Here is a 55294-nt window from a genome sequence, read left to right as displayed (position 1 = left end):
CGACCAGCCCGTCGTCGGGCGTGTCGGCCATTGCCACTTCGGCGCCGGCGCTGCGCGCCAGCTCCGCGGCAAGGCGGAACTCGCTGCCCGGCGCGCCGATCAGGAGCATGCGGATCGGGTTTGCCATCAGCGATCGGGCCGCACGATTTCGGTGAGCGTCACGCCCAGCGCGTTATCGATGAGGACGACTTCGCCGCGCGCAATCAGGCGATCGTTGACGAAGATGTCGACAGGTTCGCCGACCCGGCGGTCGAGTTCGAGCACGGTGCCCGAGCTAAGCGCGAGCAGATCGCCGATCGGCATCCGCGCGCGGCCGAGCACTGCCTGCACCTTGACCGGCACGTCGTGCACCGCTTCCAGGCCGGCGCTGGCGCCATGGGCCTCGGGCGTGCTGCCCGGCAATTCGAAATCTTCGAAGTCCGGAACGGAAGCCGGCTGGGGCTCGGGGCCGTCCGACGGGATGATGTCGTGGGGATCGATCGTCATCTGCTAAAATCCTATGCGTTCATCCACTGGCGGATCACCGAGGCGGCCTCGGGCGGGCTGGCCGCGATGGCCGAACCGATCCGCTTCAGGGCGGAGAGCTTGATCCGCCCATCCACCTGGGCGAGGGCGATTTCCTGGTCGAGCAGCGCCGTTTCGGAGGCTTGCATCTGCTCGAGCTGTTCCAGCGCTTCGGGGTCGCCGTCCGCGGCGCGGGCGGTGAGCAGGCGCATCTCATCGGACTGCTGCTGCGCCTCGAGCTGGGTCATCTCGGGCTCGATTGGCACCGGCTCGGGCTTGGGCTTGAGCATGCGCAGGGCGAGCAGGCCGACGCCGGCGATCAGCGCGAGCTGCAGGAAGGTCCAGATGCGGTCCATCGGCAGCTTGGAGAAGAAGCTCTCCTTGGCATCGTCCACCGGCACCGCCGAGAAGGGCATGCTCTCGACCACGACGCTGTCGCCGCGCTGGGTGTCGATGCCGACGGCGTTCTCCACCAGCCGCTGCAAGCGCTGGATCTGGTCCGCCGGCAGGCCCTTCGGACCGCCATCGACCATTACCGCGACGGTAAGGCGGGTGACCTTGCCCGGCGCGCGCAGCGTGACCGTCTTGGTCGAGCTGTTCGAATAGGTGGTATCTTCCGACGTCTGGTTGCTGGCGGACTGGCGCGAGCTGCCCGGGGCACCCGGATTGGCCTTGGCGTCGGGCATCTGGTTGGCGACCGAGGCGGTCTGCGGACCGGCATCGGTTTCCTTGTTCTGGTCGCCGGTCTCGACGCTCACCTGGCGCGCCACGACCTGCTTGTCGGGATCGAAGATGTTCGATTCCTCGCGGGTCTGGTCGCGGTCGATCTGGGCCGAGACTTCGGCGCGGACCTTGCCTTCGCCGACGATCGGCTGGAGCAGAGCCTCGATCTCGTCGCGCAGCTTGCCTTCCACGGCCTGCTGGCGCTCGTCGGCATCGGCAGCACCCGCCGTGTCCGGATCACCCGCGCGGGCGAGCAGCGCGCCGGTCTGGTCGACGACCGAGACGGCGTCGGGCGAAAGCTCGGGGACCGAGGAGGAGACGAGGTAGCGGATCGACGCGATCTGCTCCGAACCCATATGCCCCTTGGTCTTCACCGTGACGGCGGCGGTCGCCTTGCGGCTCTCGTTCGCGAACATCGCGCGTTCCGGCATCACGATGTGGACGCGGGCGGCGGTGACGTTCTGGATCGTCTGGATCGACTTGGCGAGCTCGCCCTCGATCGCGCGCGTCTCGTTCATCTTGGCGCGGCTGGCGGAAACGCCGAACGGCTGTTCCTCGTCCAGCACCTCATAGCCGATCTTGCCGCCCAGCTTCTCGCTGGCCATGCTCATCCGCAGTTCGGCGAGCTTGTCCTCCGGCGCCATGATCGCGGTGCCGTCGGCAGAAAGCGTGTAGGGCACGTTCTGTGCCTTCAACTTCTCGGTGATCGTCGAGGCCGCGGCCGGATCGAGATCCGTGTAGAGATAGCCCATGTTGGACTTGGAGCTGCTCATCGCCACGAAGGTCAGCGCCACCAGCAAGGCGACCGCCACACCGCCCATCATCGCGAGCCGCTTGGTGCCGAGTTGCGTCACCAGATTCTTGATCGCTTCCAAAGCCGCCCCATGCAGTAGCTACGGGGCGCGGAATGCCCCTTGTTACTGGACTTATAGGAAGGGCACGGAACGGCAGTTTCTGCCGGGTGGGAATTTTTTGCCTTGCAGTCGATCGGGACGGGCATTCTCCCCCCGATCGTGGTTGCGCCAACTGGCGGGAGCCGCCAAGGCAATTAGAGGGTCGGCGCCTAAAGGAGATCGAATACCCGTGAACCGACGCCATTTTGCCGCCGGCGTGGCGACGCTGGTGCTCGCCTCCGGGCGGGCTGCCGCCGCGTCGGGCACGGCGGGCGCGGTGAGCATCACCTATGATGACGGGCTGCCTTCGCATCTCGACGTGGCCGTGCCGGCGCTTGAGCGGCGGGGGCTGCGGGGCACGTTCTACGTGACGCTGGAAAACATCGCTCGGCGCACCGATGAATGGGCCAGGCTGCCGGGGCGGGGGCATGAACTCGGTGCGCACACCGTGCACCATCCCTGCAATATCAGCCCCTTCGATGCGCGAAGTTTTGCAGATCGCGAGTTTCGGCCGCTCGAGACTTGGCTCGATGCAGTGGCGGGGCCAGGCAGGGCGCGCGACTTCGCCTATCCATGCGACGTGACAAATCTGGGCGCGGGCCCGCCCGACGTCCAGCGCGGGCGGTACGAGGCGATGCTGCGCGGGCTGAAGATGGAGAGCGCGCGGAACAGCGAAGGGCCGCCCAATCCTCCGGCATGGGTGCGCCGCCACCCCTATCGCCTGCAGGCGCTGGCGATAGGCTATGACGCGCAGCCGCTCGACGTGTTCAACTATCTGCAGCGGGCGCGCGTCGAAGGGCGCTGGGCGATCCTGGTGTTCCACCAGGTCGGGAGCGGGCCGGAGAGCGACGGTGCCGTCACGGCAGTGCAGCATGACGCGCTGCTCGACATGGTGGTGGCGAGCGGCCTTGCCGCCCGCACCGTCGGCGCGCAGATGCTGCGTCTTGCATCGGAAGACGGGCCCCGAGCGGCTGCTCCCCGCCGATCAGACCTTGGCGGCGGCTAGATCCTCCAGGGTGCGCGGTTCGTGCATCGGGCATCCGTTGAACTTGCCGCGATACTCTGCCGAGAACTGGTACGGTTCCTTCCGCGCGCGATTGACTCCGCCCAGCGGCTGGTGCGCGGCAAGGCCGTGCCACGGGGCGAAGGACAGCCGATCCTCGGTCCGCTCGCTTTCGCCGTAAATCCAGCCGGCTTGCGGTGGCACGTGCAGCGTCGCGACGGTGCGGTAGGGGCTTTCCGCCTCGTCCCAGGCGACGGAGGCGTCCTCCACCGGCATTTTCTCGAGATCGGTGCACAGCTGCACCCGCAGCTCCCAGGTTCCGCCCTGTTCGGTGAGCAGCGCGTTCACCGCCTCGCGAATTGCATCCGGACGGCCGGTGGCGTTGATCGTCTCGTCGGCGAAGTCCCGGATGCCGGACACCGGCACCAGCTGGAACTTGGCGATGAAGTCGCCATAGCGATAGGGCGTCTGGCTGTAATAGGTGGCGCCGAGCGGGTGCACTGGCCTGGCGCCGCCCAGGCTGCTCAGCAGCGCGGACTTGCCGCCGACCGCCTCGATCGCTGCCTCGAAGCTGCGCAGCACGGCGGAAAGCAGCTTCTTCGCGCCTTCAGCCTTGTCCGTCGTGCCGGCGAGCAGCTTGAGATTGCCCAGGAACTTCTTGGCGTCGGGCGCGGCGAAGGCCGGTGCATTGACCATCACGAAGTCCTGCGTCGTATCGCCTTCGCTGCCGGGAAGGCGAGCGCCCTCGACGCCGAGGATTTTCAGCGCAGCGCCGCGGGGCAGGCGGATCGAGTCATCAAGAATGTCGCCGGCGTTGGTGGAGAAGCGCAGGATCGCCGCATGGCTGCCCGGGGTTGCGAACAGTCCCTGCGCCAGTTCCGGCGGCAAGCCCTCCGCAATGGTGAGCGTGCCCCGCGCGAGGCCATGGCCCTTGGCGTGGACCGAGCGGACGGCATGCTGGTAATCCTCGGACGTCGTGTCGAGGATCTTCCGGAACTGCGCCTTCAGGCCGGCGACCGTCTCGGCTTCGTCGGGCTGCGGCTGTTCGACGGATGGCGAATAGCGGACGGGCTGCGGCATGGAGGATTCCCTTCGAGATTGCGAAGGGGTTCAACCATCGGCCGGTTGTGCCGTTCCGTGGCGGGTGCTCAGTGCAGCAACAGGCTTTCCAGCTCGGCCGCGACCGCATCGCGCCGCTGCTGTGCGTTGAGGGCAAGCCCGCCTTCGTCCCAGTTGATCAGCGCATCGCCCATCGCCAGCGTCGCGTCAGGGGCGACGGTGAGGCTCAGCTTGCGGCGATCCCTGGACTGGCGATCGGCGATCTTGGCCTCGATGTCGTCTACCAGATCGGGGTGGACGCGCACCTGCAGCTCCGTGCCGCGCGCAACCTGGCCGAGCACCCGGCCGATCGCCGCGTCGATCGCGTCGCCGGGCGCCCGCTCGATCGCACGCGCGGCGATATGGTCGGCGGCGGCGAGCGCCACTTCGGTCGCCTCGCTGGTTACCCGCTCGGCGATTTCGGTGAACTGCGCGTCGATCACTTCGATGCCGGCGTGCAGCGCGTCGACTGCGCTCAGCAGCGCCACTTCCCGCTCGGAGCGCGCCTGGGCGAGACCGGCCTCGTAGCCCTCGGCGCGCGCCTGGGCGATCACCGCTTCCTGATCGGCCTTGAGCAGCGCGATTTCGGCGCGCAGCGCGGCAAGCTCGATCAGCGCGTCCTCGTTGACCAGCTTCTTGTCCGGCACGGGGGCCGAAAATACGCGGTCGAAGGCGAAACGTTCGACATGGATGCTCATGCTGCCATGCTCCTCAGATAATCATCGCGTCGTCGGACTTGGGATCGACCAGCAGGATCTCGCCGCGATCGGCAAGGTCCTTGGCCAGGCGAACCAGGCTCGACTGCGCTTCTTCGCAATCGCGGGCACGCACCGGCCCCATGCCGGCCATGTCCTCGCGCATCAGCTTGGCGGCGCGCTCGGTCATCGCGTTGAAGAACATCTGCTTCAGCTGATCCGGTGCACCCTTCAGCGCCAGCGCCATCTCGCGCTTGTCCGCATTGCGGACGATCGACGCGATCGCCGGCGGCAGCAGGTTGGCGAGATCCTCGAAGGTGAACATCAGCGCGCGGATGCGCTCGGCGCTTTCCGGCGCCTTGGCGTCGAGCGCGGTGAGCATCGCTTCCTCGGTCGAGCGGTCGAGCGAGTTGAACAGTTCGGCCATGCTCTCGTGTGGATCGCGCTTCTGCGAGCGGGAGAGGTTGGTCATGAACTCGGTCTTCAGCGTCTGCTCGACCTGGTTGATGACTTCCTTCTGCACCGTGTCCATCCGCAGCATGCGCATGATCACGTCGACCGCGAAGTCGCGGGGCAGCTCGGCCAGCACGCGCGCGGCATGGTCGGCGCGGAGCTTCGACAGGATCACCGCCACGGTCTGCGGATATTCCTGCTTGAGCGCACCGGCCAGCACGGTTTCGGAGACGTTGGACAGCTTGTCCCACATCGTCCGGCCCGAGGGACCACGGATGTCCTCCATGATCTCCTTCACCTTGTCGTTCGGCAGGATGCCGGCGAGCAGGCGTTCGGTGGTCTCGTAGCTGCCGTGGAGCGAGGCCATGCTCGCGACTTCGCCGGTGAACTGGACAAGCAGATATTCGACGACCGAGCTGGGGATGCGGCCCAGTGCCGCGATCGTGGAGGAAAGCTCCTTGATCTCGTCGGTGGAGAGCTGGTCCCAAATCGGCGCGCCATGTTCCTTGCCGAGCGCCAGCATCAGCGCGGCCGCGCGCTGCGGGCCTGAAAATTTCTTCAGTTCGGGCGGTTCACCCACCGTGGCGACAGAAGCCATGCTCATCCCTGCAGAAAATGGTCCGCGCGCACCCGCAAGGCCGCGCTCTCCTCTATTATAGGAATGAATGGGGAAGGGACGGATCGGATCATGGTTAATTTATCGGCAAATCTGATCGGGTTGAGTTTGCTCACCGGGCAGAACTCGTTTGCGACCAGCACCACGCCGACTTTCGAGAGCAAGGCCGTTCGCACGGCCAAGGCGCTGTTCAATACCGCGCCCACCGCGCCGCCCTGGAAGGACAAGGACGGCACCGCCACTTCCTCGCAGCTCACCTCGATCCTGGCCGCGCGCACGCTGATCCAGCCGGTCTCCAGCGACAGCAATGGCGCGCTGCTGCCGGACGACGTGAAGACCAGCTTCACTGCGTTCAAGGCGCTGGACAAGCTGCGCGTGCTGGCCGAGGCCGCCAGTGACAAGACCACCTCCGACGCCCAACGCACCCAATATCAGAAGGCGTTCGCCAAGGGATTGTCGGACCTGCAGAACTATCTGGTCTCTTCTCCCTCTGACAAGATCAACCTTGGCTTCGGCAAGCCGAGCTCGACCGTGAAGACGAGCGACCTTTCCGCGACCAACCCGTATGAGACCGACGGCAAGCCGCTGGTGAAAAAGGCTTCGGATCCGCTGCCCGGGCTGACCGGCAACGAGCAGTTCGTCGTCAACATCAAGCGCGGCAGCCAGTCGCAGAGCTTCACGGTCGATCTCTCGAGCGGGCCGCAGCCCCCGACGATCAATTCGGTTGCGGAAGCGCTTAACGCGCAGATCCGCTCGGTGATCGCCACCAAGACGGACGGCACCGTGCTGACCGACAGCAAGGGCGAGCCGGTCAGCAAGTGGCATGCGCGGTTCCAGCCGGAACTCAAGGACGGCATGTGGCACCTGCAGCTCAATACGTCCGACGGCCTGGAGCAGGTGAGCCTGGACCAGGTGGGCGCCAAGGACTCGCTGGTCGTCACGACGGGGCAGACGCCGCTGGACTCGCCGACTGCAACGCAGGTGTTCCGCCTCAACGATCCCGCTGGTGACAATACCAAGGTCACGATGGGGACGATACAGGCGCTGGACCGGCAGGGGACCGCGCAGAACGTCGTGGCCCGCAAGACGACCAACGTCACCACCGCGGTGGAAGGGCCCGACGGCAAGGTAAAGCTCAACACCACCAAGACCAGCGACGTCTACGCCAGCACCACCGCGGCGGCGAGCGTCACCGACGCGCAGGGCTTCAGCTATGTCGTCGGCACCACCAAGGGCGACCTGGGCGCGAACCTGTCGGATGGGGACGACAATCTGTTCCTCACCAAGATGGACAGCGCCGGCAAGGTGGTGTGGCAGCGCAATCTCGGCGCTTCCGGCTCCGCGACGGGCGCGTCGGTCTCGCTTGCGCCGGACGGCGGCGTGGTCGTCGCCGGCACCGTGACCGGCAGCTTCAACGGCATCACTGCTGATGGCGACATGGCCGTCGCGAAATATGCCGCCAATGGCGACGAGCAATTCTCGACGCTTGTGGTCTCCAAGGACATGGACACCGCCCGCGCCGTGACGGTGGGGGCGGATGGTTCGGTGTTCGTCGCCGGCCGCACCGCGAACAAGGATGGCGGCGACGCGATGATCGCGCGGATCGACACCAGCGGGAAGATCGCCGAGCGTCGCACGATCAACACTGGCGGCAGCGACACCATCAACGGCCTGGCGATGGACAAGGACGGCAATCTGCTCGCCCTCGTCTCCAGCCAGGGTGTGGCGAGCGTGATGAAGCTGCAGGCGAATGCGCTGTCGAACACGCTCGGCAGCTTCAGCCTCGGCACCGCCGATGCGCGAGCGATCGCGGTGGCGGATGACGGTACGATCGGGGTGGGCGGCGCGACCAGTGCCGCGATCGCCGGAACGCAGTCCAACGGGCTCAGCGCCGGCCGCGACGGCTTCGTCACGCGCATCGACGCGAACCTGACCAGTGCGACCACCACCTATGTCGGCACCACCGAAGACGACCAGATCGACAGCATCGCCTTCATGGGCGGCAGCATCTATGCAGGCGGCCGCACCACGGGCGATCTCGGCGCGCCGCGACGCGGGCCGGTCGACGGGTTCGTGACGCGGATCGATGCGAGCACCGGCGCGATCGCCAGCACCACCCAGTTCGGCCAGGTCCAGACCCGCATGGAGCCCGTCCGCGTCGCCGCCGACAAGGGCGGCAGCACGGCATTGTCGGCGCTGGGTTTCAACCGCGGCGTGCTCAACCCGACCGTTTCGGACAAGGTGACCACGCAGACCACGCTGCGGGCCGGCGACTATTTCTCGATCAAGGCGGACAATTACGCCGTCCGCCGCGTGACGATCGAGAAGGACGACACGCTGAAGTCGATCGCCGAGCGCATCCAGAGCATGATCGGTGCGTCCAAGGGCACTGTCAGCGCCACGACGGTCGACGGCGTGCAGTCCCTACGCATTTCGATGAAGCAGGGACACGAACTCGAACTGATCGCCGGCAGCGCAGACACCGATGCCCTTTCCAAGCTCGGCATGGAGCCGCAGCGCATCGCCAACCAGGCCGTCGTGCTGGGCACGCCGCCGAAGGTGAAGCCGGGCGGCAACTACGGCCTCGAACTGTCGGAGTCGCTGAGTCTCGCGTCCATCGACAATGCCAAGGCGGCGCTGGGCAAGATCAACGATGCGATCTCGATGACCCAGACCGCCTACCGCTCTCTATATTGGGATGACAGCAAGGCGACGTTCGTCGACAGCTCCGGCAAGAACAAGTCCGGCAAGAAGAGCGGTTCGACCGCGGTCGAGCAGGCGCAGCTGAAAAACTATCAGGCGGCGCTTTCGCGGCTCTCCGCCGGCACCCCCACAACCATGGGATTCTGATCCATGTCCGACATGCCTACCATCTTCTCCGCGATCCAGATGCGGATGCAGAACCTGTCGCAGCGCCAGCAGGTGATCGCCCAGAACCTCGCGAACAGCGAAACGCCGGGCTACAAGTCGCGCGATGTGTCCGAGCCTAACTTTGGCGATCTGCTGCAGGGCGCAGGCGGCATTAGCATCGCCCGGCCGCGGGTCGAACTGACCGGCACGATGAAGAACCTGGGGGCGGTGCAGCCGGTGGGCAACGGGCTGGTGTTCGACAAGGACGTGACCGAGACCAAGCCGGACGGCAACAACGTCACGCTGGAAGACCAGCTGCTCAAGATGGGCAAGGTGCAGGCCGATTTCAGCGCGATGACCAACATCTACCGCAAGCAGATGGTGCTGCTGAAGACCGCGCTGGGCAAGGCCGGCGGCTGACGCCGGCGCTCTGCGCCACGGGCAACAAAAAGGGCCGCGAGCATGTGCTCGCGGCCCTTTCCGTTTTCACGGCAGAGCGTGCGATCAGGCGATCGCGACGCGCGCGGTGCGGCGACGACGCAGCGCGCCGCCGGCCATGCCGAAGCCCGCGATCATCAGGCCCCAGGCGGCCGGTTCCGGAACCGCGGCGAAGTCCAGCTGCGAGCTGTAGCCGTACTGCGTGTTCTTGCTGTTCTTCATCACCACGGTCAGCACCTGCGGCAGCTTCGACGGGGTCACGTCGAACGCGTAGGGGACGCCCTTGCTGAGGTTGGTCTGGGTGACGCCGCCGAAGGAGAGGCTGATCAGGTCGAGATAGGTCGACGTGATGCTCACGTTCAGCGTACCCGGCGAGTTGAGAACGAGCGCAAACGTCTGGGTAACGGTGGCCTTCTTGCCGACCTTGAGGTCGCTCCAGCCGCCGCTCACCCCGTCGAAGCCGCAAACGGCGAGCTTCGAGTTCGCGCAAATGTAGTCTGCGGCCTGCGCCGCGCCCGACATGCCGAGCGCGCCCGCCGCAGCGGCCGCGATCATCAGAGTCTTGAACTTGTTCATCCACACCTCCCTAACGCTTACACAGCCGCTGGGAGCTGCCCGATGTTTCCAGGCAGGAACACTTTCTTCCCATACGAGCTGTCCGTTTCTTTATAAACGAAAGCGCCGATTTCGCCAGATTATAGTTGACGGGAAATAAACCGCCAAATAACGACGTAAAATCAAGGGTTTGTACGAGATGTTTTACGCTTGACTCGTGCTGCCATGACCTGAAATGGAACAGACACATTCCGCGCCGCAGCGACCAATTCCGCGCTGCGGCGAATCAGAATTACCTTCACAAACGTGCATTTACCGAGATCGGCGCGGGCGCATCGACGCCGTAAAGACCACCGCATGCGCTGTAGGTGGTGCTGCGACTTCCGGTCAGGCGCTGTGCCTCTGCTGCAATTGCTGCCATCATCTCGGCAGACAATTCGATCTGGCGCGAAAGTATTCGCGAGTTGACGATCGATGCGTCGCGCAATCGGCGGCTCGCGTCTGAAAGTTGTTCGCGCAGTTCGGGCTCCAGCGTCTCCAGCCAGTCTTCCGGGTTTTCGCGCTTGAGGCGCGCTACCTCGGCTTCGATGCGGCCGGCGAGGCGAAGCTTGGCATCGGCGATTTCGCCCAGCTCGGGAATATAGGGCGTGCGCGCCAGGCGCTCGCTTTCCTCCTCCATCAGGGCGGTGAGCGAAATCATCGCATCGACGAGCTGAGTGATCATTTCTGTCCTTGCTGAAGCTTGAGGATCTGGTCGAGTACGGCAGGCGCGAGGCCGATACCGCCGCGGCGGGCCATTTCGGCGCCGAGCTTCTCGGCGAGCACACCGCGGAAGATTTCTTCGCCGTTTCCGCCGCTGAACTGTTCGTCCTGCTGGACGCTCTGCAGCATGAGCTGGGTCATCTGGCCCAGAAACACGCTTTCGAATTCCTGCGCCGTCTTCGCGCTTTTCGGATCCACCTTGGGCAGCGGCTTGACCGGCGTGGTCGCGCCCGCGGCAAGGGGGAGGGGAGTCGCGTCCGTCATTACTGCACCTCGATTTCGGCCTGGAGCGCGCCGGCGGTCTTGATCGCCTGAAGGATGGTGATCAGGTCGCGCGGCGACACGCCAAGAGTGTTGAGCCCGCTCACCAGTGCCTTCAGCGACGAGCCGTTGATCACTGCGAGGCTGGCGCCGTTGCCGTCGTTCACCTGCACCTGGGTACGCGGCACCACCGCGGTCTGGCCCTGCGAGAAGGGGCCGGGCTGCGAGACCTGCGGCGTTTCGGTGACCGAGATGGTCAGGCCGCCCTGGGCGATCGCGACCGGCGTGATCCGCACGTCGCTGTTCATCACCACGGTACCCGAGGCTTCGTTGATCACCACCTTGGCCGGCTGGTCGACCTTCACCTCCAGGTCGCCCACCTGGGTGACGAGGTCGATCACCGATCCGGCGAACTGGCTGGTCGGATGGAGCTCGACCGTCGCGGGGTCGAGCATCTGCGCGGCGCCGGGATAGCGGCCGTTGATCGCGCGCGCGATGCGGTCGGCGGTGGAGAAATCGGGGTTCTTCAGCGCGAGCTTCAGGCTGTTCGCCGAGCGCAGCTGATAGGGAACCTCGCGCTCCACGATCGCGCCGCCGGCAATGCGCGCCGACGTGGTGACGCCGCGGCTGACGTTCGCCGCCGCACCCTGGGCCTTGAAGCCGGACACGGCCACCGGGCCCTGCGCCACCGCATAGATCTCCCCGTCCAGCGCACGCAGCGACGACGCGATCAGCGTGCCGCCCTGCAGGCTGGTCGCATCGCCGAGTGCGGAGACCTGCACGTCGATGCGCGAGCCCGAGCGGGAAAAGGGCGGCATCGTCGCGGTGATCGACACGGCGGCGACGTTCTGCGTGCGCATCTGCGTGCCGCGGATGTTAACGCCCATCCGCTCGAGCATCGACTGCATCGATTCCTCGGTAAACGGGGCATTGCGGATGCGATCGCCGGTGCCGGCGAGGCCGACCACGAGGCCATAGCCAACCAGCTGGTTTTCGCGGACATTCTCGACGTCGACGATGTCCTTGATCCGGGTCTGGGCCATCGCCTGGGGCGCGCCGACACAGGCCAGCGCGAGCGCCAGGAACGATGCGGAGAGACGATACATAAACCTCTCGGGCCAAGTGGAAAATTAACGCTACTCGTCTTATAGGAAGAGGAGAGCCAATAAGGCTCGCGAGGACCCTGATTTCGTGCGTATCGACAGCCTGTCACCGATGATGGCGCGCAACCTGCTGGCGGCGTTGCCCAAGTCTGTGCCCAGCCTGACGAGCCGGCTTGAGGATCAGGCCTCCGCCTTGCCCCATCCGCTCCCGGCGCCGGGGGCGACGCCGCCTACCAGCGTGCAGATGCTGGTCGCGATCGCGGCGAATAATCCAATCGCCGAACGCCGCCGCAAGCAGGCCCGCGATGTCGAACGCGGCATCGATGCACTGGACCGGCTGCACAAGGAGCTGGTGGCGGGAACGCCCAACGTCACGCGACTGCGCGAGATCGTCGAATGGTCGCAGACCGTGCCGACCCCGCCCGAACCCGAACTCGCGGCGCTGATGCGCGAGATTGACGTGCGCGTGCGCGTCGAACTGGCAAAGCTCGACATCCAGGTCTGACGGCGTTTCCGCAGCGGAGAGTTCTTTTTCCGGCACTCGGCATTTGCTGCAGTGCAGTATCGCGCCGTCATGTGCCTGATGTTCGATGCGTTCTGCAAATGAACTACTTGGAACGTCTTCCTGAAATCGTTAAGGTATAGTTAACGATAGGGGATGCGTCATGAAGGCTTTCACGCGATTTTTTGCGGTTGCTGTCCTGTGCCTGGCACCCGCGGCCGCACAGGCAGGCCCGACCTATTCGGGGCTCTACGTGTTCGGCGACAGTCTGGTGGATTCGGGCAACGCCTTTCTCGCGACGGGCGGCGCGGTAGCGACTCCCCAAGACGGATATGCCGGCGGACGCTTCTCGAACGGCTTCAACTTCGCCGATTATCTCAGCCTGGCCATCACCGGCCACCCGGCGACGCCGCTACTCGCGGGCGGCAGGAACGTTGCTTTCGGCGGCGCCACGGCCGCGCAGGTAACAGGCGAGCGCAGCCCGAGCTTCCTCGCCCAGATCGGGTTATATTGGGACAGGGTTGGCGCGCCGATCGACAGCAACGCGCTGGTGCTGCTCACCTTCGGCGGCAACGACGTTCGCGATTCCCTCCCGACCGGCGGCCCGGTCAACTTTCTTTCGGCACTGACCGACTTCAGTGACGGCGTGGGTGCGCTCTACGGGCTCGGCGCGCGCCATTTCCTGATCGTCGGGTCACCGGACATCGGGCTGCTGCCGGTCTCGATCGCAGACGCAGGCGCCGTGCCCGGCCGCCTCGACGAACTGACGGCGCGCTCCCAGCAGATTAGCCAGGCACTACGGGCCACGGCCGAGGGTATCGGCAGCCAGCCCGGGGTCACCGCCGAATTCTTCGACCTGTTTGCCATGGAGCATGATTTGCTCGCGTCTCCGTCCTCTTTCGGCTTGCCGGACGCTCTCGACACGACGACGCCCTGCCAGATCGTTGGCGGCGGATCGTCACAAATCGCGAATTGCCGCAATTCGCTCTATTTCGACGAGATCCACCCCACCACGCAGGTGCACCGTGCGATCGCCGATGCAATGGTGCGTCAGCTGGGCATCAGTGCGGTGCCCGAGGCCGAGACCTGGATTCTGTTGATCATGGGAGTGGCCGGGGCTGGTGCGGCCCTGCGTCGGCGCCGCGACCGCCAGATGTCGGCCATCGCGGCCTGAGCGGGAAGGGGGCAGTCGCCGCGGCTCAGCGCGGGGCCTGCATCTCGTTCAGCCAGGCGGCCAGTTCGGCGTAGGGAAGCATCTCGATGAACGCGACGCCGGCGACGTCGTTTTCGATCCAGCGCACCGTGCAACTGCGCGGGCTGAGCCCCGGGATGACGAGCGTCATAACCCGGTCGAGGTCCGGCTGGTTCGGCAGGCGGATGCGGGCACCGCTCTGCGAGATGTTTTCCATGACCACTGCGTGCGAGATGCCGTTGCACACGATTCGGGCGGTCGTGGCGAGCTGGAAACGCGGTGCACGGGGGACGGCGCGGCGCAGCCGGGCTGCGGGCGAGCTGCCCTTGGCGGTGGCGAGCACTTCCTCGACGTCGATCGGTGCGGAGAACTGCACGCCCGCCCGCCCCGCGCTGACCCACATGATCTTGCCTTCGAGAACCGGCCCGCCGCGAAGCTCCACGACGATGCTGTCGCTTTCGCGCAGCGGGAAGGGGCTTTCGAGCATCATGCCCGTGGCAGAGATGTTGCGAACGCGGCAAAGCTGTTCGCCGGCACCCGCGCAGATCAGCTTGCCGACCATCAGCGTCGTCACCGTGCGCGGGGCACGCTCGGCCCAGGGGCCGGGGTGGCTGCTGTTGTGGTCAAACTGATGTTCGGCTGCGCCCACGGCGTCTGTCTCCCCGTTCGACTGCAAAACACGCAGCCCCTATGCATATTATAGGATGAACGAACGTTCAGCTTCGCTTCGGTAGTGCTACGAATGTCAGGCGGGATTGGCGCCCGTTACTGCGATCTTGCGCACGATCTTGGGGCCGAACGCCTCGTTCGCCGCGGCATCGACCAGTTTGCGGAAGCCTTCCAGGTCGGGCAGCATGCCGTCCGGACCTGCCGCCATCGGCGTGCGATAGGTGCGCATGTTGATGGCGTGCAGCAGCAGCGGCATCCGCTGATTGACGAAATCGGCCTTGGCCTCGTCCACCTGCAGCTGCACGTCCATCGAGGCATAGCCGGCCAGATGACCGTCCGCGAAGACGAGCGGCACCAGGATCTTGCCGGTAGGCACGAACTTGGCGGGCTCTTCCTTCTCTTCGGCCTTGGCTTCCTGCTTGGGCGCGCCGCCGATGCCGAGCATCTTCACCATCGCATAGGCGGTGCCGCCGCCGGCGGCGAGGCCGGCGATCAGCGCGACGATGAGGAACAGCAGTTTCTTCACGGGGCGGTCCTCAGAACTTGAAGCTGGTGTCGCTCGGCAGCGCCGAGGTCTGGCCCTTGAGGACGATGCTGATGCGGCGGTTCTCGGCCCGGTTCGGCTGGTCCGGATAGACCGGCTGGGTAGCGCCCATTGCCACCACCTCGGCGAAGCGGTCCGGCGTCACGCCGCCGGCGATCAGCGCCGAGCGGGCGGCGAGCGCACGCTGGCCGGAGAGCAGCCAGTTGGCGTCGCTCTGGCCGCCGGCACCATCGGTATGGCCCTCGATCGCAATCTGCGCGCCGACCGTGGAGATCTTGCTCGCAAGCTTGGTGAGCAGCGTGCGCGCATAGGGATTGAGCTCGGCCGTGTTCGACTTGAACATCGGCTGCTGGTCGGTATCCATCAGCGTGATGCGCAGGCCTTCGCGGTCCTGCTGCACGTCGACATTCTTCTTGCCCTGCGACTGCGGCGTCGCTTCCAGCGCCACCATCAGTTCGGACGCCATCACCCGCATCGTTGCCGGCACGTCGGCCGTGCCGCCGCGGGCGGAGCCCGCCGTGGTCACTTCAAAGGTGGGCTGGCCCTTGGCGGCGCTGGGATCGGCCTCGGAACGGCGGGTCGGGCCGCCCGCGCCGGGCGCCGAGTTGGTCACGGGCGTGGAGGGGCCGCTATCAGCGATAGTCGGCGAGAAATACTTTGCCAGGCCCTTCAGCCGATCCTTGTCCGGATTGGCGAGCAGCCACAGCAGCATGAAGAAGGCCATCATGGCGGTCACGAAGTCGGCATAGGCGACCTTCCACGCGCCGCCGTGATGGCCGCCCGCGACCTTCTTGACCTTCTTGACGATGATCGGCCGAACGTCCCCCCCGCGGGCCATGTTACTGGCCCTTCAATGCGTTGCGCAGGCGTTCCTGGACAGCGCCGAGACGGACGTGGCTGATCGCCGAGAGCGAATCCTCGCCGCCCGCAATCCGCTCCAGCAGGTTCACGCATTCGTCAGCGTGCTGGATCAGATAGTCGAACGCCTGGAGCTGCTCGAGATAGTTGGCGGCGAAATGCTCGTCGCAGACCAGCACTTCGGCCAGACCTTCAAGCTTCTTGCTGATTTCGCGGATCTCGCCGGCCATGACGCTGTGCAGCACGCCCGCGAACGGATCGTAGCCGGGCAGGGCTTGCGCGTGAGAGGGTTCCGACATGGGCAGGCAGGACATCAGAAAAGCTCCAATTCTCCGTCGGGGGCGGCAACAGGCAGGGGGGCGACCGGACGTTCCTGAACGCGCTCCGCCACCTTGGTGCAGCGGCTCTTGCCCTCGTGCGGCAGGAACTCGACCTTGCGGGCGAGCGTGCCGCCGAGATCGCAATGCGCGATGGCGATGCCTTCGGTCTCCATGAACCGGCGAGCAAAGGCGCCGTTCGAGGCGCCGATGTTCCCCAGGCCCGAGATGATGTTGGCACCACCGTACAGATGGGCCTGCAGCCGCTGGCGCGAGGCGCCCTTGGCCATCATGCTGTTGATCAGAAGTTCCATCGCATGCACGCCGTAGCGCGCCATGTCCGAGCTCGAGACCTTGTGGTCCGCACCCGGCTCCCCGAGCAGGAAGTGGTTCATGCCTCCGACCTTGGCGACCGGGTCGTAGAGGCATGCGGCCACGCAGCTCCCGAGCAGGGTCGAAATCATGACATGGGGCTCCGCGATGACCGCGTTCTCGCCCTGTACGATGGAAACTCTGCGCATATCAGGTCAGCTCGCCGAAGACGCGTTCAATCTTTTCCTTCAGCGCTGCCGGCGCGAAAGGCTTGACGACATAGTTGTTCACGCCGAGCGCTGCCGCCTTCTGCACGACCTCGCGGTCGGACGAACCGGTGAGCATGATGAACACGGTCTTGCCGATCACCGGGTCGGCGCGAACCGCCTCCAGGAACTGCAGCCCGTCCATCTCGGGCATGTTGTAGTCGGAGATGACCAGGTGGACGCGGTCGCTCTTGATCGCCGAAAGCGCTTCCGGAGCGCTGGCCTTGTCGCGAACGTCCTTGAACCCCAGGTCCTGCAGCGCACGACGGATCATCGCCCGCATACTGGTCTGATCATCAACGACCATCACCTTGATTTGTGATGCAGCGGGCATTGTTATGCGCTCCCAACCTTAACCGTTTCTCGACAAGCTTTCAGAATGGCCTCCGGCATGGCCGAAAGCCCGACTTCCTTCTCCACCGCGCCCGCTTCCTTGGCCGCACGGGGCATGCCCCACACCACGCAGGTCTCTTTCGTCTGGCCCAGCGTGCGGGCACCCGCCCGACGCATCGCCAGCAGGCCCTGTGCGCCGTCGCTGCCCATCCCGGTGAGGATGACGCCGACGGCACCGGCACCCAGTTTGGAAACCGAACGGAACAGCACGTCCACCGAGGGACGATGGCCGGTCACCGGGTCGCCGGCGAGCAGTTTGATCCGGCCATTGGCACCGCCCGAGAGTTCCATGTGTCGTTCGCCTCCAGGAGCAATATAGACGGTTCCCGGGGTAACCTGGGCGCCATCCGTAGCTTCCACGACGTTGACGCGGCACTCGGCGTTCAGGCGCTGCGCGAAGCTGCGCGTGAAGGTTGCCGGCATGTGCTGGACAATCAGGATCGGCGGCGAATCTTCCGGCAGCGCAGGCAGCAGCGAGAACAGCGCTTCCACGCCGCCCGTCGACGAGCCGATCGCGATCAGCTGGGCAGCTGCGCCGCCGCCTGCGGTGCCGACGCTCGGCTGCACGGGCAGGCGCTGGGGGCCGGCGCGGGCGACCGAACGCGCCGCGCTCTTCACCTTCTCGCACAGCAGGCCGGCGTCGCGCTCGATGTCCTCGGGCGTGCCGCTGGGCTTGGTGACATAGTCCACCGCGCCAAGGCGCAGCGCCTCGATCGTCACTTCCGCGCCGCGGGCGGTGAGGGTGGAGCACATCACCACCGGCATCGGCCGGAGGCGCATGATGCGCTCGAGGAACGACAGGCCATCCATCCCCGGCATTTCGACGTCGAGCGTCAGCACATCGGGGTTGAGCGCCTTGATCATGTCGCGGGCCGCGAACGGCTCCGGCGCCATGCCGACCACTTCGATCTCGGGGTCGGCCGAGAGCATCCGCTTCAGCGTCGCGCGCATGGAGGCGCTGTCGTCGACGATGAGCGTGCGGACTGGTTTCATGCCCATTACTCCGGCTTCTGGTAAATGGTATGCCCGCACGAGCGCATCTTGCTCGCGGCCGGGCCGATCAGCCGTTCCGAGTGACCGATATACAGGAAGCTTCCCGGGGCGAGCTGCTCGACGAAGCGATGCTCCAGCTCTTCCTTTGCGGGATCTCCGAAATAGATCATGACGTTACGGCAGAAAATTACATCATAGGCTGCTTTCAGCGGCCAGGGCTCGAACAGGTTCAGAACCTTCGCGGTGACGAGCTGGCGCGCTTCCTCGGCCATGACGAAGCCGCCTTGCGTGGGCTTCATCCAGGTCGAGCGATACGGCTCCGGCACACCGGCCGCGACGTTCTCCGCATAGACCCCGCGCTGCACCGATTCGACCACGTGCGGGGCGATATCGGTGGCGAGCAGCCGCACGTCGGCGTTGCGCAACCACGAGGCGGTGCTGCGGCTGGGCCCCAGCAGGCACATCGCGATCGTGTATACTTCCTCGCCCGACGAACAGCCTGCAGACCAGATCCGGATCGGACCCTGTTTCCGCTGGAGCGTAGGGATCACGGTCTCGCGAAAGTGATCGAAATGATGCGGCTCGCGGAAGAAGTGCGTGTGATTGGTGGTCAGTGCCACCACCATCGCATGCCGTTCCTCCGGATCGCTGTGCACCAGGTCGACATAGTCGCAGAACCGGGCGAGGCCGAACTTGCGCAGCCGACGCGCGAGGCGCGACTGCACGAGGGTGGTCTTCGCCTCGCTGAGCGAGATGCGCGCATCGTCGTACATGATCGCGGCGATGGCCTGGAAGTCGCGCGGCGTAAGCTCCGCGTTCTGGCCTGGTGCCATCGCGTTCGCGGCGCCGGCGGACGCCGCGGCGGCGCCCCCGGCGGGGCTCATGCTGCGAGATCCAGATGCTTGGTCAGGCTGAGCGCGTTGAGATCGAGCAGCAGGACCATGCTGCCATTCTCGTCGCGCGTCCCGTCCTTGGCGCGGGTGGCGATGCGGACGAGCCCTGCGATCACGCTCTCTTCCAGCGCCGTCTCGACCGCCGGTGCCGGCTGGATCTCGTTGACGTTGATGCCCACGATGTCGTTGACCTCGTCGACCAGAAAGCCCGCCTGCTTGCCCATGATGTTGACGACGAGGATGCACGAGCGCGCATGCAGCTGGCTCGGCTCCCAGCCCAGGCGCTCGGCCAGGCCGACGACCGGGATCACGTTGCCGCGCAGGTTGGTCACGCCCTTCACGAAGCTCGGCACGTTCGGGAGCGGCGTCGGCTCGTCCCATTCGCGGATTTCGATCAGCGCGCTCATGTCGATCCCGAAGATCTGCTTGGCGAGCGAGAAGGTGACGATCTTGCGATCGTTGGCGGTGTCAGGGGTGGTGCTCATGCTGCCAGTCCTTTGGGCGAGTAACGGGAGGGCGAGGCAACCAGCGCCTCGATATCGAGGATGAGGGCGATCGAGCCGTCGCCCAGGATGGTCGCGCCACCCAGGCCGCGGATCGGATGCAGGTTCTGATCCAGGCTCTTGATCACCACTTCGCGGCGGTCATCGATGGTGTCGACGACGAGGCCGACCTTGCCCGAGCTTTCGCTCTCGACGATCACCACCAGCGAGTCCTCGATGGCGCGGTCGTCGTTCAGGCCGAAGATCTCGGTCGCGCGGCGTACCGGCAGATATTCGCCGCGCATGTCGATCACTTCATGGTCGGGCGCCGTACGCTTCACCTGGCCCGGCTCGGGCTGGATCGTCTCCAGCACGTGCGTGAGCGGCAGGACGAAGCGCTGGCCGGCGAGCCGCACGATCATGCCGTCCAGAATGGCCAGCGTGAGCGGCAGGATCATCGTGAAGGTCGTGCCTTCGCCGGGCACCGAGTGGATCTCGACGCGGCCGCCCAGGGCTTCCACGTTCGAACGCACCACGTCCATGCCCACGCCGCGACCCGAGATGTTCGAGATCTTCTCCGCGGTGGAGAAGCCCGGCGCGCAGATCAGCTGGTCGATTTCCTCGTTCGTCAGCACCGCATCGGCGCTGATAATGCCCTTTTCGACCGCCTTGGCGCGGACGCGTTCGCGGTTGATGCCGCGGCCGTTGTCCGCGACGCGAACGAAGATCCGGGCGCCCTTCTGCTCGGCCGACAGCTTGATCGTGCCGGCGGGGTCCTTGCCCGCCGCGATCCGCTCCTCGGCGCTTTCCAGGCCATGGTCCGCGGCGTTGCGGATCATGTGGGTCAGCGGATCGCCGATCTTCTCGATGACGCCCTTGTCGACTTCGGTCGTCTCACCGATCGTCTCGAGGTTGATCTGCTTGCCGGTTTCCACCGAAAGATCGCGGAGCATGCGCGGCACGCGGCTGAAGGCCTGCCGGATCGGCTGGGCGCGCAGCGACATGACGTTGTCCTGGATCTGCCGGGTGAGGCGGGCCAGTTCGGGTAGTTCGACGCGCTGGCGATCGGCCGGCGACAGCCGGTCGGCCAGGATCGAGTTGCGGATCACCAGCTCGCCGACCAGGTTGAGCAGCAGGTCGAGCTTGACGAGGTCCACGCGGATGGTCTGCGCGGCTTCGTTGACCGGCTTGGCCGGTCCGCCGCCACCAGCACCTCCACCGCCGGGCGCACCGCCGCCGGGGGTGCCGCCACCGCCGGCCGGCGGGGTTGCCGCGGCTACGGGGGCGGGCGCCTCCGCTGCTGCGGGCGCCGCCGGAGCGGGTGCAGGCGCGGGGGCCGGAGCCGGCGCCGCCGGAGCAGGGCCCAGGTCCATGAAATCATCGACCGTTGCCGTCACCGGCACGAACGGGATCTCGTCGCCGTCCATCTCGGCTTCGGTCGCGCCGTCGGCCAGCTTCTCTTCGCCACCGCGCTTGATTTCGATGACCGAATCCGGCGCAACGAAGTCGAAGCAGTCGGAGAGATCGCTTTCCGGCAGTTCGGCCGGGGCATGGATCACCCAGGTGAAGTAGCTGTCTTCCGGATCGATCTCGCGCAGCGGCGGAAGCGTGCTGATGTCGACCGATTCTACGCGGGCGCCCAGGCCTTCCAGTTCACGCACCGTCAGCAGCGGCTCGCCGGCATTGGCCAGCGCGGCGCGCGACGGCTTGAAGCGCACGGTCCAGCCGGCCGCCTCCTCTGCGGGGCCGTCGAGGTCGTCAAGCGACACGCCGACGGGGCGGAAGCCGAACTCGTCCTCCTCTTCCTGCATCGCGGGCGCCGCAGGGGCGACAGGGGCAGGGGCTGCCGCGGGCGCAGGCGCGGCCGCGGCCGGCGCGTCGCCGTCCGGCACGCCCTTGTTGGCGAGCACCTGTTCGAGCGCGCTCAGTGCGGCCCCGTCGTTCGGCCGGGACGCATTGCCCTTCGCCGCTTCGACATGGTCCGACAGCACGTCGAACGAACTCAGCATCACCCGGATCACGCCGGGCGAGGGGAAGATCTTACCGGCACGCACTTCGTCGAGCACGTTCTCGAACTTGTGCGCGAAGGCGGTCAGGTCCGAATGGCCGAAGGCGCCGGCACCACCCTTGATCGAGTGGATCGCGCGGAACACACCGGCAATGGTTTCGCCGGACAGATCGCCCGACTGCATCGCCGACAGGCCTTCCTCGGCCGTCGTGAGGCCTTCAGTGCACTCTTCGAAGAAGATTGCCTGGATATCGTCGAATTCGTCGCTCACGGGCAGACGCGGCGGATCGCCGCCCCCAGCTTGGTGGCCTCGAAGGGCTTGGTGATCCAGCCGGTGGCGCCGGCGGAACGGGCGCGCTGCTTCTTCTCGTCCGAGAATTCGGTCGACAGCACCAGGATCGGCACGCCCTTGAATTCCGGCACCTGGCGCACGGCCTCGATCAGCTCGAACCCGTCCATCTTCGGCATGTTGATGTCGGTGATGAGCAGGTCGGGCTTGACCTCGTGCATGCGCTCCAGGCCATGCTGCCCGTCGTTCGCGCTCTCGATGCGAAAGCCCTGCGCGGTCAGCGACGTCTTGAGCAGCATGCGCATGCTCGCGGAGTCATCGACGGTAAGGATCAGCTTGGTCACAGAAGTTCTCCGGTATCAATGCCGACCGCCGCTGCGAGCTGGCAACGGTTCACACGATCGGTGAAGGCAGTGCTGGGGTTGAGGATGGTGAAGGCCTTGCCGAGCTTGTCGGCTTCGGCCTTGGCAGCGACGATCAGCTGCAGCACCGCCTGGCCGACGCTCTCAACCTGAGAGGCGTCGATCTCGACCGGTCCGTCACCGTCGACCGCCTGGATGAGGCGGGTTTGAAGATCCGCGGCCGTCACGGTCGAACCGTGTGCGGGGAGCGCAAGCGCGTTGTCCGCGCCGGCCTCAAGCGGTGGCAGGGGAAAGTCCATTTTTGGCCTCGTCGAGAGCGGTTTCAAGTTGCTGGAAGCTCGGCGCGTACGCGGAGGGCGTCATGCGACGGGCGATTTCGATCGCGACCTGCACCGGCTGGTTCTGGGCGTAGGCAACGATGGCGGTCTTCACGATGGTGAAGGGCTGGGAGTCGGCCTCGATCGTCTCGAGGAGCTTGCCCGCAAGCGGGGCGACGACGCAGTAGGAGAGGAGCACGCCGAGGAAGGTACCGACGAGCGCGCCGCCGATCATCGCGCCCAGGATCTCGGTCGGCTGATCGATCGAGCCCATGGTCTTGATGACGCCGAGCACCGCCGCGACGATGCCGATGGCGGGAAGGCCGTCGGCCATCAGCTGCAGCGAGTGCTGCGGATGGGTTTCCTCGTGATGGTGCTTCTCGATGTCCGCTTCCATCGCCGATTCCAGCTGGTGCGGATCCTCGAAGTTCACCGTCATCATCCGCAGATAGTCGCAGAGGAACTCGATCAGATGATGGTCCTTCAGCAGGCGCGGATAGGGCTTGAAGAGGTCGCTCTCCTCCGGCTTGTCGAGATGCGGCTCGATGCCGGTGGCGCCGCTCTTCTTGAACAGCGTCAGCAGGGTGAACATCAGGGTGAGCAGGTCGGTATAGTCGCTGGCCTTCCAGCGGCCGCCCTTGAAGGCCCGCATGATGCCGGCGCCGGCCTTCTTCACCGTCGGCATCGAGTTGCCGACGATGAAGGCACCGATTGCCGCACCGCCAATGGCCATCATCTCGTGCGGCAGGGCGTGCATGATAATCTCGAACTTGCCGCCCGAGATCATGAAGCTCCCGAACACGCACACGAGAATGATGACGAAACCAACGGCGTTCAGCATGGCGGGCTCAAATTCTTTCCCTGGATCTTTCCAGAATTATAGGATGGTTTCCGGCGGGGTGGGGGTTCTGGGAAACTGCTTAGGCGGAAAGGCGATCGCGCTGGCGATCCTGCCCATCGATCACCGCCAGGCAGTTACGCAGCCGGTTCCGCTCGAGCGTGGCGAGCAGGGCATTCCTCGGGCCGCGGCCAGACGAAATGCCCGTTGCCGCGAAAGCCGTACCCCGGCGGCAGCAGGTCTGCACGGTCGAGCGTGCACCTGCGCTCGACCCCGTAGAGGTGGCGCTGCTCGGCGGGATTGCATTCCGGCGCATAATAGATGTCGCGAAGGCTGGTCGGCCACCTCACGTCGCGCAGGAAGGGCCGCAGGGTGCGTCCGTCGCGCTGCGACGGTCGCCGAATGGATCCGTAGGTTGGTCACGCGTTGGCAGCCTGTGTGCTGGACAGGAGAGATGCGGCCGGCTGCGCGGCTGCCTGGCGCTGGGCGATCGGGCGGAACACCAGCGCCAGCATCATCGGCCGGTCGTCCGTACGCGGCGGCGGCGGCACCATCATGAAGGCGAATTCATCGGCGCAGTGGAACAGGTTGGGTGCCACCTGCTGCATGCCTTCCAGCGAGGGCGCGGCGGCACGCTCGTCGTGGCCCGGGCGCTGCATGTCCGACAGGAACCGCTCGACTGGCATGAAGACGGCGCTTTCCACCTGCACCCAGTCGAACAGCTGGCCGAACTGCACGCCCACCGAGAAGCGGCAGTCGCCGATGGGGATCGGCGCCAGATAATAGCCGTCATGCGTCGGCGTGGCGGTGACGTTTCCGGTCGAGACGTTGGTGCCGTCCGCGACGATCACGGGCAGGGAGATCGTGCTGTCGACGAAATCGGCATATTTGAACGGCAGGCCGAACCGCTTTTGCGCGAGCAGGGCCAGCTTCACCGGCATGCCTTCGCCGTGCAGCTCCGCCGGCAGGTACATGCGTTCGGAGCCCTTCATGTAGAACAGCCCGCGCTGGCGCAGCCCGCTCCGTGCGATTGCGGGATCGAACAGCGCGACCGTGTCGTCCACGCCCTCGTTGATGTCGTGCTCGAACTCGGCGAGTACCGCCAGTTCGTGCGCCAGCGGCAGGAACATCAGCCGCCCGAGCACGGCCGTGGCGGCCTGGCGCCACAGCGGCATCTCGTCGATCGCGGTACCACGCAGCCGGGCCGCCGCCTGCTCGCGTTCGAAGCGGAGCGTCCCTTCCTGGATGCGTTCGCGGACCGCGCTCTGGCGGCCCTTGATGCTGTTGGCCTTGCGGATCGGGGTCCCGTCGGCCTCGAAATCAACCGTGGAGCCCTGCGCGGCAGTGCAGATCTGCTCCAGTACCGCAACGTTGGTCGCGATGGACTCCAGCGTGTGGCAATCGTAATTCTCCTCGCCGATCAGCCCCTTCTTGTCGCAGCCGCTGCGGAACTGCTCGCGCAGCATCAGGTAGCGACCCGCGACATGGACGCCGAACCGTTCGCGCAGCAGTGCGTCGACATGGTTCTGGACCGAACCGTTATAGCCAAGGTCGATGAGCATCAGCGTGTCGCCAGGCTGGGGATTCACTGCGGCGCGGACATGCTCGGTCAGCCGATCCGCAAAGCCGTTGCCGGCCTTGATGATCTGTTTGACGCGCTGTGGATGTCGGATCTCATTGAGGAATGCAGGCAGCCGGGTCCGGTCCTTGGGCAGGCCGTTCAGCAGCACGCGCGCTTCATTGCGCGGCAGCAGCAGCTGGTGCACGATCTTTTCCGGATCGCTTCCGATCTCGAACTGCACATAGCGCTCGATCGTTTCCGCGTCGGTCAACGATGCGGCGATTGCGGTGAAGCGGCTGATCTCCACGGCATAGCCGGGGTTTTCCGGCTGTGCGGTCTGGTGGACGCGCATCGGCAGCAGGCCGTCGCGCATCATGAACAGCCAGTGGACCGTGCCGCCGCGCTCCGCCTGCAGCGCCTCGGCCTCCTGCTGAAGCCAGCGTTCATAGGTGTGGAACACCGGGCCCATCACCGAGAAGCCCAGTGCTTCGGCGGGATCGGCGATCTGCGGTTCGCCGGCAGCGAGTGCGGCGCGGTGCGGCTGTTGTGCGGCGATCGCACCCGAAAGACGCGGATGCAGCATCGCGCTGACCGACGATTCCAGACGCAGCCGCTGCTCCGTCGCCTCAGTGAATTGCTTGAGGTGCAGCGTCTGCACACCGAACCGCGCAACGCCGCCGACGTCGGCCTTTTCGTTATCGCCGATGTGCAGGATCGTGTCCGGCGCACATTTGAGCGCCTTCAGCACGTCTTCGTACAGCCCGTCCGACTTCGCCTTGCGATACGTGGACGAGCAGAAGACGGTGTCGATCATGCCGGCGACCTCGGCCCCCGCGGCGCGCGCGATCAGATCGCGCAGCTGGGCGGGATCCAGATAGGTGTCCGAGACGATGATGACGCCAACGCCGCGGCGCTTTGCCTCGCGGATCAGCTCCACGGTGGGCTGGAAGGCGAAGCAATGCTGCGCCTCGGCATCGAGCTCGCGCGCGACGGCAGCAGCGATCTCCGCCTTCCGCGCATTCGGATACAGCTCGCGATAGATCTGCTCGATCGTCACTTCCTTGTGGCGATGCTGCACCAGCACCGCGGTGCGTGCGCGCGATTCCGCCCATCGCCGCTGCAGCACGTTCACGCCGGGCAGCGCATCGAAGATGTCGATGGGCGCGTGGCTGTCGCGCCACAGCAGCGTATCGAAGCAGTCGAGCGAAAGCAGTTTGACGTTCGCACGGCCGTCGAGCGCCGACGGCATAGCATGCGGAAGGATGAAATCGGTCACGGCACTGTCCCTGGAAAGCGCCCGCACCGAGGGGACGCAGGAATCTTATAGGAAGGCCGCCGACCAACCCGGCAAAATCTTCCTACAATGGCGGCAGGAGCAAAGGAGCGACAATGACGATCAATGCTTATCAGGCGGCCCGGAGCCGGGCCGAGACGCCGCGCGCCGCGGAACTGCGGCTGATGCGCGAGATCACCGGTGAAATGCTGACCGCGCACGAAGCCGGCCTGAAGGGCGCGTTGTTGATGCCGTCGCTGTATCGCAACCGGGAGATGTGGACCGCCTTCATCACCGATTGCGGCGCGCGCGGGAACAACCTGCCGGTGGACCTTCGTGCGAAAATCATCTCGCTGGGGCTGTGGGTCGATCGCTTCACCAGCGACGTCGTCGCCGGCCGGGAATCGATCATGGAGTTGATCCAGGTGAATCGCACGATCATGGAAGGCCTTGGCCTCCAGGACCGCAGCGCGATGCCGCAGGCAACTGCCGCCGCCGCCTGAACCTCGCCGCAGCCGGAAACCAAAAAGCCTCGGGGTCCTTCCCCGGGGCTTTTTTCGTGCCCTTTGCACAGGCGGGCCGTTCGGGGTGGGGGATAGGACGCCTTGGGGACCGCGGGAGACATTCGCGCGCGCGGTCGATGCAGGGTGGACCACTGCCTGCGCCAGACTTCCTGAGCGCGCGCTACCGACGGTGTTGTCCGGTGCTCGCTGGACCATCTTCTCCGATCGGACGGAGCCGGCGCTATGCTCGACAAAGGCGGGCCAAGCAGGCGTACATACGGGAACGGGCGCCGCGGCATGGCCGGGCGCCCGTGATGTCGATGCTGCAGTCAGCGTCAGGGGATCAGAACGACGTCCAGTCGTCTGCACCTGCCGAGACCGTCGCAACCGGCGTCGCCATCGGCTTGACCGGCGAGACATAGCCGCCACCGGAGGCCACGGCCTTGCTCTTGGCGCGCGGCGCGGCTGCCAGCCTGCTGCCGCCGGCACTTGCCGCGCGGCCGCCGCCAACGTTGCTGCCGGTGTTGAAGCGCTCGGCTTGGTCGGCGAGCGACGCCACCTCGGAAGTGAGGTTGCGGGCCGCCGCGGAGGTTTCCTCCACCATCGCCGCATTCTGCTGCGTCGACTGGTCCATCGTGCCGATCGTGTCCGAAATTTCGGAGATGGCGGACGACTGGGCCTGGTTGTCGGTTGCGATGCGGCCGAGCAGCTGGTGCACTTCGCCGACGTCGCTGGAAATGTTGGACAGCGCGCCGTCCACCTTTTCGACCATGCCCACGGCAGTGACGATGTCGGCCTGCGTCGCAGTCAGCTGGTCGCGAGCGCGGCCGGCTTCTTCCTCGGCGCGCATCGCGAGTGCGGAGACGAGATCCGCGACGACCGCGAACCCGCGTCCCGCTTCGCCCGCACGACCGGCCTCGACGGCAGCGTTCATTGCGAGAACGCGCGTCTGGAAGGCGATCTTGTCCAGGCCTTCGATGACGCTGTCGATCCCCTTGGCGCTTTCCGAAACGCGCGTCATCGCCTGGACGGCCTCGTCGGCGGTGCTGCGGCCCGACGAGACGACGCTGATCGTCTGGTCGGCGCGCTGGACCGTGCTGTTGGCGGCGGTGGCGGTAGCCTTGAGGCGCTGGTCCATCTGGGTGACCGCGGCCGCCGTCTGCTCGAGCGCAGCGGCATTGGCTTCGGTGCGGCGGGCGAGATCCTCGCTGGCCTGGGCGATTTCGCTCGATCCCGTGCGGATGCGGTGCGTCGACTCCATGACCGAGCCGATCAGCTCGCGCAGCGAGGCAAGCGCTTCATTGAGGTTCGACTTGAGCTCGCCATAGGCCGGCGGGAAGTCTGCCGTGATGTCGGCGGTAAGGTCACCCTGGGCGACGCGGACCAAGCTCTCGCGAACGGTGTTCGTCACCATCTGCTGTTCGGTGGCGGCGCGCGCGTCGATCTGGGCACGCTCGGCAGCGGAGAGGCGGAACTGCTCGACGGCGCGGGCGATCTCGCCCAGTTCGTCCCCGCGGTTCAGGCTCGGCACGGTGGCGGTGCCGCCTTCCGCGAGCGTCTTGGTGACCTGTGCCAGGCGCGCCATGGGCTGGGCAATCGTGCGATTGATCGCCAGCCAGACGACGCCGAGGGCTGCCAGCGAGAGCAGCGACAGGCCGATCGTCAGCACCAGCGCCGTCATCGAAGACGCATTGCCGCGCGCATTGGCTTCCTCGGAAGCCGTGCGCAGCGTGTCCAGCATCTTCTGCGCCTGATCCAACGCTTCGTGCGAGCGCTCCTTGCCCTCGCTCTTGATCAGCTTCAGCCCGCTATCCTTGTCGGCCACGTCTGCCTCGAAGATCCGGCGGTTGATGTCGTCCAGCTGGCCCTTGATCGTGGTCATGCGGGCGATGTCACCGGCCATCGAAGGATCGGCGACCGCGGCGAAGGCCTTGACGTCCTTGTCGAGCTCTTCCGAAGCGGTGTCGAGGCGCTTCTGCAGCTTGGTGCGTTCCTCGTCCGACAGCGCGTTGAAATGGCTGTAGACGATGATGCGCATCTCTTTGATGTCGCTGATCACGTCGGTCATGTTGGACATGCCCGCGACGCTGACCTCGACATGCTTGCGCGCGACACTGGTCAGTTCGCGGTTTGAAATCCAGCCGTTGATCGCGAGGCCGACCAGCAGCAAGCCCAGAAAACTGAAGGCCGCCAGCATCTTCTTGGTCAGGGGCCAATCATCGAGAAATGCGAACATGTACAGTTCCACCCGCAAGCCCCGATCTTCCGCCGGAGCGTTTATCCGCGCCGCGGACGCGACGTGCTGATCATTATAGGCGGGTTTCGGGCAGCCCCGACCTTCGGCAATTACGGATGGACGCTCCGCAACTTCCGGAAAAGTCCTGGTACGATGCGCGATGCGACGGTGCCGTGCGCTTCCTTCCTATAAGGCCAACCATCAATAGGGTGGCAGGAGCACGCGCGTGGACGGCATCAGGAATCATCGAAACTCGCTGCAAGGCCTTGGCCTCGCGATGCTTCTTGTTTCCAGTGCCGCAAGTGCGCAGACCAAGCCTGCCGCGCCCGCGCCGGCCGGTCCCAAACTGAGTATCGAAGGCAGCGTCCGCGCGCGGATGGAAGGCATCGACGGCCAGTTCCGGCCCAAGGTCGACGACAGCATCGCCTTTGCATCGCTGCGCACCCTGGTGGCCGCGAAGCTCGATTGGGGCGACCTGAACCTGACCGGCGAACTGCTCGATGCACGCGGCTATGGCGAAGGCCATAACAGCTCGGTCAAGGCGAGCGACGTCAACACGATCGAGCCGCTCCAGGCCTTTGTCAGCTACAAATTCCGTAACGTCCTGGGCAAGAAGGATGTTCTAGCGGCAACCGCGGGCCGCTTCACGATGACCTTCGGCGCCCAGCGGCTCGTCGCGCGTGCCGATTTCGGCAACACCTTCCCTTCCTATCTGGGCGGGCGGGTCGAATATCGCACGAAGAACAAGGACGATCTGGTTCTGTTTTGGACCCATCCGATCACGGCGCTCCCTGCGACGATGGACGGCATCTACGACAACAAGGTAGAGCTCGACCATGTCGATACCGGCACGGTGTTCTACGGCGCCGACGGCAACATTGCAGATGTCGGTCACAAGCTGAGTGTCGGCGGCTATGTCTATCGCCTCGCCGAACAGGATCGTCCGGGCTATCAAACGCGTAATCGCCGGCTGGTGACATTCGGTCTGCGCCTCCGCCGCACGCCGGCGAAGGGCAAGATCGACGTCGAGGCCGAAGCGGCGCTGCAGCGGGGCGACGCGCGCGTGACCAATGCGGTAACCGACCGCACCGACCTCAGCGTGCATGCGGGCTTCGTCCATGTCGAGGGCGGCTACACGATCGCGAAGGGCTGGACGCCGCGTGTCTCCGCCTTTTTCGACTATGCCAGCGGCGACGGTGCCAATGCCGGGTATGGCCGCTTCGATTCCCTCTATGGCGCGCGGCGCGCGGACTATGGTCCTGCCTCGCTGTTCGGCCCGGTCGGCCTGGCGAACCTGGTTTCGCCGGGTGTGCGGCTGGAGGCGAAGCCTTCCAAGCGGCTGGACCTGATGGCGGCAATTCGCGGGCTCTGGCTCGCCGATCGCACCGATACCTTCGCGTTCACCGGCGTTCGCGACAAGACCGGCGCTTCGGGGCGCCACGCCGGCACCGAAATGGAGGTGCGGGTGCGCCGCGCGCTGATCCCCGATCGGCTGCGGGTCGAAGTGGGCGCAGCCTATCTTGCCAAGGGCCGGTTCCTCACCCAGGCACCCAATGCGCCCCATAGCGGCGACGCCCGCTACGGCTATGCCGATCTCGTCTTCAAGTTCTGATTGCTCCTAAGCGGACCAAAGCGATACCTGGTGGTCATCGGCCAAGATCCGGAATATGATCGGACACAAGCGTGCAATAAGGGTCGATGCCGATGGTCCTCAATATGCTGGTGATCCTGATGGTGCGTGAGGCTGGCCTGCGCAGCATGCTCGCCGCACGACTGGCGCTCTCCGGCATTGATGTCGTGAGCATGGAACAGGTGGATGCCGGCCGTATCACGCGGCTGGGCGGCACTGCGCCGGTGCTCGTCGCCGACGGGCCGGCGACGCGGGACCATCCCGGCGGGCTCGCGGCGCTTGCAGCGGATCCGTTGTGGCATCGGCTGATCATCATGGATGGGGCAGGGGAAGTGACGGCGCCGCATCTGCACCATGTCACCGCCGAGGAACCCGCCACCGCCATTGCCGCATTGCTGCGGGATGGCGGGGCGGTCCGATAAGTCACCCCTTGGGGAAAAGTCCCGCGGCGAAGGCGATGCGCAGCGCTTCCGAAAGGCTGCGGACTTCCAGCTTCTCCATCAGGTTGGCGCGGTAGATTTCCACCGTGCGCGGGCTGATGTCGAGCTCATAGGCGATGATCTTGTTCGATCGCCCTTCGATCAGCCCCTTCAGCACGTCCGTCTCGCGCGGCGAAAGCTTGGCGATCTTGCTTTCCGCGGTTGCGGTGCGCGCCGCGGCCTCGCCATCTTCTTCGAGCTTCGAAAAGGCCTGGTCGATCACCTTCAGCAGGAATTCGGCCTCGTAGGGCTTTTCGATGAAATCGAGCGCGCCGGCCTTCATCGCCTGCACCGCCAGACCAACATTTCCCTGGCCGGTGAGAACAATGGGCACGAATGTCGCCGAGCGATCCAGCTTCAGCAGCACGTCGAGCCCGCTGGAGCCCGGCATGTGGAAATCGAGCAGCACCACGCCCGGATCGAGTTCGCTCTCCTGCTCGAGAAAGGCATCGCCCGAGCGATAGCCACGGACGATCAGGTCCGGTCGGACCGAAAGCAGGCTGTGCAGCGAAGCGCGGACAGCATCGTCATCGTCGACGATGTAGATCGTTCGGGTCATTATTCTTCACCTTCTTCGATACCGGGCAGCGTGAAGCGGAATGACGCACCGCCCCCCGGCGCATTTTCTGCACTCAACATCCCCCCATGGCCTTCGATAATGCGTTTACTGATCGAAAGTCCAATCCCCATTCCGCCTGCACCTCCTTTTGTCGTGCTGAACCGCGAAAAAAGTGTTTCCAAGACGTGTTCGGGAAGGCCCGGCCCACTATCCGTGACCGTGATGGCAATCATTTGCTCGGGCAGCTTCTCCGATGTGATCGTGATCTGTCGATCATCAGGCTCCACGAGCTTCAATGCCTGAACGGCATTGCGCAACAGGTTAACAAGGACTTGCTGAACCTGGATGCGGTCGGCCAGGATGAAGCGCGCGGCGGGATCCAGATGGAAGCTCACCCGCAGGTTGAAATGGCCGGTGCCGACCAACACCAGCTCCACCGCATCGCGAACGGTGCGCTCGACCGATTCCACCCGCATCTCCACTTCCCCGCGCGCGACGAAGGCACGCAGGCGGCGGATGATCTCGCCGGCGCGCTGCGTCTGCTCGGAGCCCATGCGAAGCAGATCGGTGACGCGCGGGCCACCTTCGCCGCGCTCGATCAGCATGCGGGCGGCGGCAAGGAAGTTGGCGGTGGCGCTCAGCGGCTGGTTCAGCTCGTGCGCCAGATCGGCGGCCATCTCGCTCATCGCGCTCTGGCGGGAGACGTGCGCGATCTCGTTGTTGAGCTCGCTCAGCCGCTGTTCGGTGGCGACCCGCTCGGTCAGGTCGCGGACGAAGACGGTGATCAGCAGATGCCCGTCACTGCGGGCGGCGCCGGCGCGCATTTCCGCCGGGAAGCGCCGGCCGTCGGCGGTCTGCGCGGTGCCCACCAGCACTTCGCCCACCAGCCCCTCGCCGGTTTCGACGAAGCGGTGCAGGACTTCCTGGTCGGTCTCGGTCTCGTCGGTCGGGATCAGCATCGTGAAGTCGCGGCCGACGACTTCGGATGCGCGATAGCCCCACAGCTCCTCCGCGGCGGCACTGAACTGCAGGATCGCGCCGTCGCCGGAGAGTACGATCATCGCGTCCGGCACGGTTTCCAGAACGGTGCGAAGCTGCGCCTCGCGCCGGCGCAGCGCCGCTTCATGTTCGTCGCGTTCGGTGATGTCGAGCGCCGCGCCAACCACCCGGATAAGGTTGCCGGCGGGATCGTAGAAGCAGCGCGACGAGCCCTCGAGCGTCCGTTCCGCACCCTTGCAGCCGGTGAGGCGATAGCGGAACGAGAACCGCTCGGCACGCTGGGCGATGGTGGCGATTACCGTGGCGCGTAGCCCCTCCAGATCGTCTGGATCGATCAGCCGCTTCCAGGATTCGAAGCTGGACAATGCGCCCAGCGGCAGCCCCAACCGCTGCTCGGTGCCCGGCGACCAGTTGATGTGATCGCCGCTCATGTCCCAGTCGAAGATGCCGAGCTCGTGCGCGGCGGTGGCCTGGGCAAGCCGTTCCTCGCTCGCGCGCAAGGCGCGCAGGGCGGAAACGCGCTCGGAGATGTCGAGGATGCTGTGGACCACGATTGCGCCGCGGGTCGGCGTCGCGGAGCGCAGCAGCCGCTCGATCACGTGCAGCTGGCTGCCGTCCTTGCGGTGCTCGATCAGTTCCTGCGCGCCGTCGGCGTCCGGCAGGGCGTAGCTGCTGTTCCAGCTGGGGCATTGGGCGCGCAGCAGCATGTACAGATTCTCACCGAGCGCCTCTGCCTCCGTCCAGCCATAGAGCTGCTGGCAGCCGAGCGACCAGTGGATGATCCTGCCGCGGGCGTCGGTCATCACCACGGTGGCGCCGTCGAGCGCAAGGCTCAGTTCGGCGCGCGCGATCTGCTCCCGGCCGACGCGGTGGACCGCCCAATAGGCGATCAGGCCGATTGCGAGCACGTTGAACAGGCCCAGCACCAGATGGCCGGTGAGCGGCTCGCCATTCGCGCCGCGCTCGAGCAATAGCTCGACCGTGGCCGGCAGGGCCGGCAGCAGGATGGCGCCGGCGACCACGGTCTTGATCGCGAGCGGGTCCGAGCGTTCGATCCTGCTGGAGTGCTGCACGTCCACCTGCCAGTGCCCCAGCAGGATCGCAGCCGTGAGCGACAGGGCCATGATCGTGCCGGGCAACGATGCCCGAAGGCCAAGGTTCACGGCGGACGGATGCTCCGCCAGCATCATGCCCGTCGCCGATGCCAGTGCCAGCGCCAGCGGGGCGATCGCGACCAGCGGAGCCACCTCGCGCAGCAGCCGCCATCTGCTGCGGGAGGCAAAGGCGGCGATCGGCAGCATCAACAGGAAGACGATGGCGTTCACGCCGGGCCGCCCGGCATGCTGTAGACCCGATGCGGCGACGCGATCGGGAAACAGCAGTCGGCCGATATCGAACCAGGGTCCCAGCAGGGGTTGGACGGTGCAGATCACCCCCAGGGCCATGGCGGCGCAATAGCAGGGTAGGGCGAGACGCGGCCGCCGGAACTGATCCAGCAGCACCCCGCTGGCCACGCAGATATAGCCCAGCGCGGACATCGGCCAGGCCGGATAGGTGCGGGGCAGAAAACGATGCAGGATCGGAACGTCGAAAGCCCAGCCCGCGAGCGTGACAAGCCCGCACACCAATGCGCCTGCGGCCAGAACATTGGCCGTCGTGACGTTCACAGATGACGCGCCACGGCCCGTCATATCCCGGTCTATACTTCCAACGTGCAAACCACCTGCCCCTGCACAGGTCGAAGCCGAGGCTACGATTTGCTCAGCATCGGTCAATTTCGCGTGAAAAGCCATAGGGAGATGCACGGAATTCCGCCGATTTCACCATCCGCTTCGTGCAGGTGCTTGCCAAAAGTCACGGGCGCGGCAATCAATTGGGTGGGGACCATCATAAGAACATCAGGGAGTCACGCTTGATCCGAAGCTTTGCCATGGCGGCCGCCTGCGTCGCCCTAACCGCCTGCGGGGGAAGCGGCGGCAAGCCCGCCAGCGCCTCCACCACGCCTGCGCAGAAGGGGCCGGGGCTGGGCAAGGGGTACAGCCACGATCCCTATCCCTCCACCTATCGCGCCTATCCGGGCGTGCCGACGCTGCTGACCAACGTCACCATTCTCGACGGCGAGGGCGGCCGGATCGACAAGGGCTCGGTGCTGTTCCGCGACGGCAAGATCGTCGCCGTGGGCCAGAACCTGACGGCCGATGCCGGCGTTACCGTGATCGACGGACAGGGCCACTATGTCACGCCGGGCGTGATCGACATCCACAGCCACCTCGGCGACTATCCCTCGCCCGGCGTCGACGCACTGTCCGACGGCAACGAGGCGACGGGTCCGGTCACCGCCGATGTCTGGGCCGAGCACAGCGTCTGGCCCCAGGATCCGGGCTTCAGCCGCGCACTTGCCAATGGCGGCGTGACGACGCTGCAGATCCTGCCGGGCTCGGCCAACCTGTTCGGCGGCCGTTCGGTGGTGCTCAAGAACGTCTATGCCCGCACGATGCAGGGCATGAAGTTCCCCGGCGCGCCCTATGGCCTGAAGATGGCGTGCGGCGAGAACCCCAAGCGCGTCTATGGCAGCCGTGGCCGCGAGCCCTCCACCCGTATGGGCAACATCGCCGTCGATCGCCAGACCTGGGCCAAGGCGGCCGAATACAAGCGCCGCTGGGACAAGTACGAGAAGGACGGCGGCGAGGCACCGGGCAGGGACATCGCGATGGACACGCTGCGCGGCGTGCTCGAAGGCGAGATCCGCGTGCAGAACCACTGCTACCGCGCCGACGAGATGGCCAATGTCATGGATATGGCCAAGGAGTTTGGCTACCATGTCTCCGCATTTCACCACGCGGTGGAAGCGTACAAGATCGCCGATCTGCTGAAGGCCAACAACACCTGCGCCGCCGTCTGGGCGGACTGGTACGGCTTCAAGATGGAATCCTACGACGCGGTGCCGGAGAACCTCGCCATCCTCGAGAAGGAAGGCGCCTGCGGGATGATCCACTCGGACGACGCCAACGGCATCCAGCGGCTCAACCAGGAAGTCGCCAAGGCGCGCGCCTCGGCGATCCGGGCGGGCTTCGACGTGTCCGAGGCGACGGCGTGGAAATGGCTTTCGATCAATCCCGCGCTTGCGCTCGGCATCGCCGACAAGACGGGCAGCCTGAAGGCCGGCAAGATGGCGGACGTGGTGCTGTGGAACGGCAACCCGTTCAGCGTCTACACGCGGCCGGAGATGGTGTGGGTCGATGGGGCGCTGCTCTACGACGCCAAGGATCCCAAGCGCCGCCCGGTTTCCGATTTCGAGCTCGGCCAGCCGGGTGAGGGGGATGTAAAGTGAAAAAGACCCTGTTTCTCGCCGCGGCGGCCTGTGTGGCGCTCGCGGCCCCTGCGATGGCGCAGGATGTAGCGATCACCAACGCCAAGCTGGTGATCGGCGACGGTTCCGCTCCGATCGAGGGCGGCACGGTGGTGGTGCGTGGCGGCAAGGTGGTCGCTGCCGGTCGCGGCGTCGCAGTGCCTGCGGGCGTGCCTGCGATGGATGCCGGCGGGCGCTATGTGACGCCGGGCATCTTCGCCGGCTTCACCCGGATGGGCATCGTCGAAGTCGATGGCGTCGGCGTGACCAACGATGCGGCGGCCGGCACTTCGCCATTCAACGCCGCGCTCGACGTGTCGCCGGCGGTCAATCCGCGCGCGACGCCGATCGCGATCAACCGCGCCGATGGCGTCACCCGCGCCGTGGTCGCGCCGGACGTCAGCAAAGGCTCGATCTTCGCCGGCCAGGGCGCCGTGATCGATACCCGCAGCGATCTCCACGCCGTCGCTCGCCCGCGCGCTTTCCAGTTCATGGAATATGGCGAGAGCGGTGGTCGCGTCGCCGGCGGCAGCCGCCCGGCGGCGATCGCGATGCTGCGCAACGCCATGCTCGAGGCGCGCGACTATGCCCGCAATCCCGCAAGCTTCGCCGATCGCGGCAAGGATGCGCTGCTCACCCGTGCCGATGCCGAGGCGCTGGCCGCGGTGGTGCAGGGCAAGGTGCCGCTGCTCGTCCATGTCGAGCGAGCGTCGGACATTCTGGTGCTGCTCCAGCTCAAGCGCGAGACGCCGGGGCTGAAGCTGGTGCTGGTCGGCGCGACCGAGGGCTGGACGGTGGCGAAGGAGATCGCCGCGGCGGGCGTGCCCGTGCTCGCCAACGCGCTGAACGACCTGCCGGCAAGCTTCGAGCAGCTGGCGGCCACCCAGTCGAACATCGGGCGGATGCAGGCCGCGGGCGTGCTCGTCGGCGTCGGCACGATCAACGACGACGAGGCGCGCCAGGCGCGGCTGGAGAAGCAGTTCGCCGGCAACCTCGTGGCGCTGACGCGGGTGCCGGGCGCCACCGGGCTCAGCTGGGACGCGGCGTTCGCGGCGATCAGCTCCAGGCCCGCCGAGGCGATGGGCATGGGCGATGCGTTCGGCTCGCTCAAGGCCGGCCGCGCCGGAGACGTGGTAGTCTGGGACGGCGATCCGCTGGAAATCGGCAGCGCGCCGGTGAAGCTGTATGTCGACGGGATCGAGCAGCCGCTCACCTCCCGCCAGACGCGGCTGCGCGATCGCTACTGGAAGCCTGCGGAAGGCGCGCTGCCCAAGGCCTATCAGCACTGATCCGAGGGGTTCCATACGGAACCTTCACGATCGCGGGAATTTGGGCGGTCAGGTGGAACGGGTCCGGCGCGGACGTGACTGCGCCGGACCATCAGGAGTGACAAACGATGATCAAGCACATCCTTCTGCCCGCGGTTGCCGCGCTCGCGCTGGCGGGCTGTCAGCAGGGCGGCGAGGCGACCGGCAACGCAGCGGCGGATAACGCGGCCGAGGCCAACGCGGTGGTCGAGAACGGCGCGACCGGCAACAATGTCGCCGCGCAGGTGATCGCGATGAACGACGCGCAGCGCAACGTCGTCTTCATCCGCGCAATCATGGACGCGGGCCTGAAGTGCGACCATGTCGAGAGCTCGCAGCGCCTCGACGATCAGGACGGCAGCCCGATGTGGCGCGCCAATTGCAGCGGCGGTGTGGCGCACATGGTCACCATCACGCCGGACGGCACGGCCAAGATCGTCAGCCGCACCGATCGGTGACGACGTAGCGGCCCTGCGCGCGGAGGATCCGGGAGCGGGAAAGAAAAAGGGGAGGTCCGGCCGGACCTCCCCTTTTCCGTTTGTTCGGCAGCGATGCCCTCAGAGGCCGACGACGCCGCCGTCATTCTTGGTGATGACCACCACGGCCGAGCGCGGGCGCACGGTCGCGGCCACGGTGCCGCCGGCCTGGCTGTCCGGCCAATGGCTGGACGGCGCCGCGGGCGAGCCGTTTTCGCCGGGATGCTGGATGCCGACGAACAGCGTGCGGCCATCCGGCGTCGAATCCACGCCGGTGATCTCGCATTCGATCGGACCGACGAGGAAGCGGCGCAGATTGGCGCCCGGCGCTGCACCGACGCGAGTCGCCTGGGTGGCCGTCGCGCCGTTCGAGCCGGTGTTGGTGATCGACCGCGCGCCGCCATCGCCGACGCTGCCCGGCTGGGCTGCGAGCATCATGCAGTTGGTCACGTCGGTATAGGCGCTGTCGTCGGTCTGCAGCCACATCATCGGCTTCACCTGGCCGCCGGCATGGGTGGCGCGGGCGAATGCCATCCCGTCGGGGCTGGAGAAGTCGTTGCTGTCGTCGAGCGACGAGAGGTTGATGTTGGTCTTGTCGAGGTCCGCGCCGGCACCGAAGGCATAGATGTCCCAGGTGAAGCTGGTCGCTTCGGTATCGGCTTCCTTCATGCGGATGACGTGGCCGTTGGGGTTGCCGTACTGGGCGGACTGGGCGGCGCCCTTGGGGTCGTTGTAGTGGCGCGGATTGGCGGCATCGGTGCCGTTCAGCGGCCGGCCGGATTCGCTATTGTTGGTCAGCGTGACGTAGATCTCGCCGGTGACGGGGTTCACGGCGGTCCATTCCGGGCGATCCATCGGCGTCGCGCCGACCACGTCGGCCGCGAGGCGGGCGTTCACCAGCACGTCGGCGTGATCGGCGAAGGCATAGGTCGCGTTGTTGCCGTCGATGCCGTTCTGCCCGAACACCAGCGGCAGCCAGCTGCCCGTCCCGTCCGCAGCGAACTTGGCGACATAGAGCGTGCCGGCGTCCAGATACTTGTCGCCCATCGCAAGCCGATCCGCGGCGTTGGCATCGGCCGCGACCCAGGCGGTCGCCGACACGAACTTGTAGATATATTCGCGGCGGGAATCGTCGCCCATGTACCAGGCCGGCTTCTTGCCGACGACGAAGGCGCCGGGCCAGCAGCCCTCATGGCCAAGCCGGCCGAGCGCGGTGCGCTTGCGCGGGGTCGAGCTGGGCGCATAGGGATCGATCTCGACGATCCAGCCGAACTGGTTCGGCTCGTTGCGGAAGTCATCGGTCGCGGTGCCGGTGCCGGCGCGCGCGTCCCAGCGGCGGAACAGCGTGTTGGCCGAATCCGACGCGACCACCGTCGACCAGCCATAGCTGCCGGTGCCGCTCGTAACGCCGTAGCGGGAGAGGGCGGTCAGTTCCTTGGCCGTGCGGTTCGCGGTGTCGCCGCTGCGGCGGAAATAGCCGGCCCAGTTTTCCTCGCAGGTGATCGCGGTGCCCCAGGGCGTGGTGCCGTTCGCGCAGTTGTTGATCGTGCCGCGACCCGCCACGCCGGTCGGCGAATAGGCCGTGCGGAGCAGCGCCGAGCCCCTGGCCGGGCCGTTGAACGCCATCACGGTCGCGGGCGTGATCCGACGGTTATAGGTCGAATCCTGCTTCACGCTCCAGGCGCGACCGGCGCCTTCGCTGGCTTCGGTGATCGACACCCCGTGGCAGTCGATTTCCTTCTGCGCCTCGGCTTCGGGGCGGACGCCGCCGGTGCTCGTCGCACCGCCCACGTGCAGATACTGCTGATTGATGTTCTCGTGGTTCTGCACGAGCAGCCCGCGCGCCGAGCTGTTCGCGTCGCGCGCGGCACCGTCGGTGCTGAGGCCATACCAATAGAGCGCGTCGCCATGATCGCCGATGCGCTGGGCGAAGTTCGTGTCGGTGCCGTCGTTCTTGTACGCCGGCACGTTCGCGGCGATCGGATCGCCGGTACGGTTGATCACGGTCACGGTGTAGCCGGTGGGCACGGTCACCACGTCGAGCTTGTTCTTGGCGACGGCGGTGAAGTCCAATGCCGCCGGAGCGACGGTGACGGTGGCATCGGCAGACGAGGTCTGACCGCGCGAATCGACGGCCGCAAAGCGGAAACGGAATTCGGTCGGTGCGGCAACGGCCGGTGCGAGGAAGCTCGCGGCGTTGGTCGCCGGGGTGGCGAGGGTGACCTGCGGACCGGCGATCTGCGTCCAGGCGACGCTGGCGATCTGCTTGTCGTCGGTGGCGGTGCCGGTCAGCGTCACCATCTTGCCAGCGGTGGTGGTCACCGCGGATCCGGCCGAGACCGTGGGGGCGGTATCGCTCCCGAAATTCTTGTCGTCGCAGGCGGCGAGCAGCGACCCGCCCACCGTCGCGGCCACGATCGCGCTGGAGCCGCGGAGCAGCGTGCGGCGCGAATAGCGCTGGTCGGCAAGTTCGTTGAGCGTGACGGCAGTGCTGCGGTTGGTATCCACGTCGCCATCGGTATAGCCGAACGGCGCCTCGATCAGGTCGGTCATTGGGGTCCCCTCTGTTGCGCGGGCATGCGGTCCCGGCTCGTCGCTGCCCATGGGCGCGGGGCGTGAAACGGTCATGCATCTTTCGTGACGGATCGGCGGCCTGCGCATGGCGGTCAGGTGACACTTGCCAAGTCGCCGCCAGGGGCTAAGCGCAGCGAGATGACGCCGGATGCCGCCGATCGCGATCCCAGCTCGCCGCCGCCGAGCCTTGCCGCGCGCGCGTTCGGCTGGGTGCGGGCAGGCGGCGCTCGTTCCCCCGCGCCCGCGGACGAGGCTGCGGGATTGGAGCGGCCCCGCGCATGGGTGATGCCGGCGCTTGCCCTGCTGATCGCCGCCGGGCCGCTCGCCACCCTTGCGGCCGCGACGTTGCTCGCGGAGCGCGCGCAGCACGATGCCGCTGCCGCGGAAGCCGCCCTGGCGCCCCGACGCAGCGCCGAGCAGGCACGGGGCGCCGCCCGCACGATGCTTGCTTCCGCCATCGTGCAGCCCGGGCCGGCGGCGTTGCTGGATACCGTGTCCGCCGCCTTGCCCGCCGACGCGGCGCTGGTGCGCGCCGAGCGACAGGGCGACGGGGCGCTGGAACTGGAGGTAGCTGCCAGCGATCCGGATGCGCTCCGCAGCGCCCTGCGACGGGTGCCCGCGCTGGCCGGGCTGCGCGACGTGCGGCAGCAGGAAAGCGAAGGGCGGACGCACGTATTGCTGCGGCAGGCCGCGCCATGAGCCGGAGACCCATGCTGTGGGGGCTGATCGCCGGGCTGCTGCTGGCAGCGCTGCTGGCACCCTGGACCGGCACGGCCTTGGGGGCGCTCGCCAAGGCGCGAAGTGCCCGAGCGGCAGCCCTCGCTGTCGCTGCCGCGCCTTCTGCGGACGTCCCCGTCCTTCGCCCCGAGCTGGCCTTTGCTCCCGGCACCGCAGCGGCTGGCGTCCGTGCCCGGATCGAGCGACTGGCCCGCGGCGGTGGCGTGCTGGTGGAGTCGGTCCGTGCCGCCGCCGCGCCGCCGCCGCTGGTGCTGGTGGAGCTCCGCCTCTCCGGCCCGGAAAAGGCCGTGGTCGCGCTGGCCGACGCGCTGGAGCGCGAGCGGCCGCTGGTGCGGTTTCGCACCTGGCGCATCGTGCCTGCCGAAGGCGGCGGGGTGCGTCTGAGCGGCACGCTGGTCGGAGCGGTGCGGTGATCCCGCGTGCGCAGATCGCGGCGTTGGCGGGGGCGGCGCTGCTGGCGGTGGCCTTGCCTGGCCTGCTGCTGCGCCCCGGCGCATCCATTCAGCCCAAGGCGCCGCGCGCGCTCCCGCCGCTCACCGCGTCGACCGAGCCGCCGCTTGCCCATGTGTTCGATCGTCCGCTGTTCGCCGCGCCCGCTGCCCAAGGCGAAGCCCTGCCGGCCGATGCGCCGCAACTGACCGGAATCGTCGGCCGGCTCGGCAGCGATGCAGTGGCGCTGGTCCGCACCGCACAGGGAAGCAGCCGCAGCCTCGCGATCGGTGACAGCGTCGATGGCTGGCGGCTCGAATCCCTGTCGATCGACGCAGCGTTGTTCAGCCGGGGGGGGCAGCAGGCGCGCGTGCCGCTGCCCGCTGCCGATCCGGACCCGGCGGCTCAGTAGATCCCGTCGATCTCCACCTTCAGCCGGGCCGGCGGCGGTGCGAGCAGCAGGCTGTTGCGCTTGGCGTTCTCCGCCTCGTCGGCGCGCAGCCGGGCATAGCGATCCTTGGCAGCGGCGCTCGCATCGGCCCCGTCGCGCAGGATCGTCGGCTTGAGGAAGATGAACAGCGTCCGCTTTTGGTGCTGCTCACGGCGGCTTTTGAACAGCTCGCCGATCAGCGGGATGTTGCCCAGCACCGGCACCTGCTGGCGCGTGTCCTGATAGTCGTCGGCGGTAAGGCCGCCCAGCACGATCGTCGATCCGTTGTCGGCGAGCACGGTGGTGTTGATCGCTCGCTTGTTGGTAATGATGTCGGACGCCTGCGACACGGTGGTACTGGCGATCGCCGAGGCTTCCTGGTTCACCTGCAGGCGGATGGTGTCGCCCGCATTGATCCGCGGCAGGACGCGCAGGGTGATGCCCACGTCCTTGCGCTCGATAGTGTTGTAGGGCGTTGCCGAGCTCGAGTTGGTCAGGATCGAGCCGGTGACGAAGGGGACGTTCTGGCCCGCGATGAATTCGCCTGCCACATTGTCCAGCACCGTGATCTGCGGCGTCGACAGCAGGTTGGCACGGCTGGAGGTGCCCAGCGCCTGGAGCAGCACGGAGAAGTCGTCGCCCACCTTGAAGTTGCCCGTAAAACCGCTGGCGCCCGTGCCGAGGATGGACCCGGCCGGCACGCCCAGCGCGCTCAGGATGGCGCCAAGCGACGCGCCGCCCGCGTTGAACGAGGTCGCCGCACCCGCCACCCGGTCCAGCACCGCGCCGCTGGTGCCGAGCTGCACCGCGAGCGCTTCGGCATCGTCGCCGGTGATTTCCGCGATGGCCGCCTCGATCAGCACCTGTGGGCGCCGCACGTCGAGGTCGCGGATCAGCGGCTCGATCGAGGCGATCGCGCTGGGAGCACCGCGGATGACGATCGCGTTCAGCTCCGGGGCCGGCTGCACCGTCAGGTCTGGGGTGGCGAAGCCCTTGGGGGTCTTCGGCGTCGTCGACTGCATCGTCGGCGTGCTGGTGCCGGTTGCGGCCTGAACGCCCGTGGCGCTGGTGGCGGTCGCCGCCCCCGCAGCCCCGGTCATGCCCGCCGCGGCACCGGTGAGGCTGCTCTGCGAGGATAGCCGTGCGAAGGGGTTGCTCGCGCTGTTCGACAGGCTGTTCGCAACCGGATTGTCCGTGCTCTCGCCCAGGCCGAGCACGCCGCGCAGCACGTCCGTCACCGTCTCGGCATCGGCATAGTTCAGCCGGAACATGCGGGTGATCGGCGTCGACCCGCCGGGCAGATCGAGCGAGGCGACGATCCGGCGCCCTTCGGCCACCGACGCGGGTGTGCCGCGCAGGATCACGGTGTTGCTGCGCTCATCGGCCGCGACGCGGGTGCCGCCGCCCTGGTCTCCCCCGAGCACGTTCTGCACCGCCTGCGCCACGGCAGGCGCGCTGCCGTTCTTGAGCGCGATCGCCGCGAAGGTCGCCCCGCCGCCGCCGTCGAGTTGGCGGATGATGGATTCGATCCGGCGGACATTGTCGGCATAGTCGGTGATGACGACGGCATTGGGTGCGGTCAGCGGCTCGACGCTGCCGAAGCTGGCGACCAGCGGGCGGGCAATGCGGGCGGCGTCCGCCGAGGGAACGTTCGACAGGCGCACCATCCGCGTCATCAGTTCCTGGCCGGCAATCCCGCGCGCGGGCAGGCCGCCGTCGCGCACGGCGTTCGCCGCGGGTACGATCCGCCAGGCGCGGCCTGAACGTACCGCCGCATAGCCGTTGGCACGCAGCACCGACTGGAACAGGTCCCACACCCCGTTCGGCGTGAGCGGACTGGAGGAGGTGACCGTTACCACGCCCTTCACTGCGGGATCGAGGATCAGCGTACGGCCGGTGATGCGGGAGATCTGGTCGGCGACGTCGGCGATCTCCACCCCGCGCATGTTGATCACCACATCGGCGGCATCCTGCGGCGAGGCGGCGGTCTGGGCGGCGACCAGCACCGGATCCAGGAGCATCGGCGCAAGCGCAAGGCAGGCGAGGGCGGGGCGAATCTTCACGCGGTTTCTCTCTTCTAGCGCAGCGGGACGGTCAGCGTGATCCGCCGCCCGTCGCGCAATATCTGGACCTGGGCCGTGCCGCTGGCCTGTGCGGCGGCGAAGGCGGCGTTGGCCGCCTGCGTGTCGGTAAGCGCGGTGCCGTTGACCGAGGTGACGACGTCGCCCGCCTGCATCCCCGGCGGGCCGTTGCTGCCGATCCGGAAACCCTCCGCGGTCTGCGTCGCGCCCAGCTTCTGCAGCACGGCAGCGCTGTTGCCCGGGATCGGGCCAGGCGGCGGGGGCGCAGGCGGTAGGCCAGGGGCGGGGGGCGCGCCCGCCGGCGGTGCGGCGGCGGCGGCCTGGCGCTGCTCGGGCGACAGGCTGGGATCGGGGAAGGCGAGAAATTCTCGGCGGCCGCCATTGTCGAACAGCACGCGGTCGCGCTGGATGGCGGCGATGGTGGCGCCGTTCACGGCCTGGCCGACACGGAAGGCCGTGGCGGGCGCGCCGCTGACCGCAATGAAGGCGGTCGAGAGCTCGGCGGGGACCGCGGCGACGATACCCTTCAGCTCCAGCGGCAGCGTGGTGGGTTGCGGCGCATCGGCGACGACCGCGGCACCGAACGGGGCCAGCGCGATCGCCGGCGCCACGTCGAGTGCGACCGCAGGGCCCGAACGTCCTGACGGCACGGTGATCGCCCCGGTGCCGGCATGGCCCGCGATCCGCCAGGTGAGCCCGGCCAGGGCGATGGCGACAGAAACCACCATCGCGCCGGTGAGCAGGTCAAGCGCGGTGCGGGTCTGGCGCGGGGTGAGGGCGAGGCGGGTCATCCGTTCCGTCCGTCCACGAAGCCGTCGAGCGATGCAAGCGGCGTCTTCTCAACGCCGGGAAACACGTTGATGCGAACACGGGTGATTTCGGGATCGTCGGTGCTGCGCCGGTCCACCGCGATCCGCCAGCGTTCGCCGAGCATCTCGACCTGCGCCTCGCCGGGGATGCCGGCTTCCAGCTCGGCGAGCCGGTTCTCCGCGACCCACATGGCGGCGGCCCGGCGTTCCACCCCGCGGGTGGAGTCGATATGCGTCTGTACGGTGCGCATCAGGCCCACCGTGGCGATGGCGAGCACCGCCAGCGCCACCAGCGCCTCGATCAGCGAGAAGCCCTCTTCGTCGGTCATCGCTGTGTCGGGGCGGGCGCCGCACTGGCGGTCATCCCGTCATAGCGCACCACCCAGCGCTGGCTGCCATTGTCCACGGTCGCCGCGATCGGCCTGCCCGATCCGTCGACGCCCAGCACCACCGGTGGGCGCACGTCGAGCGTCAGGGTGATCCCGCCGGGAAGGGTGTGGGGGGCGAGCGCGCCGTCGGTCTGCGCCGCCATCCGGCCGTTCGCGCCGATCCTCGCGAAGCCATAGCCGTGCGGTTCGGCCGTAAAGGCGACCAGGCGATCCCCCAGCATCGCATCGTCGGCCGCCGCCTGCAGTCGCGCGGCGAGGCGGCGGGCCTCGCTCTCGACGCTCGGTTTGCGGGTCGCGGCGCCGATCCCCAGCGTCACCGCGCTCGCGGCGATGCCGATGATGACCAGCACGATCAGCATTTCGATCAGCGTCATGCCGGTTTGCGCGCGCGCGACGCCAGCGTGCCCCTCCCGCCGCCGGGAGGAGCAGGGGGAGGCGCGCAGGACGGCCCCCCCGTGCGACATCAGCCCTTGCCCTGAAGGTCGGCGTCGACGCCTTCGCCGCCGGGCTTGCCGTCCTTGCCGAACGAGCGGATCGTGAAGCCGCCGCCTTCCGACTTGTACTCGTACGGCTTGCCCCAGGCGTCGAGCGGCGGGGCGGAGAGGTAGCCGCCCTGCGCCCAATTGTTCGGAACCGGCGGCACGGTGGGCTTCTCCACCAGCGCCTTCAGGCCCTGGTCGGTCGTGGGGTAATCGCCATTGTCGAGGCGGTACATCTTCAGCGCGCCTTCGATGCTGGAGATGTTGCCCTTGGTGGTGGTCACCCGTGCCTCGTCCGGCCGGTTGATCACGTTGGCGGTGATGAGGCCCGCGACCACGGCGATGATCACGAGAACGATCAGCATCTCGATCAGCGTCAGCCCGGCTTCGTGCTCGCCTACTGGCAAGAGCTTGCGCGGGGCGCGCTGCGATGCGATGTCACAAAATGGTTTCAAACTTATGCGCATCCCTGCCTCATGCGTCCCACCCATGAAGCTTCTGTGACACGCGGCGCCCGAACGCCGGATCTGCCGCCGCCGCACGCCGGGGGTGTGTGGACGCTGGCGGGCGACCGGCTGATCATAGTCTCCGCCGAGGGACCCGCAACCATCCTTGTGCCCACCGAGCGGGTGCGGCTGCTGGCCGTCGACCTGCCGTTGCCGAATCGCGCCCGGCGGCTCGCTGCGCTGCCCTTCGCGATCGAGGACCAGGTGGCGGAGCCCGTCGAGTCGCTTCACCTTGCCCTGGGCGCGCGCGTCGATCCGGCCGGATCGCCGAATCGTTACCTGGTGGGCGTGGTACGCGCCGCCATCATGGCCGAATGGGTCGCGCTGGCCGAGGCGCACGGGCTGGCCGGCGCCGCGATGGTGCCGGACGTGCTGCTGCTGCCGCGACCGGCAGAGGGATGGACAGTCGAGCTCCGCGCGGGCCGCGCGCTGGTGCTCGCCGCAGATGGAACCGGTTTTGCCGTGCCTGCCGCGCTGCTGGCTTCGGCTTGGGAAGCGGCCGGCCGGCCGCGCATCCACGCGCTGGGCGAACCGCTCGACAGCGCGGTGCAGGTGGATGCCTCGGCGGAGGATCTTCGCGACGTCCACGCCAGGATCGACATCGCGACAGCGGCGCTCGATCTTCGCCAGGGCGTGTTCGCCGCGCGCCGGGAACGACTGTCCAACGGCTGGCGGCGGCTGGGCTGGATCCTCGGAATCGGTGCGGCGGCGCACATCCTGATCGCGGGTGGAGATGCGCTAATGCTAAGCGTTATCGCTGAGCGCCGGGCGGCGGAGACGCGCGCGCTGGTGTCCGTGGCAGCACCCGGGACCGATCTGACAGGCGACCTCAAGGCCAGGGTCACCGATCTGCTGCCGACCGGCGCGACGCGGGCGCCCGATCGTTTCGTGCCGCTGCTGGCGCGGGTATCGTCAGCGCTCAATCCGCTGGCCGGCAGCATCGCGGTGCGCGCAGTGCGCTACGAGGGGAGCGTGCTGACGCTGGACTGCGAACCCGGCGCCCCCGATCTCGCCGCGCGGATCGCCGAGGCGCTGCGGGCCGGGCGCATCCAGGGGGAGGCGGCGGCCTCGCCAGACGGCTCCATTCGCATTACGGCACGTGCGGCATGAGTGATTTCCTTCGCACGCAGCTGCCGACGCTCGACGCCGGCCTTTCGCGCATCGGCAGCTGGTGGCAGGCGCGCAGCCCGCGCGAGCGGACGATGCTGGCGGGGCTGGCGGCGCTGCTGGCGGCGGTGGTGCTCGTCTACGGCGCCGTGAAGCCGATCCAGGGCGCGCGCGCCGCGGCGCTGGCGGATATACGCACCTATGAGACGCTCACCGCGCGGATCCGCGCGGCGGGGTCGCTCAGCGCGGTGAAGCCCCAGCGGCGCACCGGGGCACCGGAGGCGATCGCCACCCAGTCGGCCGGCGCGTTTGGCATTGCCCTGACGACGGCACCCATTTCCGGCGGCGTGCGGGTGAGCGTGGCCGATGCCAGCTACGATTCGCTGGTCCGCTGGCTGGCCGACGTGACAACGACCAGCGACTTGCGGGTCCAGCGCGTCACCTTGCAGCGACTTGGCGTGCCCGGCCATGTGTCGGCCACGGTGGAACTCGGCCAATGATCCTCGATGCGCCCACCTTGCCCTACAGCTTCGCGCGGCGGCACGGCGTGCTGCTGCGCGAGACCCCGGAGGGAATGGAATGCGTCCACCGGGCCGATGCGCCGCTGGAGGGGCTGCTTGAAGTCCAGCGGCTGGCGCCCGGTGCGCGCTTCGTGCGGCTGGAGGGCGCGGCATTCGATACCGCGCTGGGCCAGGCCTATGGCGGGGCAGGGGGCGCGGCTGCGGATATCGATCTGGGCGACATGGACCTGGCAGCGCTCGCCGACAGCGCCGCCAGCGTCGACGACCTGCTCGACACCCGGGACGACGCGCCGGTGATCCGCCTGATCAACGCGCTGCTGATGGAAGCGGTGAAGGAAGGCGCATCGGACGTGCATGTCGAGACGCAGGAGAAGCGCCTCGTCGTCCGCTTCCGCGTTGACGGCGTGCTGCGCGACATGATCGAGCCGCCGCGCGCGCTGGCGCCGCTCTTGGTCAGCCGCATCAAGGTGATGGCCAAGCTCGACATTGCCGAGCGGCGCGTGCCGCAGGACGGCCGCGTGACGCTGCGCATCGGCGGCCATGACGTCGACGCGCGCGTCTCGACCATCCCCACCCAGCATGGCGAGCGCGTGGTGCTGCGTCTGCTGGAAAAGGGCTCGCTGAAGCTCGATCTCTCCGGCCTCGGCATGAGCGAGCGCGACCAGGCGGTGTTCGGGCGGCTGCTCGAGCGGCCGCACGGCATCCTGCTCGTGACCGGGCCGACCGGTTCGGGCAAGACGACGACGCTCTACACCGCGCTGACCCGGCTCAACGACCGCAAGCGCAATGTGATGACGGTCGAGGACCCGATCGAGTACGAGCTTCCCGGTGTCGCGCAGACCCAGGTCAACCCGCGCACCGACATGACCTTCGCGCGCGGGCTGCGTGCGATCCTGCGCCAGGACCCGGACGTGATCATGGTCGGCGAGATCCGCGATCAGGAGACCGCGCAGGTGGCCGTGCGCTCGGCGATGACCGGCCACTTCGTGCTCTCGACGCTGCACACCAACAGCGCGGTCGGATCGGTGACGCGGCTGATCGACATGGGGGTGGAGCGCTATCTGCTGGCACCGATGGTCGTCGGGCTGTGCGCGCAACGGCTGGTGCGGCGGCTTTGCCCGAACTGTCGTAGGGAGGATGTGGCGAGCGCAGCGGATTCGGTGTTGCTCGGCGGCGCGCTGCCGGTGGGGGCGCCGGTATGGCGCGCGGTCGGCTGCGACCAGTGCCACGACGAAGGCTATCGCGGGCGCGCCGGGCTGTACGAGGTCGTCGCGGTCGACGACGCCTTCCAGAAGCTGATCCATGACGGCGCCAGCGAGGCGGAGATCGAGCGCCATGCGCGGGCGGAGAATCCGAGCCTGCTCGACGATGGCGTCGCCAAACTCCAGGCCGGGCTGACCACGGTGGAAGAAGTCGCCCGCGTCGTGAGAGACGAGGCGTGAGGCCACGCTGCAATCCTACCCTGGAAGGGGAGGTAGCGCGCGCCAGCGCGACGGAGGGGTGTCACCGCTGGGGGCTTGATACCTCCATTGCAGCCGCGACACCCCTCCACCACGCCTTCGGCGCGGTCCCCTTCCCCTTGCAGGGGAGGATCTGAATGCCCGCCTTTGCCTATCGCGCGGCGGACCGCACCGGTGCCGCCAAGCGCGGCGTGATCGAAGCCTCCAGCCCCGCCGCCGCCCGCGCGCTGCTGCGCGAGCAGGCGCTGCTGCCGCTTTCCGTAAAACCCGCTGCCGAACGCGGCCGCTCGATCGGATCGATCACCCTGCCACGCTTCGGGCGGAGCGGGGTGAGTGCCCGCGCACTCGCCACTGTCACCCGGCAGATTTCGACGCTGGTCGGCTCGGACATCGCCATCGAGGAGGCGCTGCGCCTCGTCGCCACCCAATCCGAGCAGCCGGCGGTGAGTTCGCTGCTGCTCGACGTGCGTGGCGCGATCCTCGACGGGCGCAGCTTCGCGGCCGCGCTGGCCCAGCACCCCAAGGCGTTTCCCGAATTCTATCGTGCTTCCGTGGCGGCAGGGGAGGCATCGGGACGGCTGCCGGACGTGCTCAACCATCTCGCGGAATTCGTCGAGAACCGACAGGCGAACGGCCAGAAGCTGCAACTGGCGCTGCTCTACCCGGCCCTGCTGGCGTGCGTGTCGTTCGGCATGATGGTGCTGCTGATGGTCTATGTCGTGCCGGACATCGTGAAGGTGTTCGTCTCGCGCGGCGCCGACCTGCCGCTGCTGACCCGCGCGCTGATCGCGATCAGCGCCTTCCTGCAGGGTTTCGGGCTGTACCTGCTGATCGCGATCGGCCTCGGCATCGTCGCCTTCGGACGGTGGCTGCGGGTGCCGGCCAACCGGCTGCGCGTTCACCGCGCCTTTGCCGAGCGGCGGCCGTTCCGCCGCTTCAGCCGCCAGATGAATGCCGCGCGCTTCGCCGGCAGCCTCGCGACGCTTGTCGGCAGCGCCGTTCCCCTGGTCGAGGCGCTCCACGCCGCTGCTGCGGTGACGCCCAATCACTTCGTCCGCGAAAAGGCGCTGGGCGTGGCGATGCGCGTGCGCGAGGGCATCAGTCTGCGCGCGGCGATGCAGGAGGCGGACATCTTCCCTTCGATGCTGGTCGCGATCGTCGCCTCGGGCGAAAGCTCGGGCAAGCTCGCCCCCGCGCTCGGCCGCGCTTCCGGCGAACTGGAGCGCGAACTGGATGCGCTCGTCTCGACACTGGTCGCGCTGGTGGAACCGCTGGTGCTGCTGGTGATGGGCGGCCTGGTGCTGCTGATGGTGCTGGCGATCCTGCTACCGATCATCAATCTCAACAACCTGGTGGGGGTTTAGCAAAAGCCCTCTCCCGCCTCCGGGAGAGGGCTTTTAGGAGAGGGCTAATTCACATCTTGCCCTGAATCCGCGCACCGCCGGGCAGCCCCACGAACGGCAGTGCCGTGGCGCCGTCCTTGCTCACGCCCAGGTCGAGCGCTCCGTCCTCGCCCAGCACCGCGTCGAGCAACACCTGCCGACGCTGCGTCGCGGGGGTCAGGCGGATCGTCGTGCGCGGGCCGACATGCTCGGCCGTCAGCAGCAGCGCGGGCACCGACGTCGAACCGCCGCCGGCCTTGGGGCGGCAAGTGCCGGGATCGGTGGTTACCTTGCCATCGAGCATCTGGTCGCCACCCCGCACTGCGATCCGCGCCATTTCCACCTGCATCACCAACTGACAGGTAAAGGGCAGGTCGGGCTGAATCGCCTGGAGCAGGCTGGCATCCGCCGCGCCGGAGACATGGTCGAGCACCGTTCGTCCGCCGAGATGCACCAGCGCACGCCCGCCCAGGTCCGTGTCCGGCCCCGTCGCTTTCCAGTCGGCGGCCAGCCCCAGGCTGGTCAGCGAGCGTAGCGGCGCGATCTGCCATTCGAGCCTGCTGCCGCCGGCGACGCCCACTTCGCCGTTCCAGATCGTGCCCGCCACGCCGCTGCGCCACGGCACGTTTCGGACGAGCAGGCTCGCCGGCGCGGTAGCCAGCATCGCCAGCGCATAGGCCCCTATGCCCAGCCCGGCGAAGAGGATAAGACGCCGGCGTGCCTCATTCGCTGAATCCGGAGTCTGCAATGGACCGTCGGTCCCTGCTGCGGCTGCTGCCCTCGGGCCTCGTCCTATCCGCGGCATCGCTCACCTCCAACGCATGGGCGGGCGAGAAGAAGGACAAGCGCCCGATCGCCCTGTTGCTCCCGCTCAACGGACCGCGAGCGGAGCTGGGCCGTAGCATGCGACAGGCGGCGTTGCTCGCGGAAAACGCGAGTTTCGTCCTCGCTTTCGACACCGGGGGTACGGCGGAGGGCGCAGCGCGGGCCGCTGCCGAGGCGCTTCGCCAGCACCCGGCGCTGATCCTGGGGCCACTGAGCGCCGCCGAAGTTCCTGCCGTTGGCAGCACGGTGGCCAATCGCGTGCCGGTGATTTCGTTCAGCAACGATTCGGTGCTGCGCCAGCCGGGCGTGTGGATCTTCGGCATCACCGCCGCGCAGGTAACCAGCGCGGTGCTGCGCTATGCCCGCACCCGCGGCGTGCGATCGGTGGTGATGATCGACGACAGTTCGGCCTGGTGCGCCGCTGCAAGCCTGTCCGCCGGCCGGATGGAAAGCGAGATCGGCATCACGCTGCGGGTGTTGCAGGTGAAGCCGGGCCAGCCGCTCCCCCAGGCAGGCGATGCGCCCGATGCGGTGCTGCTGCCGGGCAGCGGCGAAGGCGTACTGGCCGCCGCGCGCGCGCTGAAGGGCAGCGGCGTGCAGCTGCTCGGTACGCTGCAGGGCCTCGACAACCGGCCGGATTCGCTGGAGGCGCTCGACGGCGCCTGGCTTGCCTGCCCGGATCCGGGTGCCTTCGCCTCCTTCGCCCAGGCCTTCGCCGCGAAGAATGGTGGCGACCCGGGCACGATCACCGCGCTCGCCTATGATGCTGCCGGTGTCGCCAACAAGCTCCGCGAAGCCAATGCGCTGAACATGAACGGGCTGGTCGACGCCAGGGGGTTTCACGGCGTTACCGGGCCGGTCCGCTTCCGCACCGACGGATCGGTGGCGCGCGACTTCGCGATCGTGGTCGCCTCGCGCGACGGCTATGCCAGCGTGGCGGTGAGTTCGGGATCGTGAACCGACGCCCCGAAGCCGGCGAGTCCGGCTTCACGCTGATCGAGTTGATGATCTCGCTGGGGCTGTTCGCACTCATTGCGGTGGCGGGGCTGGCGCTGGTCGACGGCATCCTGCGGGTGAATGGCCGCACCGAGGCGCGGCTGGACCGGCTCGCCGCGCTCCAGCGGACGATGTTTGTTCTGACCAGCGATCTGGACCAGGTGGCGAGCGGCGCCATCGAAGGGCGCGGCGACCGCCTCTCGTTCGTGCGCAGCACACCGGGCACGGGCGGAACGGCGACCCAGGTCCGCTATGCGCTGGCCGGCGGCACGCTGCTCCGTGCCGCACCGGCACCGCAACTGCTGCTGCCGGGGGTCGCCGCCGCGCGCTGGCGCTTCTGGGACGGGGCGTGGGTCGATCGCTGGCCGGTCGACGACAGCGACGAGGCCAAGGCGCGCTGGCCCCGCGCCATTGCGCTCGACGTGCAGACGGCGGGGCCCGGCGGCGCGCCGGTGACGCTTCGCCGAGTGGTGACCTTGCCTGCCCGCGCGCAGGAGGCGCCGCAATGAGCCCTTGCCGGGCGCCGCGCGACGACGAGCGCGGGATGATCCTCGTCAACGTGCTGATGTTCGTCGCCATCGCCAGCGGGCTGGTGCTGCTGATGATCGACCGCGAGGAACTGGCGCTGGATCGCGGCCTGCGCATGCGCGAGGCGGCGCGGGCGCAGGCGATCGTGCGCGGCGGCGAGCTATCGGCACTCGTCGCGCTGCGCCGCGACGGCGAGACCGCGGGCGATGTCGATCACGCGCGCGAGGCCTGGGCGAAAATCGCGGTGGCCGGCGCGCCGATTGAGGGCGGCACCTTCGACCTTGCGATCGGCGATGCGGAGGGGCGGTTCAACATCAACTCGGTGCGCAGCGGCGAGGCGGGGGCGGTGGTGCTGCTCCAGGAAATCGCCAACGCCATCGACATGCCGCCCGAGCAGGTGGTGGCGGCGATCCAATATGTGCGGCTGCAGGGGCCGATCACCGATCTGCGCCCGCTGCGGCTCGCCGGGATAGACCCGAAGGTCGCGGACCGGCTGGAAAAGGTGGTGACCGCGCTGCCGGGCATCACCTCGATCAACCTCAACGCCGCCGAGCCGGAGTTGATGCAGATGCTGTTCAAGGATCCGCTTGCTGCCAGCCGTCTGGTGCAGGTCCGTGCGCGGCAGGGTTATCTGACGCTGAAGGATCTCGACGACCAGCACGTCACCCTGCCCTGGGGCTGCTCGTTCCGCTCGACCAGCTTCTGGGTGCGCACCCGCGCGACGATCGGCGGCACGTCGCAGCAGGAGGCAACGCTGATCCAGCGGCGGCGGACCGACCAGGGCAAGGTGGAGACGGTGCCTGTGGAGCGGTGGCGCAACGCCGCGGTTCCGCCAGGCGTGCCTGCCTTTGCCACGCGGTGAGCGGTTGAGCTTGCCCGACATTTCTGGTCTGGTTCGCCGATGATCCTGGAGCCTTTGTCTTGGTCCTGATGCGCCTGTTCGGTCGGGGCGAGATCCGCCGCTGGCGCGACGCCCACATCGCGATGGCGCGGGCGGTGCTGCAGCAGGCCGCCGCCGACCTGGTCGAGACCTTCGACGTCGATCTTTCCCAGGCCGATTGGCAGGACGGGTTGATCGAGCAGACCCGCTTCGTCGGCGCCCGCATCGCACCCGTCGTGCGGCAGGTGGCCGATCCGCTGGCGCGCCGCGTGATCGAGGAGGCGGCCACCGCGCTCCAGCCGATCGCGTGGCATCACCTCCAGTGGCAGCCGATGCCCGTCGACGCCAACCTGATGCGCGACATGATGGAGGAACTGGGCGACTGGGCCGCCGCCGGTGGCGCGGCGCTGACCGGGCTGGTCCGCGGCGCCGCGACAGGGCTGCCGATCGCCGGCGGTCTCGGGCGCGGCGGCGCGCCGGGGGACTGGATGCGGCTGCGAGCCGAGGCCCGGCTGCGCGCTAAGGTCCATGCCTATGTCTATGCGACGGTGGTGCAGGGGCCAAAAGGGCGGCCGGCGCTGCTGGAGCATGTCATCGAGCTGCTGCGCGACGCTGCCCGCCACGCCCAGCCGCTGTAAGGCTCAGGCAACGATCGCGGTCACCTTGGCGTCCAGCAAGCGCGCCGCGTCCTGCGGGGCGAGCCGCACCTGCAGCCCACGCTGGCCGCCGTTGATATAGACATAGGGCTCCGTGATCGCGGCTTCCTCGATCACCGCAGGAAGCGTCTTCATCTGGCCGAACGGACTGATGCCGCCGACCTTGTAGCCGGACAGGCGCTCGGCATCGGCGGGCTTCATCATCTCCGCCGACTTGCCGCCCAATGCGGCTGCGAGCTTCTTCATCGCTACCTGGCGGTCCGAGGGAAGGATGGCGAGCACCGGCTTGCCGTCGACCTTTGCCATCAGTGTCTTCAGTACGCGCGCCGGCGGCTCGCCCAGCGCTTCAGCCGCCTGCATCCCGATCGCATCGGCATCCGGGTCATAGTCGTAGCTGTGCACGGTGAAGGCCGTCTTCGCTGCTTCCAGCATCCGTGTGGCGCGCGTCGCCTTCGACATGAACAACCTCCTGCAACGTCGCCCGCCCGGTGACATGACCTGCGCCCCGGGGCAAGCCGGAGCCTGTGGTGAAGCAGTTGTTAACGTCTTCCGCCTAGCGTCGCATCCTGGTTGATCGAACGGGCGGAGTGGGACATGCCCCTGCTGGGAATGGCGCTGTTCGCAGCGGTGGCGGCAAACTCGCCGGCGGCGGCGCCGCGGGTCGCGGTCATCGACAGCGGCGTCGCGGAAACGCCGGAGCTGCACGGCAAGCTGATCGCCGAATATGACCTCGCCGGCACCGACCGCCCCGCCTTCCGCCCGCGCTATGATCATGGCACCATGGTCGCGACCATTCTCAGCCGTGCGGCGGCAGGAGAGGTGGCCATCGTCTCGCTGCGGATCGACGATCCGGCAGGCTGCCGTCCCGGCGCGAACCCGCCCTGCCAGCCGAGCGCCGCGCCGATCGTTGCCGCGATCCGAAAGGCGATCGACCTGAAGGTGG

At 67.5% G+C, this 55294-nt stretch carries 57 protein-coding genes and 1 pseudogene (2 of these 58 running past the window's edge); 23 read left to right on the top strand and 35 right to left on the bottom strand.

Annotated elements, in window-relative coordinates; all coding sequences use genetic code 11:
* The 3 genes in view from V7E00_RS10985 to fliF are tightly spaced (at most 11 nt apart) and all read right to left on the bottom strand, a layout consistent with a single transcriptional unit that may run on beyond the window.
* Positions 1 to 127: the 5' end (the start) of a sigma-54-dependent transcriptional regulator gene (locus V7E00_RS10985; protein WP_333572692.1), read on the bottom strand. Its footprint begins 1205 nt before the window's first position; only the first 127 of its 1332 coding nucleotides appear in the window; the start codon lies at positions 125 to 127; its stop codon lies off the left edge, out of view.
* The gene (fliN, locus tag V7E00_RS10980) at positions 127 to 486 is read right to left on the bottom strand and encodes a flagellar motor switch protein FliN (protein WP_333572691.1); all 360 of its coding nucleotides are present in this window, start codon (positions 484 to 486) and stop codon (positions 127 to 129) included. Before fliN ends, V7E00_RS10985 begins: the two co-directional genes overlap by 1 nt.
* Before the next feature lie 11 nt (positions 487 to 497).
* The gene (gene fliF / locus V7E00_RS10975; protein ID WP_333572690.1) at positions 498 to 2102 is read right to left on the bottom strand and encodes a flagellar basal-body MS-ring/collar protein FliF; all 1605 of its coding nucleotides are present in this window, start codon (positions 2100 to 2102) and stop codon (positions 498 to 500) included.
* A 208-nt stretch (positions 2103 to 2310) separates the two neighbouring features.
* Between fliF and V7E00_RS10970 the strand changes: the two genes are divergently transcribed.
* Positions 2311 to 3126, top strand: a complete 816-nt coding sequence (locus V7E00_RS10970) for a polysaccharide deacetylase family protein (protein ID WP_333572689.1) — start codon at positions 2311 to 2313, stop codon at positions 3124 to 3126.
* Here the strand turns inward: V7E00_RS10970 and V7E00_RS10965 are convergent.
* The 3 genes from V7E00_RS10965 to V7E00_RS10955 all read right to left on the bottom strand — a co-directional run bounded on the left by V7E00_RS10965 (position 3106) and on the right by V7E00_RS10955 (position 5967).
* Positions 3106 to 4203, bottom strand: coding sequence for a catalase family protein (locus V7E00_RS10965; RefSeq protein WP_333572688.1), 1098 nt, complete (start codon positions 4201 to 4203; stop codon positions 3106 to 3108). The two genes, V7E00_RS10970 and V7E00_RS10965, sit on opposite strands and share 21 nt — an antisense overlap.
* Before the next feature lie 68 nt (positions 4204 to 4271).
* A complete protein-coding gene (locus V7E00_RS10960) occupies positions 4272 to 4919 on the bottom strand; it encodes a FliH/SctL family protein (protein WP_333572687.1) in 648 nt (215 codons plus the stop codon).
* A 13-nt stretch (positions 4920 to 4932) separates the two neighbouring features.
* Positions 4933 to 5967 (bottom strand): flagellar motor switch protein FliG, encoded by a 1035-nt coding sequence (locus tag V7E00_RS10955; RefSeq protein ID WP_333572686.1) that lies wholly within the window; start codon positions 5965 to 5967, stop codon positions 4933 to 4935.
* A 90-nt stretch (positions 5968 to 6057) separates the two neighbouring features.
* On the opposite strand from V7E00_RS10955, the gene V7E00_RS10950 reads away from it, so the two are divergent.
* On the top strand, positions 6058 to 8835 hold the full coding sequence (locus V7E00_RS10950) for a hypothetical protein (RefSeq protein WP_333572685.1): 2778 nt from the start codon (positions 6058 to 6060) through the stop codon (positions 8833 to 8835).
* Between the two features lie 3 nt (positions 8836 to 8838).
* A complete protein-coding gene (locus tag V7E00_RS10945) occupies positions 8839 to 9255 on the top strand; it encodes a flagellar basal body protein (protein WP_333572684.1) in 417 nt (138 codons plus the stop codon).
* 84 nt (positions 9256 to 9339) lie between these two features.
* On the opposite strand, the pseudogene V7E00_RS20090 reads toward V7E00_RS10945, so the two are convergent.
* The 4 genes and pseudogenes from V7E00_RS20090 to V7E00_RS10925 form a co-directional block, all read right to left on the bottom strand.
* Positions 9340 to 9453 (bottom strand): annotated as a pseudogene (locus V7E00_RS20090) (PEPxxWA-CTERM sorting domain-containing protein); the annotation flags it as partial.
* A gap of 673 nt (positions 9454 to 10126) precedes the next feature.
* The gene (locus V7E00_RS10935) at positions 10127 to 10552 is read right to left on the bottom strand and encodes a flagellar protein FlgN (RefSeq protein ID WP_333572682.1); all 426 of its coding nucleotides are present in this window, start codon (positions 10550 to 10552) and stop codon (positions 10127 to 10129) included.
* Positions 10549 to 10854 carry a rod-binding protein gene (locus V7E00_RS10930; RefSeq protein WP_333572681.1) on the bottom strand — a complete coding sequence of 102 codons (306 nt, stop codon included), beginning with the start codon at positions 10852 to 10854 and terminating at the stop codon, positions 10549 to 10551. Before V7E00_RS10930 ends, V7E00_RS10935 begins: the two co-directional genes overlap by 4 nt.
* Complete coding sequence (locus V7E00_RS10925) at positions 10854 to 11957, bottom strand: flagellar basal body P-ring protein FlgI (protein WP_333572680.1); 1104 nt, start codon at positions 11955 to 11957, stop codon at positions 10854 to 10856. The genes V7E00_RS10930 and V7E00_RS10925 overlap by 1 nt, the downstream gene beginning before the upstream one ends.
* A gap of 85 nt (positions 11958 to 12042) precedes the next feature.
* Between V7E00_RS10925 and V7E00_RS10920 the strand changes: the two genes are divergently transcribed.
* On the top strand, positions 12043 to 12459 hold the full coding sequence (locus tag V7E00_RS10920; RefSeq protein WP_333572679.1) for a flagellar assembly protein FliX: 417 nt from the start codon (positions 12043 to 12045) through the stop codon (positions 12457 to 12459).
* Between the two features lie 160 nt (positions 12460 to 12619).
* On the top strand, positions 12620 to 13630 hold the full coding sequence (locus V7E00_RS10915) for an SGNH/GDSL hydrolase family protein (RefSeq protein WP_333572678.1): 1011 nt from the start codon (positions 12620 to 12622) through the stop codon (positions 13628 to 13630).
* 25 nt (positions 13631 to 13655) lie between these two features.
* Here the strand turns inward: V7E00_RS10915 and V7E00_RS10910 are convergent, their stop codons facing one another.
* The 14 genes from V7E00_RS10910 to V7E00_RS10845 form a co-directional block, all read right to left on the bottom strand.
* Positions 13656 to 14297, bottom strand: a complete 642-nt coding sequence (locus tag V7E00_RS10910; RefSeq protein ID WP_333572677.1) for a PilZ domain-containing protein — start codon at positions 14295 to 14297, stop codon at positions 13656 to 13658.
* Positions 14298 to 14393: 96 nt separating this feature from the next.
* Positions 14394 to 14843, bottom strand: coding sequence for a hypothetical protein (locus V7E00_RS10905; RefSeq protein ID WP_333572676.1), 450 nt, complete (start codon positions 14841 to 14843; stop codon positions 14394 to 14396).
* A gap of 10 nt (positions 14844 to 14853) precedes the next feature.
* The gene (locus V7E00_RS10900) at positions 14854 to 15699 is read right to left on the bottom strand and encodes a flagellar motor protein MotB (protein ID WP_333572675.1); all 846 of its coding nucleotides are present in this window, start codon (positions 15697 to 15699) and stop codon (positions 14854 to 14856) included.
* A 1-nt stretch (position 15700) separates the two neighbouring features.
* Complete coding sequence (locus V7E00_RS10895) at positions 15701 to 16018, bottom strand: hypothetical protein (protein WP_443019187.1); 318 nt, start codon at positions 16016 to 16018, stop codon at positions 15701 to 15703.
* 14 nt (positions 16019 to 16032) lie between these two features.
* On the bottom strand, positions 16033 to 16557 hold the full coding sequence (locus V7E00_RS10890) for a chemotaxis protein CheD (protein WP_333572674.1): 525 nt from the start codon (positions 16555 to 16557) through the stop codon (positions 16033 to 16035).
* A gap of 1 nt (position 16558) precedes the next feature.
* Positions 16559 to 16948, bottom strand: coding sequence for a response regulator (locus V7E00_RS10885; protein ID WP_064314002.1), 390 nt, complete (start codon positions 16946 to 16948; stop codon positions 16559 to 16561).
* A gap of 2 nt (positions 16949 to 16950) precedes the next feature.
* Positions 16951 to 18000 (bottom strand): protein-glutamate methylesterase/protein-glutamine glutaminase, encoded by a 1050-nt coding sequence (locus tag V7E00_RS10880; RefSeq protein WP_333572673.1) that lies wholly within the window; start codon positions 17998 to 18000, stop codon positions 16951 to 16953.
* A 5-nt stretch (positions 18001 to 18005) separates the two neighbouring features.
* A complete protein-coding gene (locus V7E00_RS10875) occupies positions 18006 to 18884 on the bottom strand; it encodes a CheR family methyltransferase (RefSeq protein ID WP_333572672.1) in 879 nt (292 codons plus the stop codon).
* Positions 18881 to 19378 carry a chemotaxis protein CheW gene (locus V7E00_RS10870; RefSeq protein WP_066720980.1) on the bottom strand — a complete coding sequence of 166 codons (498 nt, stop codon included), beginning with the start codon at positions 19376 to 19378 and terminating at the stop codon, positions 18881 to 18883. The genes V7E00_RS10875 and V7E00_RS10870 overlap by 4 nt, the downstream gene beginning before the upstream one ends.
* The gene (locus V7E00_RS10865; RefSeq protein WP_333572671.1) at positions 19375 to 21654 is read right to left on the bottom strand and encodes a chemotaxis protein CheA; all 2280 of its coding nucleotides are present in this window, start codon (positions 21652 to 21654) and stop codon (positions 19375 to 19377) included. Before V7E00_RS10865 ends, V7E00_RS10870 begins: the two co-directional genes overlap by 4 nt.
* Complete coding sequence (locus V7E00_RS10860) at positions 21651 to 22016, bottom strand: response regulator (RefSeq protein ID WP_121078538.1); 366 nt, start codon at positions 22014 to 22016, stop codon at positions 21651 to 21653. The genes V7E00_RS10865 and V7E00_RS10860 overlap by 4 nt, the downstream gene beginning before the upstream one ends.
* A complete protein-coding gene (locus V7E00_RS10855) occupies positions 22013 to 22333 on the bottom strand; it encodes an STAS domain-containing protein (RefSeq protein ID WP_168846240.1) in 321 nt (106 codons plus the stop codon). Before V7E00_RS10855 ends, V7E00_RS10860 begins: the two co-directional genes overlap by 4 nt.
* Complete coding sequence (gene motA, locus V7E00_RS10850) at positions 22308 to 23192, bottom strand: flagellar motor stator protein MotA (protein ID WP_066720968.1); 885 nt, start codon at positions 23190 to 23192, stop codon at positions 22308 to 22310. Before motA ends, V7E00_RS10855 begins: the two co-directional genes overlap by 26 nt.
* Before the next feature lie 416 nt (positions 23193 to 23608).
* Complete coding sequence (locus V7E00_RS10845) at positions 23609 to 26026, bottom strand: HAD family hydrolase (protein ID WP_333572670.1); 2418 nt, start codon at positions 26024 to 26026, stop codon at positions 23609 to 23611.
* Between the two features lie 113 nt (positions 26027 to 26139).
* Between V7E00_RS10845 and V7E00_RS10840 the strand changes: the two genes are divergently transcribed.
* The gene (locus tag V7E00_RS10840) at positions 26140 to 26526 is read left to right on the top strand and encodes a flagellar biosynthesis regulator FlaF (RefSeq protein ID WP_333572669.1); all 387 of its coding nucleotides are present in this window, start codon (positions 26140 to 26142) and stop codon (positions 26524 to 26526) included.
* Between the two features lie 343 nt (positions 26527 to 26869).
* Here V7E00_RS10840 and V7E00_RS10835 read toward each other — a convergent pair whose 3' ends face one another.
* The gene (locus V7E00_RS10835; protein WP_333572668.1) at positions 26870 to 28762 is read right to left on the bottom strand and encodes a methyl-accepting chemotaxis protein; all 1893 of its coding nucleotides are present in this window, start codon (positions 28760 to 28762) and stop codon (positions 26870 to 26872) included.
* Between the two features lie 277 nt (positions 28763 to 29039).
* Between V7E00_RS10835 and V7E00_RS10830 the strand changes: the two genes are divergently transcribed.
* Entirely contained in the window at positions 29040 to 30374 is a 1335-nt protein-coding gene (locus V7E00_RS10830) for an alginate export family protein (protein ID WP_333572667.1), read from the top strand.
* A gap of 92 nt (positions 30375 to 30466) precedes the next feature.
* Positions 30467 to 30814: a hypothetical protein gene (locus tag V7E00_RS10825; RefSeq protein WP_333572666.1), complete on the top strand. Its 348-nt coding sequence runs from the start codon at positions 30467 to 30469 to the stop codon at positions 30812 to 30814.
* Between the two features lies 1 nt (position 30815).
* Here the strand turns inward: V7E00_RS10825 and V7E00_RS10820 are convergent, their stop codons facing one another.
* Together V7E00_RS10820 and V7E00_RS10815 are read right to left on the bottom strand one after the other, a co-directional pair.
* Positions 30816 to 31430: a response regulator transcription factor gene (locus tag V7E00_RS10820; RefSeq protein ID WP_333572665.1), complete on the bottom strand. Its 615-nt coding sequence runs from the start codon at positions 31428 to 31430 to the stop codon at positions 30816 to 30818.
* Positions 31430 to 34120 (bottom strand): PAS domain S-box protein, encoded by a 2691-nt coding sequence (locus tag V7E00_RS10815; RefSeq protein ID WP_333572664.1) that lies wholly within the window; start codon positions 34118 to 34120, stop codon positions 31430 to 31432. The genes V7E00_RS10820 and V7E00_RS10815 overlap by 1 nt, the downstream gene beginning before the upstream one ends.
* Before the next feature lie 239 nt (positions 34121 to 34359).
* Between V7E00_RS10815 and V7E00_RS10810 the strand changes: the two genes are divergently transcribed.
* The 3 genes from V7E00_RS10810 (at position 34360) to V7E00_RS10800 (ending at position 37543) form a co-directional block, all read left to right on the top strand.
* Positions 34360 to 35760 (top strand): amidohydrolase, encoded by a 1401-nt coding sequence (locus V7E00_RS10810; RefSeq protein ID WP_333573849.1) that lies wholly within the window; start codon positions 34360 to 34362, stop codon positions 35758 to 35760.
* A complete protein-coding gene (locus tag V7E00_RS10805) occupies positions 35757 to 37067 on the top strand; it encodes an amidohydrolase family protein (protein WP_333572663.1) in 1311 nt (436 codons plus the stop codon). Before V7E00_RS10810 ends, V7E00_RS10805 begins: the two co-directional genes overlap by 4 nt.
* Positions 37068 to 37174: 107 nt before the next feature.
* Positions 37175 to 37543 carry a hypothetical protein gene (locus V7E00_RS10800; RefSeq protein WP_333572662.1) on the top strand — a complete coding sequence of 123 codons (369 nt, stop codon included), beginning with the start codon at positions 37175 to 37177 and terminating at the stop codon, positions 37541 to 37543.
* Between the two features lie 99 nt (positions 37544 to 37642).
* Here the strand turns inward: V7E00_RS10800 and V7E00_RS10795 are convergent, their stop codons facing one another.
* On the bottom strand, positions 37643 to 40114 hold the full coding sequence (locus tag V7E00_RS10795) for a PhoX family protein (RefSeq protein ID WP_333572661.1): 2472 nt from the start codon (positions 40112 to 40114) through the stop codon (positions 37643 to 37645).
* 84 nt (positions 40115 to 40198) lie between these two features.
* On the opposite strand from V7E00_RS10795, the gene V7E00_RS10790 reads away from it, so the two are divergent.
* The 3 genes from V7E00_RS10790 to V7E00_RS10780 are packed head-to-tail and all read left to right on the top strand — an operon-like array spanning position 40199 to position 41714.
* Complete coding sequence (locus V7E00_RS10790) at positions 40199 to 40834, top strand: hypothetical protein (protein ID WP_333572660.1); 636 nt, start codon at positions 40199 to 40201, stop codon at positions 40832 to 40834.
* Entirely contained in the window at positions 40831 to 41286 is a 456-nt protein-coding gene (locus V7E00_RS10785) for a hypothetical protein (protein WP_333572659.1), read from the top strand. The genes V7E00_RS10790 and V7E00_RS10785 overlap by 4 nt, the downstream gene beginning before the upstream one ends.
* A complete protein-coding gene (locus V7E00_RS10780; RefSeq protein WP_333572658.1) occupies positions 41283 to 41714 on the top strand; it encodes a hypothetical protein in 432 nt (143 codons plus the stop codon). The genes V7E00_RS10785 and V7E00_RS10780 overlap by 4 nt, the downstream gene beginning before the upstream one ends.
* On the opposite strand, the gene gspD is transcribed toward V7E00_RS10780, so the two are convergent.
* The 5 genes from gspD to gspG all read right to left on the bottom strand — a co-directional run bounded on the left by gspD (position 41708) and on the right by gspG (position 45957).
* Complete coding sequence (gspD, locus tag V7E00_RS10775) at positions 41708 to 43795, bottom strand: type II secretion system secretin GspD (protein WP_333572657.1); 2088 nt, start codon at positions 43793 to 43795, stop codon at positions 41708 to 41710. The two genes, V7E00_RS10780 and gspD, sit on opposite strands and share 7 nt — an antisense overlap.
* 14 nt (positions 43796 to 43809) lie before the next feature.
* Positions 43810 to 44604 carry a type II secretion system protein N gene (locus V7E00_RS10770; protein WP_333572656.1) on the bottom strand — a complete coding sequence of 265 codons (795 nt, stop codon included), beginning with the start codon at positions 44602 to 44604 and terminating at the stop codon, positions 43810 to 43812.
* A complete protein-coding gene (gspI, locus tag V7E00_RS10765) occupies positions 44601 to 44951 on the bottom strand; it encodes a type II secretion system minor pseudopilin GspI (RefSeq protein ID WP_333572655.1) in 351 nt (116 codons plus the stop codon). Before gspI ends, V7E00_RS10770 begins: the two co-directional genes overlap by 4 nt.
* Positions 44948 to 45385 carry a prepilin-type N-terminal cleavage/methylation domain-containing protein gene (locus V7E00_RS10760; protein ID WP_443019186.1) on the bottom strand — a complete coding sequence of 146 codons (438 nt, stop codon included), beginning with the start codon at positions 45383 to 45385 and terminating at the stop codon, positions 44948 to 44950. The genes gspI and V7E00_RS10760 overlap by 4 nt, the downstream gene beginning before the upstream one ends.
* Before the next feature lie 89 nt (positions 45386 to 45474).
* The gene (gene gspG, locus V7E00_RS10755) at positions 45475 to 45957 is read right to left on the bottom strand and encodes a type II secretion system major pseudopilin GspG (RefSeq protein WP_333572654.1); all 483 of its coding nucleotides are present in this window, start codon (positions 45955 to 45957) and stop codon (positions 45475 to 45477) included.
* 9 nt (positions 45958 to 45966) lie between these two features.
* Between gspG and gspL the strand changes: the two genes are divergently transcribed.
* From gspL to V7E00_RS10735, 4 genes are all read left to right on the top strand, one after another.
* The gene (gene gspL, locus V7E00_RS10750) at positions 45967 to 47106 is read left to right on the top strand and encodes a type II secretion system protein GspL (protein ID WP_333572653.1); all 1140 of its coding nucleotides are present in this window, start codon (positions 45967 to 45969) and stop codon (positions 47104 to 47106) included.
* Positions 47103 to 47603, top strand: coding sequence for a type II secretion system protein GspM (gspM, locus tag V7E00_RS10745; RefSeq protein WP_333572652.1), 501 nt, complete (start codon positions 47103 to 47105; stop codon positions 47601 to 47603). Before gspL ends, gspM begins: the two co-directional genes overlap by 4 nt.
* Positions 47600 to 49066: a type II secretion system ATPase GspE gene (gene gspE / locus V7E00_RS10740; protein WP_333572651.1), complete on the top strand. Its 1467-nt coding sequence runs from the start codon at positions 47600 to 47602 to the stop codon at positions 49064 to 49066. The genes gspM and gspE overlap by 4 nt, the downstream gene beginning before the upstream one ends.
* Positions 49067 to 49221: 155 nt before the next feature.
* Complete coding sequence (locus tag V7E00_RS10735) at positions 49222 to 50448, top strand: type II secretion system F family protein (protein ID WP_333572650.1); 1227 nt, start codon at positions 49222 to 49224, stop codon at positions 50446 to 50448.
* A gap of 49 nt (positions 50449 to 50497) precedes the next feature.
* On the opposite strand, the gene V7E00_RS10730 is transcribed toward V7E00_RS10735, so the two are convergent.
* On the bottom strand, positions 50498 to 51130 hold the full coding sequence (locus V7E00_RS10730; RefSeq protein ID WP_333572649.1) for a hypothetical protein: 633 nt from the start codon (positions 51128 to 51130) through the stop codon (positions 50498 to 50500).
* Between the two features lie 83 nt (positions 51131 to 51213).
* Between V7E00_RS10730 and V7E00_RS10725 the strand changes: the two genes are divergently transcribed.
* The 4 genes from V7E00_RS10725 (at position 51214) to V7E00_RS10710 (ending at position 54333) form a co-directional block, all read left to right on the top strand.
* Positions 51214 to 52248 (top strand): ABC transporter substrate-binding protein, encoded by a 1035-nt coding sequence (locus V7E00_RS10725; protein WP_333572648.1) that lies wholly within the window; start codon positions 51214 to 51216, stop codon positions 52246 to 52248.
* Positions 52245 to 52796, top strand: a complete 552-nt coding sequence (locus tag V7E00_RS10720; protein ID WP_333572647.1) for a type II secretion system protein GspJ — start codon at positions 52245 to 52247, stop codon at positions 52794 to 52796. Before V7E00_RS10725 ends, V7E00_RS10720 begins: the two co-directional genes overlap by 4 nt.
* Positions 52793 to 53677 (top strand): general secretion pathway protein GspK, encoded by an 885-nt coding sequence (locus V7E00_RS10715; RefSeq protein WP_333572646.1) that lies wholly within the window; start codon positions 52793 to 52795, stop codon positions 53675 to 53677. Before V7E00_RS10720 ends, V7E00_RS10715 begins: the two co-directional genes overlap by 4 nt.
* Before the next feature lie 68 nt (positions 53678 to 53745).
* Entirely contained in the window at positions 53746 to 54333 is a 588-nt protein-coding gene (locus V7E00_RS10710) for a hypothetical protein (RefSeq protein WP_333573847.1), read from the top strand.
* Positions 54334 to 54336: 3 nt separating this feature from the next.
* Here the strand turns inward: V7E00_RS10710 and ybaK are convergent, their stop codons facing one another.
* Positions 54337 to 54810: a Cys-tRNA(Pro) deacylase gene (gene ybaK, locus V7E00_RS10705; protein WP_333572645.1), complete on the bottom strand. Its 474-nt coding sequence runs from the start codon at positions 54808 to 54810 to the stop codon at positions 54337 to 54339.
* Positions 54811 to 54945: 135 nt separating this feature from the next.
* On the opposite strand from ybaK, the gene V7E00_RS10700 reads away from it, so the two are divergent.
* On the top strand, positions 54946 to 55294 hold the beginning of the coding sequence (locus V7E00_RS10700) for a S8 family peptidase (RefSeq protein ID WP_333572644.1). The gene runs 374 nt beyond the window's last position; the window shows 349 of its 723 coding nt (coding positions 1–349); it begins with the start codon at positions 54946 to 54948; the stop codon falls past the right edge of the window.

Origin of the sequence: Sphingomonas sp., from assembly GCF_036731925.1 — a bacterium.
Lineage (GTDB): Bacteria > Pseudomonadota > Alphaproteobacteria > Sphingomonadales > Sphingomonadaceae > Sphingomonas.
This window is presented reverse-complemented; position numbering and strand designations above follow the sequence as displayed.

What these genes read in the sequence shown, in the direction of transcription:
- V7E00_RS10820 (WP_333572665.1), bottom strand. Translation starts at nt 31,430, where the DNA reads ATGACCCGAACGATCTACATCGTCGACGATGACGATGCTGTCCGCGCT.
- V7E00_RS10785 (WP_333572659.1), top strand. Translation starts at nt 40,831, where the DNA reads ATGAGCCGGAGACCCATGCTGTGGGGGCTGATCGCCGGGCTGCTGCTG.
- gspG (WP_333572654.1), bottom strand. Translation starts at nt 45,957, where the DNA reads ATGCGCATAAGTTTGAAACCATTTTGTGACATCGCATCGCAGCGCGCC.
- V7E00_RS10710 (WP_333573847.1), top strand. Translation starts at nt 53,746, where the DNA reads ATGCGCCTGTTCGGTCGGGGCGAGATCCGCCGCTGGCGCGACGCCCAC.
- V7E00_RS10895 (WP_443019187.1), bottom strand. Translation starts at nt 16,018, where the DNA reads ATGTCGGAACCCTCTCACGCGCAAGCCCTGCCCGGCTACGATCCGTTC.
- V7E00_RS10870 (WP_066720980.1), bottom strand. Translation starts at nt 19,378, where the DNA reads ATGAGCACCACCCCTGACACCGCCAACGATCGCAAGATCGTCACCTTC.
- fliN (WP_333572691.1), bottom strand. Translation starts at nt 486, where the DNA reads ATGACGATCGATCCCCACGACATCATCCCGTCGGACGGCCCCGAGCCC.
- motA (WP_066720968.1), bottom strand. Translation starts at nt 23,192, where the DNA reads ATGCTGAACGCCGTTGGTTTCGTCATCATTCTCGTGTGCGTGTTCGGG.
- V7E00_RS10890 (WP_333572674.1), bottom strand. Translation starts at nt 16,557, where the DNA reads ATGCGCAGAGTTTCCATCGTACAGGGCGAGAACGCGGTCATCGCGGAG.
- V7E00_RS10935 (WP_333572682.1), bottom strand. Translation starts at nt 10,552, where the DNA reads ATGATCACTCAGCTCGTCGATGCGATGATTTCGCTCACCGCCCTGATG.
- V7E00_RS10760 (WP_443019186.1), bottom strand. Translation starts at nt 45,385, where the DNA reads ATGACGCTGATCGAAATGCTGATCGTGCTGGTCATCATCGGCATCGCC.
- gspI (WP_333572655.1), bottom strand. Translation starts at nt 44,951, where the DNA reads ATGACCGACGAAGAGGGCTTCTCGCTGATCGAGGCGCTGGTGGCGCTG.
- V7E00_RS10900 (WP_333572675.1), bottom strand. Translation starts at nt 15,699, where the DNA reads ATGGCCCGCGGGGGGGACGTTCGGCCGATCATCGTCAAGAAGGTCAAG.
- V7E00_RS10810 (WP_333573849.1), top strand. Translation starts at nt 34,360, where the DNA reads ATGGCGGCCGCCTGCGTCGCCCTAACCGCCTGCGGGGGAAGCGGCGGC.
- V7E00_RS10915 (WP_333572678.1), top strand. Translation starts at nt 12,620, where the DNA reads ATGAAGGCTTTCACGCGATTTTTTGCGGTTGCTGTCCTGTGCCTGGCA.
- V7E00_RS10715 (WP_333572646.1), top strand. Translation starts at nt 52,793, where the DNA reads ATGAGCCCTTGCCGGGCGCCGCGCGACGACGAGCGCGGGATGATCCTC.
- V7E00_RS10950 (WP_333572685.1), top strand. Translation starts at nt 6,058, where the DNA reads ATGGTTAATTTATCGGCAAATCTGATCGGGTTGAGTTTGCTCACCGGG.
- V7E00_RS10835 (WP_333572668.1), bottom strand. Translation starts at nt 28,762, where the DNA reads ATGTTCGCATTTCTCGATGATTGGCCCCTGACCAAGAAGATGCTGGCG.
- gspM (WP_333572652.1), top strand. Translation starts at nt 47,103, where the DNA reads ATGAGTGATTTCCTTCGCACGCAGCTGCCGACGCTCGACGCCGGCCTT.
- V7E00_RS10800 (WP_333572662.1), top strand. Translation starts at nt 37,175, where the DNA reads ATGATCAAGCACATCCTTCTGCCCGCGGTTGCCGCGCTCGCGCTGGCG.
- V7E00_RS10830 (WP_333572667.1), top strand. Translation starts at nt 29,040, where the DNA reads ATGCTTCTTGTTTCCAGTGCCGCAAGTGCGCAGACCAAGCCTGCCGCG.
- V7E00_RS10875 (WP_333572672.1), bottom strand. Translation starts at nt 18,884, where the DNA reads ATGAGCCCCGCCGGGGGCGCCGCCGCGGCGTCCGCCGGCGCCGCGAAC.
- V7E00_RS10945 (WP_333572684.1), top strand. Translation starts at nt 8,839, where the DNA reads ATGTCCGACATGCCTACCATCTTCTCCGCGATCCAGATGCGGATGCAG.
- V7E00_RS10960 (WP_333572687.1), bottom strand. Translation starts at nt 4,919, where the DNA reads ATGAGCATCCATGTCGAACGTTTCGCCTTCGACCGCGTATTTTCGGCC.
- V7E00_RS10825 (WP_333572666.1), top strand. Translation starts at nt 30,467, where the DNA reads ATGGTCCTCAATATGCTGGTGATCCTGATGGTGCGTGAGGCTGGCCTG.
- gspL (WP_333572653.1), top strand. Translation starts at nt 45,967, where the DNA reads ATGCGTCCCACCCATGAAGCTTCTGTGACACGCGGCGCCCGAACGCCG.
- V7E00_RS10855 (WP_168846240.1), bottom strand. Translation starts at nt 22,333, where the DNA reads ATGGACTTTCCCCTGCCACCGCTTGAGGCCGGCGCGGACAACGCGCTT.
- V7E00_RS10735 (WP_333572650.1), top strand. Translation starts at nt 49,222, where the DNA reads ATGCCCGCCTTTGCCTATCGCGCGGCGGACCGCACCGGTGCCGCCAAG.
- V7E00_RS10815 (WP_333572664.1), bottom strand. Translation starts at nt 34,120, where the DNA reads ATGACGGGCCGTGGCGCGTCATCTGTGAACGTCACGACGGCCAATGTT.
- V7E00_RS10885 (WP_064314002.1), bottom strand. Translation starts at nt 16,948, where the DNA reads ATGCCCGCTGCATCACAAATCAAGGTGATGGTCGTTGATGATCAGACC.
- V7E00_RS10955 (WP_333572686.1), bottom strand. Translation starts at nt 5,967, where the DNA reads ATGGCTTCTGTCGCCACGGTGGGTGAACCGCCCGAACTGAAGAAATTT.
- V7E00_RS10730 (WP_333572649.1), bottom strand. Translation starts at nt 51,130, where the DNA reads ATGCTGGCTACCGCGCCGGCGAGCCTGCTCGTCCGAAACGTGCCGTGG.
- V7E00_RS10965 (WP_333572688.1), bottom strand. Translation starts at nt 4,203, where the DNA reads ATGCCGCAGCCCGTCCGCTATTCGCCATCCGTCGAACAGCCGCAGCCC.
- ybaK (WP_333572645.1), bottom strand. Translation starts at nt 54,810, where the DNA reads ATGTCGAAGGCGACGCGCGCCACACGGATGCTGGAAGCAGCGAAGACG.
- V7E00_RS10930 (WP_333572681.1), bottom strand. Translation starts at nt 10,854, where the DNA reads ATGACGGACGCGACTCCCCTCCCCCTTGCCGCGGGCGCGACCACGCCG.
- gspE (WP_333572651.1), top strand. Translation starts at nt 47,600, where the DNA reads ATGATCCTCGATGCGCCCACCTTGCCCTACAGCTTCGCGCGGCGGCAC.
- V7E00_RS10770 (WP_333572656.1), bottom strand. Translation starts at nt 44,604, where the DNA reads ATGACCCGCCTCGCCCTCACCCCGCGCCAGACCCGCACCGCGCTTGAC.
- V7E00_RS10880 (WP_333572673.1), bottom strand. Translation starts at nt 18,000, where the DNA reads ATGAAACCAGTCCGCACGCTCATCGTCGACGACAGCGCCTCCATGCGC.
- V7E00_RS10795 (WP_333572661.1), bottom strand. Translation starts at nt 40,114, where the DNA reads ATGACCGACCTGATCGAGGCGCCGTTCGGCTATACCGATGGCGACGTG.
- V7E00_RS10725 (WP_333572648.1), top strand. Translation starts at nt 51,214, where the DNA reads ATGGACCGTCGGTCCCTGCTGCGGCTGCTGCCCTCGGGCCTCGTCCTA.
- V7E00_RS10925 (WP_333572680.1), bottom strand. Translation starts at nt 11,957, where the DNA reads ATGTATCGTCTCTCCGCATCGTTCCTGGCGCTCGCGCTGGCCTGTGTC.
- V7E00_RS10840 (WP_333572669.1), top strand. Translation starts at nt 26,140, where the DNA reads ATGACGATCAATGCTTATCAGGCGGCCCGGAGCCGGGCCGAGACGCCG.